We start from the raw sequence: 56,287 nt of genomic DNA on the forward strand, positions 1-56,287 counted from the left end.
CATCTGTTCTGTCTCGCGGTCCCGCGCGCGGTTTCGGTCGATCTTCTCGTGCCAGAAGCGGTCATTTACTCGGGCCGGCCGGTAGTGCTCCGGACATCCATGCCAGTAGCAACCGTCGACGAAAACCGCTACGCGGGCGGCAGAGAATATTATGTCAGCAGTGCGTCGCACATCGGCCAGCGGTCTGCAGTTAACGCGGTAACGCAGGCCCCTCTTGTGCAATAGCGAACGTAGCCGTCGTTCAGGTCGGGTATCACGAGCCTTGTTGGCGCGCATAACAGCGCGCACGTTCGAATTCTTCGCCCAAGATTTCGCACTCTCTCCCGTATCGGGTAGAGCAAGAAAGCCTCGACTCCACGCAAGGCGCCAGCCCTCAGTCAGGTTCTCGGCTCGCGTCGTGTACTCAACCTCACCGAGATAGCGAGTGGGTGAGCGGCCGTTATCGGACCAGCGCAGATACGCCCTAATTCTGCGAGTTTTCGGCAACAGTTTGAGTTCTACAGACGCTCGGGCCTGGCGCCCATCGCCGAGATCGACCCAGCGCCGCTCAGGGCCACCGGCAGCGCGGTCCTGCTCAAGCGAGGCCGCTCTCCGGGTGCGGCCCTGTCGCCCCTTCCAGGCCCTTGGTTCCGGTGGCTTGTCCGCCCAGCCACCCTCTACCCGGGCAGCATTCAAGTTCATTGATGACTCTCAGCCTCATCGAGAGCATCGGCGATAGCTCGGGCGAAGAACTGGCCGAGCGCGACGGGTACAGCGTTGCCAAGCTGGCGCATCTGTTCCCCCCTGGGGCCAGCGAGCCTCCAATGATCAGGGAAGGTCATAACTCGCGCCGTCTCACGAACTGTCATGTAGCGGTGACGGTAGGGATAGGGCGAACCGTCAAGTGGTTCGGGTAGAGGTTCGTCAGTCAGTAGGACTGATTCACCACCTGGCACACCGTGCACCCCAGCTTTGACTGTCTTCGCCGGTCGATCAAGTTCGTTCGGTGTATGGCCAGCGTAAATACGCGCATCAGGCCAACCTATGTGACCGGTGAAGCCACCGAGGTTGTACTCCCTTCGGTCCAGCCGATCCCACGGCACCTCAGGAAGGGGCGGCTGCCCATCCAGTCCTTTGAGCGCATCTCGCAAGGTGCGCCAGGGCGACAGGCCGTCGTCCATGGGCGCAACAGCCGGCAGTCGGGACATGGCACGGCGCCGAACATGGCCGGGCGTGCCGCGATGCCTCTCCCAGTAGCTACCATCCAGCATGGACCGGATCAGCGCAGCTTCCGAGAACTTTGGCCGCACCGCCTTCCGGAATGCTTTGATGTCGACTCCGAGGTCTGACCGGAAGGCGACCATGATGATTCTGTTTCGAACCTGTGGCACGCCGTAGTCGGCTGCGTTGACCTTGGTGGTAACGACCTGATATCGCCGCTTGGGGTCAGACGGCTCTTCAGCGAGACGCGCCTGCAGGACCGCGTCATGCTCGCGCCAAGTGGCGTCGTCATCACGCTCCTCGAAGGGGAGTTCCAACTCGCGCTCGATGTACTCGAAATAGGGACGGAACGAGGGACGAAGCAACCCGCTGACATTCTCACAGATCACGGCCTTCGGCTGGATCTCGCGAATGGCCCGAAACATCTGTGGGAACATGTTGCGCTTATCTTCATCGCCTCGCGCGACGCCCCCCAAGCTAAAGGGCTGACAGGGCGGGCCGCCAGCCAACAGATCCACGCGATCCCATAGATAGCCGAACTCAACCCGCGATACATCGCCCTCCACGAGAGGCCATCGCTCGTCGGTTGAAGGAATCCGCTCGCCCTCGCCCCTCGACACGGCCGCGTTGGCCTTGAGCGTCTCGCACGCGTACTTCATAAGCTCGTTGACCAGCAGGGGGCGAAAACCCGCTCGATGCACAGCCATGGCCAAGCCGCCGCCACCAGCGAACAACTCCACCGAGGTACGGTCACTGACTGGCTTCCGTGGCGGCTCGAGCATCGGAGAAGCATACCGCGGAGTTGTGGATCTAGGAAGCGACACACCCTAGCCACAGCCCTGGGTCGCGGGAGTCCGGGACCCGCAGCCGCTCCTCGTGGCGGCGCCCCGGCTACTCGCGAACATGATCCCTCCGACTGCGAGGCGGGCCGATGTGGTTTGGTTACACGACCACGAGGAGGTGCGATGGCGACGTGGCAACTAGGTCCCTTCGATAACGATGACGCGGTCGAGTGGTGCGGCGAGCTGGAGAACGTCGCACCCGATCAGCGCGCCAACTTTGTTCGTCTGACCCTCGACGCAGCAGTCGCGGCGGGGCGCGGCCTCTCACCCGAGGACGCCGCGCGAGCCATAGCTGCCGCCGCGACCCTGCTCCAGGCAGTCGACGGAGCGTCCCCCTCGGACTCCGCCTACGCCCCTCGCTTCCTCCTCGGCCGGACGGACGTCCGGGTCACTGCAGAGCTGCGCAGACTGGCCACACGGGCGCTGGACGCGGCGCTCGCTAATGGTTCAGCATGGCGACTTGGCTGGGCCGAGGACGTCGAAGAGGAGGAGGCGTTCGAGGTCGTCGACGCGCTTCGCGACAAACTCGCTCAGGCAGCGCATTAGCTGTAAGCATTTGACGCTCTCATAGGGTCACGGGAGACAACGGGACTAACGCTCATCCCATTTCTCACCCAGGCAACTAAAGATCCCGGAGCCGATCCTCTAGCGGCGTGAGACCCTCCTCGTTGAACATCGCTTCTTGAACGTCCTGGCCAATGACTGGAACGGCGTCGAGATTTGGAGGTTCAACGGCAGCTAGGTGGGTTCCTACCTCGTACCTAAGGTCGTGAGCACTCTTCTTAGTGGCCGGACGCTTCGCTGCCCACGCTCGTCCAGGGTGGAGCATGTCCCACGAAGATCGGGCTTGCCCCCCTCGCCCTTTGCCGGGGTCATGGTTCCCGAAACCATCAATCAGTACGTTCCAGACAGGCCGGTAGTGCGCGATCAGCAGTGCCTCCGCGAGTGGAACCCAGATATCGTCCGCAACGAGGTAGCGGCATAGGAAATCCGCAAGATGTAGGCCTGGCTGGCCCTGCTCGTCGCTGTACACCTCGGCGAGCTGTACCGACTTAGCGTGCTCCTTGAGGCGATTGAACAGTGCGGGCTGTCTAGTTGTGCTTCGCAGGCCCAGCGCTCCCTGTCGGGCACCGGGCGCGCTCGCACGCCCAACGTATATTGGAATCTCTCCCGGCTCATGCCTGGGCGGAGCGATCGATCGGTAGAGGTCCAAATCGCCGACGTAGTAGATGGCGTACAGACCGGCACCGGGGAACGCTACTTTCGGCGGCAGTGGCGCTAACGGCCGCGCAAGCAGAGCTCGCTCCACACTCTTACCCAGCTCCACACGGTCGAGCGGGTTGTAAGGCTTCGTGTGCTCAGGCATAGACGTGAGGCTAGCGCCTCATGATCGTCCCGCATAGTGCCAGGCCGCAAGAGCAGCTTGATTCGAAGAGCGTGATGCTCATCGGTCAATCAGGAATCGCGGATGCACGGCACAACTAACCAGCTTATGGCCGTCACGCACGCCTGTGGGCCTACGACACGTTCACTGCGACGTTCGAGACCGTGGACCTGTTCAACGAGGGCGTCGACCTGCCGATGGTCGACACGATCCTTATGCTGCGGCCGACCGAGAGCGCCACGATCTTCCTGCAACAGCTCGGCCGTGGCCTGCGCCTCGACGACGACAAGCCCTGCCTGACGGTGCTCGACTTCATCGGCGGGCAGCACGCCAACTTCCGCTTCGACCTGCGGTGGCGTGCCCTGACCGGGGTGAGTCGGCGGGCCATCACCGAGGCGGTCCGCGACGACTTCCCGAGCCTGCCCAGCGGATGCCACGTGGAGCTGGACCGCGTGGCGAAGGAGGTGGTGCTCGCCAACCTGAAGAGTGCGCTGCCCACCTCGAAGGCCGGTCTGGTGGCCGAGCTGCGGCAGCTCGGAGACGTCAGGCTGGCCACCTTCCTGCGCGAGACCGGCCTGGAGATCGAGGATGTCTATCGCTCGGCCAGCATCGGCGGCTGGGCCGGTCTGCGCCGACTCGCCGGCATCGAGACGGCCGCGCCGGGCGAGGACGACCGGGAGTTGGGCCGGGCCATCGGCCGCATGCTGCACACCGACGACACCGACCGGCTGGAGCTGCTGACCCGGGTCGCGGCGGGACCGCCCGCGCCAGGTCAGCAGGTGTACGCGGGGAGCAGTCGACTGCTGGACATGTTGCACTTCAGCCTCTGGGGGCCGAACGCCCCTCTCGCCACGCGTGACGAGCGGCTGGCGCGATTGTGGAAGGAGCCCGCGCGCTGCACCGAGCTGCGCCAGGTCGCCGAGGTGCTGCGCGACCGGATCCACCGGGTCACGCCCACTGCTGCCCCGGGTGCCATGCCGCTGCGGGTGCACGCCCGGTACAGCCGCAACGAGGCGTGTGCCGCGTTCGGGATGACCAACCCGGGCTCACTGCGCGAGGGGGTGAAGTGGTTGCCCGACGCCCAGGCCGACCTGTTCTTCGTCACCCTGGTCAAGTCGGAGGCGCACTACTCCCCCACCACCATGTACGCCGACCGGGCCATCACCGACACGCTGTTCCAGTGGGAGTCGCAGAGCACCACCTCGGCGGCCTCGGCGACCGGTCAGCGCTACACGTCAGGTGGTTCGACCGTGCACTTGTTCGTCCGGGAGACCCGAATCGCCGACCGCGATCTGGGCGCGCCGCCGTACCTCTACGCCGGCACCATGACGTACGAGTCGCACACCGGCGACCGGCCGATGCGGATCCTCTGGCGGCTCGACCACGCCCTACCCGCCGACGTCTACGCCACCGCCCGCACCATCGCCGCCTAGGGCTGTTAGGGCGTCGGGGAATAGTCGTGTCGAATCCTGCCGTCGCAGTGCCACTAGCCCGGCTGGTCGACGGCGCGGGCGTGTCGTCCACTGTTCGGCCGCTCGTCGCCGTGCCCCGGCCACCACGCCTTGTGCCCGATCAGAGCGGTCAGCGCGGGAACGAAGAACATCGACATCACGAACGCCGACAGCACGATGCCGATCGCCACCGCGAAGCCCATCTGCTGCAGGAACGAGATCGGCGCGAGCAGCAGCACCGCGAACGTCCCGGCCAGGATCAGTCCGGCTGCCGCGACCGTCGGGCCGGCGTGCTGCACGCCGATGGCGGCTGCCTCATGTGGCTCGTTGCCTTCCCGCGCTTCCTCGCGTAGTCGGGCGATCATCAGGATGTTGTAGTCGGTCCCGATGGCCACGACGAAGAGGTAGAGGATGATCGGCAACTGGAAGGTGACACCTGGCTCGCCTTGCAGCCCTTGGAAGAGGTAGACGGTGGCGCCCAGCGTGGCGGCGAAGTTGAGCAGCACCGCGATCACGAGGTAGATCGGCGCGACCAGGCTGCGCAGCAGCAGCGCGAGGATGAGCGCGATCAGGCCGGCAGCTACCGGCAGGATCACCGACAGGTCGCGGTTGTTCGCCGAGTTGATGTCCGCGAAGATCGCGGTGGTCCCGCCGACCAGCGCCCGGGTGCCGGGCGGGGCCGCCGTGTGCACGGCGCCGCGCAGGTCTTCGCGGACGAGGGTGATCGCCTTGTTGGAGACCGGGTTCTCGTTGAGCAGCAGGTTGACCCGGGCCACACTCGGGTCGGTACTGCGCTCCGGGGGCTGTGCCTGACCGACACCCGGGGCTTTCGCTACGGCTGCAGCAAAGTCGTTGACCTGTTGCTCGGTCAGCGGCGACCGGTTGGTGGTGGTCAGGTAGACCTCGGTCGGGGCGAGCGCACCGGCGGCGAACCCGCGCTGGAGGTCCTGCGCGGCCTTCGCCGACTCGGTGTCCTGTGGGAAGCCGGCGCTGAAGTCGTAGTCGGCCTTGTAGCTCAGCACGCCTGCGGCGAGCGCGACCAGGATGACGCCGGAGATCGCCGCGACGAGTGCCGGCCGGCGCCCGACTGTGGTGCCGAGCCGGTGGGACAGGGTGGCCTTGGGCGTACGCTGCCACGCCTTCGACGGCCAGAAGACGTACCGGCCGAGCAGGGAGACGACTGCGGGGACGAGGGTGAGCGAGGTGACAAGCATGACGCCGACCGCGATGGCGAGTGCCGGGCCGAGCGAGCCGAAGAAGCCCAGGGAGGCGAGGAGCAGCACGAGGAACGCGACGATTACCGCTCCGGCGGCCGAGGTGATGACCTCGCCGACCCGCTGGACGGTGACGATCATCGCGGTGCGCTTGTCGTCGCCGGCGCGCAGTCGCTCCCGGTAGCGGAAGAGCAGAAACAGGATGTAGTCGGTACCGATGCCGAACAGCACAATCAGCAGGATCGTCTGCAGGTCCTGGCTGACACTGAGATCGAATGCCTTGCCGGCGGCGGCGACGAGACCGGTCGTGATGCTCAGGACGACGCCGACGACCACCACGGGCAGCAGTGCGGCGATGGGACTCCGGAAGATGATCAGGATCAGTCCGATGATCAGGATGATCGTCGCGATGCCGACCACGGCGAAGGCGTTGTTGAAGGTGTCCTCGTTGTCGACGAAGCTCGCCACGTCGCCGGCCACGCCCGCGGACAGTCCACTGTTCGCCAGCTCCGGGCCGATGTCCGCCCGCAGATCGCGGACGGCGTCGAGCAGCGTCGGATCGTCAGGGGTGGGGGCGTCCAGTCCGACGTTGATGATCTGCACCGACTTGTCCGGCGCCACAGCTGGCGGACCGGTCAGGTAGCCGGACGTGTGCGGGATGTTCTTGGCCTTGAGCTCCTGGGCGAGCTGGCCCACTTTCGCCTCATCCGCCGGCGTGAGTTTTTGACCGTCGGCGCGCTTGACCACGATGACGGCCGTTGCGGTTGCCTGCTGCGGAAACGCCTTCTGCCCGAGCTCGGTGGCCTGTACGGACTCGTACGAGCGGGGCAGGAAGCTCTCCTGATCCGCTGAGGTGATGTCACTCAGCGAGGGTGTGGTGAGGATGATGGCGGCCGCCGCCAGCACCCACCCGGCAATCACCCACCACGCTCTGCCCACAACGAATCTGCCCAGCCGCTCGAACATGGTTTCCCCCGTACGTTCGACACCACCGTCGTCTGGGCCTGGAGCGCCCAGGGCGGACACCCCATCACTCTTGTGGGTGGTTTCACTACCCGCTGTGCAGATTACAGTCGTCCGCCACTCCTTTTCGGATGCATGGCCCTCAAGGGCCGCGGGAGTTTCAGCTAGGTCGGCGAGCCTCGCCGCGCACCTCGACGCTTGCCGCCGAGGGCGCGGCGATCCACAGGCGGCTCCGATCGGAGCCGTACGACCTGCGGCTATGTCCTACGACTGCTCACGGGCTGGCGCAGGTCGGTGACGCGTTTGCTGGCGTACCGGAACCGAGGAAGCCGAAGGTCGTCGTGCCGCCCGGGGCGAGCGACCCGTTGTAGGAGACGTTGCGGACGGTCGCGGTCGAACCGCTGGTGCTCAGCGTGCCGTTCCAGACCTGACTGATGCTCTGGCCGTTGCTGAGGTTCCACGTGACGGTCCAGCCGTTGACGGCGGCGGTGCCCGCCGTCACGGTCACCTCACCCTGAAAGCCACCGGACCACGAGTTGACCGTGCGGTACGTCGCGGTGCAGGCGGCGCCGGAGGGCGGCGGCGTGGTCGGCGCACTGGTGGTGGGCGGAGTGGACGTGGGCGGGGTGGTCGTGGGCGGGGCCGTCGTGGGCGGGGGCGTCGGCCCGTCCGGCGGCACCAGGGGGCAGGTGGCGCTGTATCGCGAGACGCCTGTGCTGTCGGCCAGCGGGCAGAGGAACTGGGTGTAGCGGGTGTCGTTGTCCAGGAAGGTCTTGAGCCAGGGGATCAGGAGTCGCATCTCGGTGGGGTTCGACCTGGTGAACGAGAGGTGGTCGTTGCCGGCCAGCTCTGCCCAGGCATGTTCCACGCCGGCGGGCAGGGTGTTGTAGATGCCCTGCACGTAGGAGGGCGTTACCGTGCCGTCGTTCTGTCCCGACAGGAGCATGGTGGGGACCTGGGTGGTAGACATGTTCAGGTTGTTGCCGGGCGTACCGGGTGCGAGGCCGACCGCCGCCTTCAGGGTCGGCCGGCGGAGGGCGGCGAGGAGGGTTCCCGCTCCGCCCGCCGAGTGGCCCATGACGCTCAGCCGGTTGGGGTCGACCCGGTTGCGGATCGGGCTGGTGCGGGTGAGGTAGTCCAGCGCCGCGAGCAGCTGGGTGGCGCGGGCGTCGGCGCCGTCGGTACGGCTGTTGGTCTCGATGCCGATCACCACGAACCCGAAGGACGCCAGCCAGGGGCCCATCCAGGCTTCCTCGTTGGCGAACAGGGCGGAATAGCCGGGGACGATCGCTACCGCACCCCAGGTGCCCTGGCTGGTGTCGGTCGGGTAGTAGACGTACCCACCGTTGAAGCCGTTGCCGGCGGGCACCGTCGCCTGGGTCGTAGCGAACGGGCCGCGGGTGGCGGCGACGCTGGCCAGGGTCGGATCCGGCCCCCGCTGGTACGGGCTGTCCGCGGCCGCCGCGTCCCGTGTCGCTGTCGCCATCGCCAGGCCGAGGACCAGCGCGAGCGCGGCCGTCAGCCATCGTGTTGGCTGCTTCATCGACGGCTCCACTGCTGGTTGACCTGGCCGGTGCAGGTCCAGAGGACGAGCTTCGTGCCGTTGGCGGTGCCCTGGTTGTACGGGTCGAGGCAGAGACCGGACTGCACGCCGGTGATGGTGCCGTTCGCGTTGACGTTCCACTGCTGGTTCGTCCCGCCGTGGCAGTCGTAGATGGTGACCTGGGTGCCCGGGGAGGTGCCGTTGCCGGCGGCGTCGAGGCACTTGTTGCCGTAGACGGTCAGCGCCTTGGTGGACGTGTAGGTCCACTGCTGGTTGGTGCCGCCGTGGCAGTCCCACAACTGCAGCTGGGTGCTGTTGGTGGTGGAGGCGCCGGGGACGTCGACGCACCGGCCCGACCGGGTGCCGACGATCGTGGTGGTCTGTCCGCCGCCGCTGCTCGGGTTGCCGATGCTTCCGGGCACCGACTGCAACGCGCTGTACCAGCGGGCGGCCATCTTGTCGTAGCCGCTGGCGGTGGGGTGGACGCCGTCGATCAGGTCAGAGGTGCTGAGCGCGTTGTACATGTCGACCAGGTGCACCCGCTTACCGGCGCTGACCTTGCTCTGGACGATGCCGGGGATCGCCGCGTTGAAGGTACGGGCGGCCGCGTTCTGGCCGCTGTTCGAGATCGGGATGATCTGCGCCACGAACACCTCGGCGGTGGGCACGGTGCTGGTGATCTTGTCGATCAGGGTGGAGAGCCGGTTCGGCGCGGTGCTCACGTTGTAGTTCTGCAGGATGTCGTTGGTGCCGATGTGCAGCAGGACGGTCTGCGGTCGCTGGGTGTTCAGCCAGCCGACGATGTTGGCGTCGATCTGGTCGATGCGCCAGCCGGGGTGCCCCTGGTGGTCGTGGTCGCCCAGGCTGGCCGGCCCGTTGAACTGCGATCCGACGAAGTCCACCGTGTACCGGCCCGCGGCGAGACGCTGCCAGAGCCCGATGCGGTACCCGCCGGGCACCTGGGTGCCCTCGGTGATGGAGTCGCCGAGCGGCATCACCCGCACTCCACCGTTGGATTCCGCGTTGGCCGGTCCGGTGGGTGTCACCACCGAAGCGACCACGACACCGAGCGCGGCGAGCGTCGCGAGCCATCGTGCCCTCGTTCGCATAGCTTTCTCCCCTGGATTGGTCGAGCTGGCCGAGGGCATGGGCCGACCGGTAGGGCCGCCACGGGCAGCCGGCAACCGTCTGGGATCGGGGCCGGCCGGACCGAGCAGCCGCCGGCTGCCGGGCGTTCACCCGGCGCGCGCCGATCGTCACATCGGCACGGCGTCACTGCCTCAGCACTGGGACGAGTGTGAGCGTTAACAGCGACGATTGTAGATACATTGGATTGCTCTGGTCTACGGGCAACGTCGGCTGCCGAGGGATCGCGCGTTAGGTTACGACGATGGAGCAGCGGATCAGCCTGATCACCCTCGGCGTCTCGGACCTGCCACGCGCCAAGACCTTCTACGAGCACCTCGGCTGGCGCGGCCAGGAGGTCGAGGGGACTGTCTTCTTTCAGGCCGGCGGCCTAGCCCTCGTCCTGTGGAGTCGCGACAAGCTGGCCGCCGACGCGGACGTTCCCAACCCGGACACCGGTGGCTTCGGCGGAATGACCCTGGCCCAGAACGTCCGCTCGCGGGCCGAGGTGGACGAGGTGATGGCCACCGCCAGCGAGGCCGGCGCCGAGGTGACCCAGCCGGCGCGCGAGACGTTCTACGGCGGCTACGCCGGCTACTTCGCCGACCCGGACGGTCACGTCTGGGAGATCGCCTGGAACCCCGGCTTCACGCTCGGCCCGAACGGCTCGCTCACCCTCCCCGACTTCGGCACCACGGCCTGACCCGACCGCAGCGGCAGCGGCGGCGGCGGATCACGGCCCGGTCGGCGGGCAGAGCAGCCGGTCCACAAGCGGCAGCAGGGTGTCCAGGCACACCGTCAACAGGGCGGGATCGGGTGTCGTGGTTGGCGAGGGCGACGGTGCGCCGGGCCGGGCCGCGGTGGGCGGGTCGGTAGGCGTCGTCGCGCTGGCCGACGGTTCGGGAGCGCTGGAGGGCGTCGGCACGCTGGATGGCGGCGGTTCGGTGGACGACGGCGGCTCAGCGGACGGCCGCGGAGCGGTGGACGACTGCGGAGCGGTCGCCGGCACCGGCGCAGCAGCCGCGACGGCGGACGGGACCGGCGCGGCGGGCCGCAGCGGTTCGGCCGTCGGAGGCCGTGCCGGCTCGGCCGGACGGGCGGGCGGAACCAGGACCGGCGGTGCCACCAGGACGGCGGGCACCCGCAGCGGGGCGAGCACACCGGTGTTCCGGGCGGCCGGTTCGACTGTCGCCGCTTCCGCCCGCCGCATCGGCCCGGCCTGCTGCGGTCCCACGGCACCGGGGCCCAGTGCCGCGAACACCACAGTCGCGACGGCGGCGACGGCGAGTGCCCGGCGGTCGGGGCGTACCGCAGTCAGCGGCGCGTCGGCCGGCCCGACCGTCGACGGCGGCACGGGCGGGGATGCCTGGTGCGCGGCCAGCAGGGCGTCGAGCTGGGCGGTGACGGCGGCACGATCCCCGGCGGCCGAGGCGGCCGCGAGGGTGAGATAGAAGCGGAAGTTCACGGCGGTGCCGGCCGGGACCAGCAGCCCGGAGAGTCGGCCGTCGTCGTGCAGCAGGGTGACGGGCACGTCGGGGTGGTGGGCGGCGCCGAGCAGGTCCGCGTACCGCCACTCGCGCCGGTGCTCGCGGCCGGCGAAGGCCACGCGATGGCTGGTCACGACGGCCAGGCCACTGTCGACGCTCCGCAGGCCCGGAGGCACTGCCGCGTCGGTGGTCTCGGTGAAGGCGCAGCCGCCGGGCGTGGGCAGGCCGGCGACGTGCCGGGCCTCCGCCTCGACGAGCTCTGCGACGGGTACGACCCGGAAGACGAGTTCGTCGACGTCGAGGTCGACGGGGAGGCCGGCGCGTGGCCGCGTACACCCGAGGAACCCGGCGGCTTCGATCCGTAGCCGGACCAGGTGGTCCCCGCGTCGGCGCCAGGCGGCGGTGGCGTCGCGGTACGCGCGCCGACGGCGCTCGTTCTCGCGCTCGGCCCAGGCGAGCCGCCAGGAGGGAGGTGCCAGCAGTGCGGTCACGGTCACACGCGGTACAACCGCTCACGTACGTGACAGGCAACGCTCGTCGAATCGATGTCTCCCGTTGCGCCCGAAAGGAGAGAATTGACGGACGCCGACGGCTGCTCCGGCAAAGAACCGGAGCAGCCGCCAGTCAGGACGGCAGCGGCAGCCCTACGAGCGCAGCGAGGTGAAGAAGTCCCGCAGCTCAGCGGCGAGCAGGTCCGGTTCCTCCAGCGGCATGAAGTGCCCACCTCGGCCGGGTTCGCTCCAGTGCCGGATGTCGGTGCAGGCCCGCTCGGCGATCTCGCGCGGGAAGTTGGCCTGCGAGGGTTCGGTGCTCACCGTGAACGCGGCGGGCACGGTGATGTTCGGCCGTGGCGTGTTGTGGTCGAAGTCGACGTACTGCCGGAACGACGAGCCGATCGTGCCGGTCACCCAGTAGAGCGTGATGATCGTGAGCAGCGTGTCGGTGTCGAAGCTGTTCGACAGGTCGCCGTGGTTGTCGCTCCAGTCCCGGTACTTGTCGACGAGCCAGGCGGCCAGCCCGGCCGGGGAGTCGGCGAGCGCCGCCGCGAGGGTGTCCGGCCGGGTGCCCATGATGGCGCTGTAGCCGCCGTCGGTCTCGTCGTACACGGCCTCGGCGTCCAGAAACGCCTGCTCGGCCGTCGACAGCGGTTGGCCGTCGAAGCTGGCCGGGAACGGTGGATGGATCATGTGGATGCCCGCCACCTGCTCCGGATAGAGGGCACCGAGCCAACCGGTGACGACCCCGCCGACGTCGCCGCCGAAGGCGCCGTACCGCTCGTAGCCGAGCACGTCGGTCATCAACTCGTGCAGCGTCCGGGCGAGGACCGCCCGGGTCAGCGGCACGTCGGGCAGCTCCGAGTAGCCGAAGCCGGGCAGTGACGGCACCACCACGTCGAACGCGCCCCCGAGCGGGCTGGTCAGCCGGTCGACCAGCGGCAGCATCTCGACGAAGCTGCTGGGCCAGCCGTGGCTCAGGAGCAACGGCGGCGGCGCGGGCGTACCGGCCGGGCGGTCCGCGCGGACATGCACGAAGTGCAGCTTCCGGCCGCCGACGAGTGCCAGGTACTGGGGATACGCGTTGAGCGCGGCCTCCCGGGCACGCCAGTCGAACCCGTCGTGCCAGTAGGACACCAGGTCCCGCAGATAGTCGGGATCGGTGCCGCCCTGCCACTGTCGGTGGCCGCTGCGCTCGGTGAAGCGGGTGCGGGCCAGTCGGGCCCGCAGGTCGTCGAGGACCGCATCGGACACGTCGATGCGGAACGGGGAAACAGACATTGATCCTCCGATGAAGGAGGGCGCACTCCCCGACGCGAAGACGTCAGCTGAGGGGGACGGACGAGAAGGGCGCCCAGACGTGACAACTGGTGTTCACAGGGCTCACCTCCTTCTCGTCGCTGACGTGGATCACCGTACCTGAGCGGGTTGGAAGAGTTCGACCGGGTTGCCGGCCGGGTCGTCCAGGACGATCTGCTGGCCGCCCGGACCGCTGACGACGTCGCTACGGAAGGCGATTCCGGCCGCCCGCAGCCGGGCGACCTCCGCGGCGATGTCGGCAACGATCAGGTGGATGCGGTTCCACCCGCCGGGGTGTGGACGGCGTCCGTCGGGCAGGGCCCGGCCTGCGGAGCTGGCCGGGCCGGACAGCAGCAGCCGCAGGTTGCCGCGCCGCACGTCGGCGAACGCGGGCAGGAACGCGCTGATCGGGGTGAAGCCGAGGTGGGTGGTGTAGAAGTCGAGCGCGGCGGCGACGTCGTCGACGAGGTACCGCACGCTGACGACGCTGGCTTCGGTGGGGTTGGTCATGATGCCTTCTCTCATCGGGCGGAGAGGGTGTGCAGCAGGAAACCGATCCGCTGGGCGAGCTCGTCGGCGACCCGTTCGAACGCGGGCAGTCCCTCCGGGTCGACTGCCGGGTCCGGGATGCTCCAGTGCGCGTGCCGCGGCGAGCCGGGGAACTCGGGGCAGACCTCCCTGACCCGGTCGCAGAGGGTGATCACGGCGTCGAACCGCTGGCCGGTGAACTCGTCCAGGTGTTTGGGCCGCGCCGCACCCAGGTCGATGCCGCGCGTCGCCATGGCGCTCACCGCGAGGGGATGGACGACCTTGGGTCGACTCCCGGCGCTGCACGCCCGCACGGCACCGGCGGTGCGGTCCCGCAGCAGGGCTTCGGCCATCTGCGAGCGCGAACTGTTGCCCGTGCACAGGAACAGCACGCGTCCGGTCACTGTGGTGGCCGGCGCGGGTGGGGTGAGTCGCAGCCCGGGATGCAGGGCCGCGCCGGCGCCGGCCAGCAGCTCCCCGCAGTGGGCCAGCGCGAGCGAGTAGTAGGTGTCGCGGCCGTCGGCGCTGCTGCGTCGCGCGCTCACCAGCTCGGCCTTGCGGAGTTTGCCGAGGTGATACGAGACGAGGTTCTGCGGTTGGCCGAGTCGTGCGGTCAGCTCGTGCACGGCGAGGTCACCACGGGCCAGTTCGCTGAGCAGCCGCCACCGCACCGGGTGCCCGGCGGCGGTCACGAACCCGGGCGGCGCGATGGTGTCGACTGACGTCACCTCCGCAGATTACATCAAACTGGTTTGATGTAAATGGGTTGAGTTAGCCGGCACGCCTACGGTGCGGCAGGGGGCCGAGCAGTGGACCGTCGGCCGGAAACCGCGACCGGGTACGCGGCGGGTACGCCTCGCAGTGCCCGGCCCACTGGTCGGCGGCGACGGCGAGGGCGTCCGCGGAGACGGTGAGGACCAGCGGGTAGACGGCGGTGGCCGGCCGGCGCATCCACGGGGGCAGCGACTCGGCGGAGAACTCGACAGTCAACTCCAGCCGGCGGCGGCGGATCGCCCGGGTGCGCAGGGCCAGGTTGGGCTCGGTGAAGCGGACCAGCGCCGGTGGCGGGGTCGGCCCGCCGGCCGCCGTCGCCTGCCCGTGCAGCCAACTGCCCAGCGCGCGGGCCTCCTCCACCATCAGGCTCGGGTAGTGGTGCGACCAGGTCTGGCCGTCGGCGGTGCGGGCGTCCACCTCGATGAGCAGCCAGTCCTGCCAGCCCGGCGCGGCCCGCTCGGGATCGTCGGGCGGGTCGATGCCGGGCTGGTAGCCGACCGGGCGGATCCGCACCCGGGCACCATCATCGGACCGGATCTCCACCCGATCATTCTCGCCGACCGAAGCGGACAACAACCCCCAAATCAGGTTACTGAGAGATGCTCCGCCGAACGCCCCGATGGTCGGCGCACGCGCCCGCCCGGCCACCGGTCAGGCTGACCGAGCCGTCCCGGCACTGGACCAGATAGCCCCGGCCCGCCCAGAACTGCGGCACGCAGTCGAACCAGTCGCAGACCTCGGCGGCCGGCCGGCGGATCCGGGTTCCGGCACAGAAGTCGTACCCGAGGGGATTCTCCGGCGCCCCGCAGCGCGGTCCGGCGGTCGGGGTGGACGACGGGCGCGGCGACGGCGGGCGCGGCGACGACGACCGCTTCGGCGCGGTGGTGTGCGCCGGCGGCGGGGACGCCGGGCGCAGCAGCGCGGGAAGCGCGCTGGGGGTCGGCGCCGGCGTGGCCGCCACCGCGACCTCCGCGCCCCCGGTCGGGTCCGACGGGTTCGAGTCGAAGAGCGCCGCCGGCACCAGCAACGCGATTCCCGCGGCCACCGCGATCGTCCGACGACCGCCGGGAACGAGTGCGGAGAGCCGGGCCTGCGCCGGCGTGGTCACCGCCGGCCGGAACGGCTTGAGCTGGCCGTGCTCCGCGATCAACTCGTCGAGCTGGGCGAGTACCGCGGCGCGCTGCTCAATCGCGTCGGCGAAGGCCAACGTCAGCTTGAACCGGAAGTCCGCCGCCGCGTCGGTGGGCAGCAACAGTCCGGAGGTACGCCGCCGGTCCAGCACCTGGATCAGGGTCACCGGCGCCGCCGGGTCGTGCGCCAGGCCGGTCATCCGGCCGTACGCCCAGTCACGCCGGCCGCGCCCGCCGAGCAGGACCAGCCGACGGCTGGTGATGACGGCCATGCCGGCGTCGGTGACGCGTACGCCGTCGGGCCGGCGTGGGCGCAGCGGCGCTGCCGGCGCGGCGACCGTCAGGTCCGGTGCGGGCAGCACTGTCGTGTGTCGTACCTCGACCAGTTGAGCGGCGGGCAGGGCCCACAGCACCACCTCGTCGTTGGCCAGCTCGAGTGGGAGGCCCGCGCCGGCCGCCGCCGAGCCCTGGAAGTCGGCGGCCAGGGCGCGCAGCCGCCGTAACTCGTCGTCGCGTCGCCGCCAGGCCTTCTCGGCGCCGCGGTACGTGCTGACCCGCCGCACGTTCTGCCGCTGCGCCCAGCGGTACCGCCACGTGGAACCCGTCGATTCAGTCTTTGCCACGCCGACTCCTTCGCCGCGCAGGCCACCAATCCGGGGTGCACTCGGATTAACAGCGTTGACGGTCGACCGGGACACGCCACGACGGACGAACTATCCGAACGGCGGAGCAACCCGGACGATAGGGCGATACTGCTGCGTCGATTCACCTTCCGTCGTGTCGTGCGGGTCCGTCGCGGTCTCGGTAACGTCAGCCGCAGCCGGGTGGCGACGCCGCCGCACCGCCTGCACGAAAGGGGGGTGAGGGTCATGCCGCCAGACACCCTGCCCGGTGTGGTGATCGGGGTCGACATCGGCACCACGAGCACCAAGACCATGGCGTACGACACCGACGGGCGGCTGCTGGCCAGCCACTCCGCCGCCTATCCCCTCGACGATCCGCACCCCGGGTACGCCGAGCAGGACCCGGAGGTGATCCTCGCCGCCGTCGTCGAGTCGATCCGGACCGTGGTGAGCGAGCTGACCGTTCCGGTCTCCGGCCTGGCCTTCTGCTCCGCCATGCACAGCCTCATCGGGCTCGACGCGGCCGGCAAGCCGCTCACGCCGTCGGTGACCTGGGCCGACTCCCGGGCCACCCGCCAGGCCGAACGGCTGCGGGCGGTGCCGTCCGGGCTGGCGCTGCACCGGCGCACCGGTACGCCCATGCACCCGATGTCACCCCTGCCCAAGCTGCTCTGGTTCGCCGAGCAGGAGCCCAGGCTCTTCGAGCGCGTCGCGCACTGGGTCGGCATCAAGGACTGGGTGCTGCTGCGACTCTGCGAGGCGCTGGTCACCGACCACTCGATCGCCTCGGCCACCGGCCTGATGAACATCCACACCCTCGAATGGGACACCGAGGCGCTGACGATCGCGGGCATCACCGAGGAGCAGTTGCCGCAACTGGTCGCCACCACCGCCGTCCTGCCCGGCCTCACCCCGCAGGCGGCCACCGCCCTCGGCCTGCCGCCACGCACCCCGGTGGTGGTCGGCGCCGGTGACGGACCGCTGGCCAACCTGGGCCTGGGCGCGGTGCACCCCGGCATGGTGGCCTGCTCGATCGGCACCAGCGGCGCCATGCGGGTCATGGTCGAACGCCCCGGCGTGGACCCGCTGGGCGGGGTGTTCTGCTACGCGCTCACCGAGGATCGCTGGGCGGTCGGCGGCGCGATCAACAACGGCGGCATCGTCCTCAAGTGGGCGGGCGCGGCGCTGGCGCCGGAGCTGGGCGAGCACCCCGAGGAGGATCTGGTGGCCCTCGCGGCCCGCGCCCCGGTCGGCTCGGGCGGGCTCATCATGCTGCCGTACCTGCACAGCGAACGCGCTCCACACTGGAGCGCGCTGCCCCGCGGCGCGTACGTCGGGTTGACCCACGGGCACCGCCGCGAACACCTCGTCCGGGCCGCGATGGAGGGGGTCTGCCAACAGCTCGCGCTGGTGCTCACCTCCGTACGGGCCGCCGGCAACGAGGTTCGCGAGATCCGGGCCGGTGGCGGCTTCGCCCGCAGTGGCCTGTGGCGGCAGATGCTCGCCGACGTGCTCGGCATGCCGGTGAGCTTCCCGGGCGGCCGTGAGGGGTCGAGCTTCGGCGCGGCGCTGCTCGGCATGCAGGCGCTGGGCCTGATCCCCAGCATCGACGTTGCGGCCGACCTGGTCCGCATCGAGGAGGTCATCCGCCCCGACCCGGCCGCCGCCGCCACGTACGCGGCGCTGCTGCCGCTCTTCGCCGAGCTGTACGACGCGCTGGTGCCCACCTTCACGTCGATGCGCCGGCTCGAACCCGGCCTGCCGGCCGAGCCGGCCACCCCCGCAGGACCACCGATGTAGGCCCTTCGGCCGGCCCCGCCCAGGGCCGACCCCCGTCCCGAAGGTCGTGATCGCCGTGCTCCCACCCCTCACCGAACCGCTGACCTCCCTCGCCACGCCGGCGTCGCTCGCCGCGCACGCCTCGCTCGCTGCGCCGGCCGAGCCGGTCACCACCGCCGGCGACGGCCAGCTCGTCCTCGCCGCGGTGCTCGGCATCGTCGCCGTGGTGCTGCTGATCGCCTGGGCCAAGGTTCACCCGTTCCTGTCGCTGATCCTCGGCGCGGCGGTGCTCGGCGTGGTGGCGAGCGTCGCGCCCGACAAGATGATCACCTCGTTCACCGGTGGCGTCGGCACCACTGTCGGCGGCGTCGGGCTGCTGATCGCGCTGGGGGCCATGATCGGCGGTCTGCTCGCCGAGTCCGGTGGCGCGGACGGCATCGTCAGCCGGGTCGTCGGCCGGGTGTCCGGCCGCGCGCTGCCCTGGGCGATGGCCGGGGTGGCGGCGCTCATCGGCTTGCCGCTCTTCTTCGAGGTCGGCGTGGTGCTGCTGGTGCCGATCGTGCTGCTCGTCTCGATGCGCACCGACGTGCCGCTGATGAAACTCGGCATCCCGGCGCTGGCCGGCCTGTCGGTGCTGCACGGCCTCGTGCCACCGCACCCGGGGCCGCTGGTGGCGATCTCGTCGCTCAACGCCGACCTGGGCCTGACGCTCGGGCTGGGCCTGCTGGTGGCGATCCCCACGGTGATCATCTCGGGGCCGGTCTTCGGCAACCTCATCGCCCGGTACGTGCCGGCGACCGCACCCGCCGCGCTGCTGCCCACCCGCCGCCGGCCCGCCACCCCCGCGGGCACCCGCGAAACGCCGGGCACCACCGCAACGACGGACCCGGTCGGAACGACTGGCGCAGCCGGAACGACGGGCCCAGCCGGAACGACCGGCATCACCGGAACGACGGGCCCAGCTGGAACGGCTGGCACCGCCGGGACGCCGGCTCGGCGCGATGTGGACGGCGACCTGCTCACCGACGACGATCTCGTCAACCCGGGCGGCGGTCGACCGGGCGAACCGGTGGACGACAGCGGCACGGAGACCGCCCGGCGTACCCCGGCGTTCTGGCCCGCGGTGATCACCGTGCTGCTGCCGGTGGTGCTGATGCTGCTCCGCGCGATCGGCGAGCTGGCGCTGGACGAGGGCACGGCGGGCCGCAAGACGCTCGACATCGTCGGCACGCCGATCGTGGCGCTGCTCGCCGGGGTGATCCTGGCGATGTTCACCCTCGGCTACCAGGCCGGGTTCAGCCGGTCCCAGGTCTCGTCGGTGCTCGGCGGTTCGCTGCCCCCGATCGCCGGCATCCTGCTGATCGTGGCGGCCGGCGGCGGGTTCAAGCAGGTGCTGGTGGACGCCGGGGTCGGCAACCTGGTCGCCGACGCCGCCAAGGACGCGAACCTCTCCCCGCTGCTGCTGGGCTGGCTGGTCGCGGTCGGCATCCGGGTCGCCACCGGCTCGGCGACGGTAGCCACCATCACGGCGGCGGGCATCGTGGCACCGCTCGCCGCGACCCTGGACCGGCCGGGGGTGGCCCTGCTGGCGCTGGCCATCGGCTGTGGGTCGCTGTTCTTCTCGCACGTCAACGACGCCGGGTTCTGGCTGGTCAAGGAGTACTTCGGCCTGACCGTCGGACAGACCATCAAGAGCTGGTCGGTGATGGAGACGCTCATCTCGGTGATCGGCTTCGCCGGCGTACTCCTGCTCGATCTGCTGGTGTAGCGCGCGGAGGGGTCAGGCCGCCTCGACGCCGGAGATCAGATAACGGTGCACGTCGGCGTCGAGGATGGCCACCGTCTGGGCGTCGCTCGGCCCGGCGCCGCGGAACGCCGCCAACTGCTCCGGGGACTCCCAGCGCTCGAAGACGTGGATCCGGCCCGGGTCGAGCGGATCCGCCGCGAGCAGGAAGTCGAGGCAGCCGGCCGCCGCGCGGGCCTGTTCGATGACCTGGCGGCAACCGGAGAGGTAGTCGTCCCGGGCGTCCGGCTCGACACGCAGACTGCCGGCAATGATCAACATGGGTGCCTCCCCGGACCGGGTGTCGCTGATGCCCTTGATACCGCAGAGTCATCTTTATACCTCTGAGGTATGTCGCCCCCGGGCACGTCGGCTCCCGGACGGGTGATGGCGGTCCCGGCAGCCCCATCCGCCTCCCCCGCTTCTTATCGTGCAAACGTGAGAAAAAGCGACAAGAAGCGCTCATCTTCCCTCTTCGCGCCGTACCCCCGCGTACCCCTGCGGTGGTTGGCGACGACAGTCGCGCTGGTCGTCGTCGCGACGACCGGGCCGGCCACCGCCGACGGCCTCGACCCGGCAACCGGCCCGGACCACCGGACCACGCCGGGGTACGGAACCGAGCCGGCCCACGACGGACCGACGGGAGACGACGGGCCGGTCGACGAGGACGGGCGCAGCGACGAGCCGGGCGTGGAGCCCGCGCCGGAGCGGGCGCCGACAAGTGAGGTGTCCTGGCTGTCGTTCCCCGGCGGGGCGTTCGCGGTGGACTCGCTCGGGCACACCGTGCGATACCGGGCCTGCGACGGCGACACCGGCCGGGTCGCCGATCCGGACATGCGGGTTGCCGCCGGGGTGGCCAGTGGCGAGGTCACCGTCGAGGGCAGGAGCTTTCGCTACCGGGTGCCGCTGATCGGGCGCAGCGCGGGCACGCTCGTGGTGTCCGGGCCGCAGGCTCAGCCGTTGGAGCTGCCCGGCGTGGTGGTCACCAGCCCGCAGCCGCCCACCGATCCGGTCGAGGGCGCCCGGCTGTTCCCGCTCAGCGGGCAGCTCGCCCGGGTGGTCGCCGACGCGAGCCTCAACCCGTCCGGAGCGACAGTCCGGGACCTGTCCGGCCGGTACGGGGACCAACAGATCTCGGTCAACGGCGCGCTGCGCCCCAAGGCCGCCAGCGTCATCAAGCTGTGGATCCTGGTGGAGCTGCTCCGCCGGGTCGACTGTGGACAGGTGTCGCTGGACGACGGCGTGCTGGTGACACCTGCCGACGTGGTCGGCGGCACCGGTCAGCTCCAGTTCGAGACGTTTCCGCAGGTGGTCACGCTGTACCGGCTCGCCCGGTACCTGATCAAGTACAGCGACAACGTCGCGGCCAACGTACTGATCACCTACCTGGGCGGGTTCGCCCCGGTCAACGCCCTGATCGACTCGATGAACCAGCGGTCCACCATCCTGGCCCGCCGGATGCTCGACAGCTCGGCGGCCCAGCGCGGCGAGGAGAACTACACCAGCCCGGACGACGTGGTGTCGCTGCTCGGCGCGGTCTGGGACGGCGAGATCCTCACCCCGGCCTCCCGCGACCTGATGATCGGCTTCATGCGGGAACAGACCCTGAACACCAAGATCCCCGCGGCGCTGCCACCCGGAGTCCCGGTGGCCCACAAGACCGGCGACCTGCCGGACGCCTCCCACGACGTCGGCTACTACCTGATCCCCGGCACCGAGACCGCCGTCGCCTTCCTCACCGCCGGCCCGATGGCTACCGGCGACGAGACAGTCCGCCGGATGGCCCGGACCGTCTACGACTTCCTGGTCACCCCGAGCGACGGAGCGGTCGAGGAGTGAACCGGCGTCAGGCGCCGGGGATGTTCGCCGGCGGGTCCTCCCCGACCAGGTCGGCCGCCGGCGGGTCCGCCGCCACCGGCAGCCCGAAATCCGAGTACGTCAGGTCGAGTTGAGCCGTCTTCTCCTGCTCGGTGGCCAACTCGATCCGGTAACGGACCAACCGGCCCTGCTCGTCGATGCTGGCGGTGAAGGGCACCTTCGCGGCCCGGTCGCCAAGCACCCCGCCGATCCCGCCGCCCAGCACGGGGGCGCTGTCGCGCAGGTCGAGCGTGCCCGCGTACTCCCGGGCGCCGGTCTGGCGGACGACGGACGGCGCGGTCAGCGTGCTGGCCAGCCGCGTGTTGTCCAGGCCCTTGTTGGTGACCGGCCGGCCCGGCCTGCCGACATGCCACCAGGTCTTGCCGTCCCAGACCGGCACCCGGCGGTCCGGGGCGCTGACCCGCACGTAGACGTCCGCACCGGTGGTCAGCCGCTCGATCCTCACCTCGCCGTTGCGCACCTTGAGCGAGGTGGTCTCCGTGCCGCGCCGCGCCTTCGGGTCCCACGTCAGGACCGTGGTGTCCCCCTCGGCCGTCGCGCCGCTGCCCACCGTCAGCCGGTACGCCTGCTCGTCGACCTTCGCGGCGGCGGCCACCAGCACACCGGCCGGGTCGGTCGGGGCCGGAGCCGCGCCGGTCGGAGCGGTCGACGCGCCGGCTGACGGGCGGCCCGCCTCCGGCTCGTCACCGGCGGCGACCACTGCCCACACGCCGGCCGCGACGGCCACGACGAGGACAGCGCCGACGGCGACCAGCTTGGGCTTCTTCACTGTCATCTCCCCTGGGCGGGGCGCCCGCCGGCCGGTCGCCGATCGACGCGTACCGCGGTGCGGTCCGGCCAGAGTAGCCGGACCGCACCGACAGCCGTTCCCGGCCGACCACCCCCGTCGATCAGGCGCGGCTGATCGCGTTGGCGTGGATCGCCTCGTGCAGGTACGCCGCCAGGCCGGCGGCGATGTTCTCGTAGTACGCGGTGAACCGCTCGTCGGCCAGGTACATGTCGGCCAACCCGGTGTGCATCTCGTACGAGCACTCGTAGAACCAGCGGCTGATGAGCTGCCGGTGCTCCTCGGCCAGGTCCATCGCCTCCGGGCCGTCCGCCGGTGCGCCCGCGGCCAGCAGCGCGACGATCCGCCGGCCCCAGTCCTCGTTCTCGGCCTTGTTGCGCAGCCAGTCGTCCTTGCTGTACCGCGCGACCCGCCGGTTCGACTCCCGGTACGCGTCGGTGTCACCCCAGCGCTGCTCCGCTTCGGCCGCGTGCTCCTCCGGCCTGAAGTCGCCGAAGACCTCGAACCGTTCCTCCGGCGTGAGTTGGATGTTCAACTTGCTCGCCTCCATCGCGAACTCGACAGCCGTGACCATCTCCTGCAACCGCTTGATCCGTACCGTCAGCAGCTCGTGCTGTCGGCGCAGATGAGCGGCCGGGTCGGCCGCCGGGTCGTCGATGATCGCGGTGATCTCCTCAAGTGGGAAACCCAGCTCGCGGTAGTACAGGACGAGTTGCAGCCGTTGCAGGTCCGCGTCGTCGTAGCGGCGGTAGCCGGTCGGCGTCCGGCCGCTCGGCGAGAGCAGACCGATTTCGTCGTAGTGGTGCAGCGTCCGTACCGTCACGCCGGCGATCCTCGCCACCTGACCCACCGTGTACGCCATGGTTCCCCTCCCTTCCGGGAACCAGGCTCCCGCCTGCCGTTACGTCAGGGTCAAGCTCGATTCTGACCCACCGTGGCGGGGCTGTCCGGACGCCCGTACAGATAGCCCTGGCCCCGTGGGCAGCCGATCGCGGCGACCGCGTCGTGCTGGCGTTCGGTCTCCACGCCCTCGGCGATCACCGCCAGGTCGAACGCTCCGGCCAGCCGGGTGACCATCTCCACCGTGGCGTACGCCCGGTCGTCCGTGCCCAGCCGTGCCACGAACGACCTGTCGATCTTCAGCTCGGTGGCCGGGATGCGGTGCAGGTAGCTCAACGACGAGTAGCCGGTACCGAAGTCGTCGATGGCGATCTGGATGCCCAGCTCCCGCAGCTGGTGCAGCCGTTCCAGCACCGCATCGGTCCCCTCGATCAACGCCGACTCGGTCAGCTCCAGCGTCAACGCGCGCGGCGCCAACCCGGCGCTGGCGGTGGCCGCCGTGACCGTGGCGATCAGGTCGGGCCGGCGCAGGTGTGCCGCGGCGATGTTCACCGCGACCGTCGCCTCCGGCGCGCGGGCCCGCCAGGTAGCCGCCGCCCGACACGCCTCGTGGATCACCCAGCGGTCGATCGGGAGGATCAGCCCGGTCTCCTCGGCCAGCGGCAGGAACTTCGCCGGCGGCAGCATCCCGAGCCGGGGATGCCGCCAGCGCACCAACGCCTCGGCGCTGCGGACCGCACCGCTGGACAGGTCGACGATGGGCTGGAACTCCAGGTGCAGCTGCTCCTCGTCGACGGCCCGGCGCAGGTCGGCGATCAGCTCCGCCCGGGACACGGCCGACTCGCGCAGGCCCGGCGTGCACGTCCGGTACGCGGACTTGCCGGCCGCCTTCGCCGCGTACATGGCGATGTCGGCGTCGCGAAGGAGGTCGGTGTGCGAGGCGTGCTGCGGCCCGTACTCGGCGATGCCGATGCTCGCCGACGGGTGCACGCCCACGTCCTCCTCACCCTCGGACGGCCGCAGCGCGTCCAGCAGACGTTCGGCCAGCCGCTCCGGCGACACCGGCCCCTCCCGCTCGACAAGCACCGCGAACTCGTCCCCGCCTAGCCGCGCGATGGTGCCGTCGCCGGCCACCGCCGTCCGCATCCGAGCCGCCAGGCCGGTCAGCAGGGTGTCGCCGGTGGCGTGCCCGAACCGGTCGTTGACCTGCTTGAACCCGTCGAGGTCGAGCAGCAGGACGGCCACCGGCCGGCCGTCGCGCAGAGCCAGGCGCAGCAGCCTGTTGAACAACAGCCGATTCGGTAGGCCGGTGAGCTGGTCGCCGTACGCGAGCCGGCGCAGTCGCGCCACCAGGCGCAGGTTCTCGTTGGCGGCCAGCCCCTGACGCACGGCGAGAGCCGCGAGCAACGTCATCATGGTCACGAAGACCAGCGGCGGGGTCTGGCCGGTGGGCCGGCGGGCCAGGAGCACCGCGATGATCGCCCCACCGACCGGCAGGTACGGCAGCGCCACCCGCCACCACGGCGGCAGCGGCGACTCGGCGGTCTCGTCGGTGCCGTCGCAGTCCGGCGGCGGCGGGTTCCCCGTGGCCAGGCCGATCAGCAGGTAGCTCAGCGGCCAGCACAGGTCGATGGGGTGACCGGCGGCGTAGTCACCGCGGGCGACAAGCGAGACGTAGACGACGTCGGCGACCACCCGGATGGTGAGGCTCACCGCGAGCACGCTCATCGGCCGCCACAGCGGTCGCGCCGGCCCGGCCACCGCCACCAGGATGGTGAGCTGCATCAGGTCGAACATCGGGTAGAGCAGCCCCAGCGTGCGCGCCGGGTCGGCCAGCTCGGCGGCGGCGACCCCGCGGAACACCAGCACCCAGCCGATCGGCACCAGGGCCAGCGCGACGATCACGCCGTCCAGCAGCGTCCGGGCCCGCCCCACCCCCGTCCGGGGCCCGGACGGGGAACTGAGCAGCGCGGCCGTGCCGGTGAGAATGCCGGCGGTGAAGACCACCCCGACCAGCGGAGTGTGCGGCAGGTCGCCGCCGACGAGCCGCTGCGCCGTCCAGATCGCCCGGCCCAGCGCCGCGAGCGCCATGGTGCCGGCGAGCAGCCTCCAGAATCGGCGCAGCGGGGCCGGGTGCCGACGGGCCACGCCGGCGCAGGCGACGGTCGCCCAGCCGGCCACCACCAGCGCGCCCACGTCGCTGACCAGCGCGGCCCCGGGCAGCGCCGCGACCAGCCAGAACGCCTCCAGGAGGACCACCGAGCCCGCGCCGACCAGCCCGACGCGGCTGAGCCGGGCCGGCGCGACGCCACTGGTCCGCGCGGCCTGCTTCACGTCCTGTCGCGACACGGTCGCTCCGGCTCTTCGTCGTACGTGCACCCTCGGCGGACCTGTCCACGGCAAACCCCGAAAGCCTAGCCAGCGCCCCGGGTGCCCGCCAAGGTCCGGACGGTCGCGCGAGTCGTGCCGGTCCGGCCACGTAGGACGGTCCTTCCGGAACGGGCCCGCTTCCGGGTGGGGTCGCGACGCTCGGACGTACCCCCGCCGCCACCCGTTGCGCCGTACCATCTCCGCGGTGACCTCTCCGCGCCGACGGCTGGTGGCCGCGTCCGTCCTCCTGGTGGTCGAAGCGCTGCTGTTCGCGCTCGTCGTCACCGAGTCCCTGGTGGGTGCCATCGTCGTCGTCGGCATCACCTGCCTGTCGCTGTGGGTGCATACCGTCCTGCACGAGTGCGGGCACCTCGTCGCGGCGAAGCTGCTGCGCCTGGAGGTCGTCGCGGTCCGTGTCGCACCGTTCACCGGGTGGCGCAACAACGTGGCGATCCGGCCGGCGCCGTCGACGACCGCGTTGCCGCTGCGGCTGGTGCTGTTCTACCTCGCCGGCCCGGTGGTCAACCTGTGCACCGCTGCGGCGCTCGGTGCGGCGACGGCGTCGGCGACCACAGCGGTGACCAGTCTCGCGCTGTTCGGCACGGCGCTTATGGCGGCGCTTCGCGGCCTGGTCAGCCTCGTCCCCTCGCCCAACAGCGACGGCCGTAACCTGCTCCACTGGCTCCGGGCGCCGACCGCCACCGGCGCGGCGCTGTGGGCTGCCTACTACGAGGAGGAGATAGCCCGGACGCTGCGGACGATCAGCCCCGTGGAGGCGGCCGACGGTCACCGCACGGATCCGGATCGCTTCGGTGACGAGCCGCGGCTCGCGCTCGCCGCCTTCCAACGGCGCTGGAGCACCGGCCACGGGCGCTCCCCGACGGACTTCGTGGCCGACGCCGAGCGACTCGCGGCGATGGCTCGCGCCGACAGCACCGATCCCGCGATGGCCGCCGCGATCGGGCAGGTCCTCAGCGTCCAGTTCGGCTTGTGGTACCTGCACGCGGCGGTGGTGGCCCGATCGCCGGTCGCGCACAAGGAGGTGGTGGAGATCTGGGAACTGGCGGAGCTCGGCTCCCGGGTGCGGCCACAGAGCTTGGCCGCCCGGGTCGCGATGAGCCTGGCGTACCTGCTCAACCAGCGGCCCGAGCAGGCGCGGTCGCTACTTCTCGACGTTCGGCCCGGGGTGGACCCGCCGGACCTGTGCGCCGTCGCGTCACTCCTGCGGGCCATCGCCGAGTGTCACCTCGGCAACCGCACCGACGCGGACGCCCACATCAGGGCGGCCGGCGGCGGCTACCCGCGACTGGCCCAGCTCGTCGCCACGATCCGGGCGGCGGATCCGATGCCCCCGCTGTTCGCCCCGGCACCGATGGCTGACACCTGACCGGTGCGCCGCCAACCACCGGTCGGGGCGTACGTCAGCGGCCGGCGGAGCGGTTCCACGGCGAGCGCGGCAGCGTGGTGCCGGCCAGCGGTCGACGCGCGCGTCGGCGCTTGCGCCGGCCCGGGGTGCAGGGCGGGCGGCGAACGGTGTGCACCAGAGGGCCGGCGGGCCGGGGTTGCCTGCCGATCAGCCAGCACAGGAAGCGGGCCATCTGCGGCTCAGCCGACCGGGAGGCGCTGGGCGTCGGACTTGGCGATCTCGTACTGCGCGCCGCAGAACGTGCACTGCTGCGCGTAGCGGGTGCGGATCGGGATGAGCGGAACGAAGAAGAGGGTGAACCTGGTCGACCGGCGGGTGATGACCTGCGCGGCGTGATTGCCGCAGTGGCGGCAGACCTGCTGCACGACGCCGGACCTGTCGACCTTCGTACGCAGACCGAAGATGAAGAACATCGCCCGCCATTACCCACTCGGCCCCGAAAAGTCACCCGCTCGCCGAACAACGGTATGAGATCTACTTGAAGGAACGCACACAGCAGGAAGGGGGATGGCGGTGAGCGGTCATGTGCGGTGGTCGGACGTTCGGGCGGAGTACGTGCAGCGCGCCGGCGGCGAGGCGGCCGTCGAGGCGGGCAAGGAGGAGCTGCTCGCGCAGGTCGTCGGGCACCGTCTCGCAGAGGTCCGACGTGCTCGCGGTTTCACTCAGCAACAGATCGCTGAGCGGATGGGCGTGACCAAGGGCCGCGTGTCCCAGATCGAGCAGGGCCGGATCTCCGGCCAGGATGTGGTGGCCCGGTACGCCGCGGCACTCGGCGGCCGGCTGCACCAGGCGATCTACTTCGATGACGGAGACATTGCCGCCATCGCCTGAGACGCTCGGGTGGCGTGCCCGACCGGATCCGCCCCGACCAACACAAGATCCGCACAAGTGCCGGGAAACTGCTGCCTCCGCACCGCTTGAGGCAGCAGTTTCCCTGATGTTGCTCGGATGCTGAACCCAGCTCGCTGGGCGGATGGGCGTGACCACCGGGGTGGGCGTCCCGGCGCGACGGTCAGCTGGCGGGCTGGGGCTCCAGGCCGGGCACCTCGGTCGCGAGCCAGATCGGCTGCCAGTCCGGCACCTCGTGGAAGCGGCGCAGCTCGGCCAGGCCGGCCACCGACCCGCTCCAGGCAGCGTACGGAGGATTGCCCTCGTCGAAGCCGCTCTGCACGAAGGTCAGCGTGGTCCGGCCGTTGGACTCGGCCAGCTCCCAGTTCGTGACGCCTGTCGGTCCCCAGTCCACGGACATCTTCCGGCCCGGCTCCAAGTCGACGATCTTGGCCGCGTACCCGGTCTCGAAGCCGCCCATCGCGTACCGGCCGCCGACCCAGGGCTCGATCCCGATCGGGTAGCCGAACCAGGCGCTGGCCTGCTCGGAGTCGGTGAGCGACTCCCACACCTTGTCCATGGGGGCGGCGATGACCAGCTCGCCGCGCAGGTCGGCGGAGGTGAAGTCGGTGCGGGGCAGCAGCGGCCGACCCTCCAGGTGGGCGGCCAGGTTGGCGATGGACAGCGCCCAGAACGTCTGGAGCACGCCCCGGATGCTGGAACCGCTCATCGCCTCGGCGAAGTCGAAGTGGCTCTGGGTCAGCGTCAACACCGTGCTGTCCGTGCCCTCGGCTGTCAGCTGGAACTCGGTGGTGGTCTCCACCCCGTCGAGCAACCAGCCGAAGCGCAGCGTGTCGTCGTCGGCGTGCAGCAGACGCTGGTGCGGGGCGTCACCCTCGGGCGTGTAGCGACCCCAGAACTCGTACCGCTGGGGCAGCTCGACCTCGGCGTGCTCGGCCAGCCAGAGTCGCAGCTCGGCCGGGTCGGTCAGGGCCTCGCGGACGCGCCCGACAGACGCGGAGAGGCGGGCCTGGACCTTCAACTGTTCACTCATTGTCGTTCCCTTTCGGATAGCAGGCGACAGCGAGCTTGAAGGCATCGCCTTCGCTCCCGCCGTAGCGACTGAACAGGTCCTGAAGTGCGGTCTGCAGGTCGTGCAGGAACTGCTGGCGCTGCTCGGCGGGCACCCGGATCTCGCCGGAGACCCCGATCGAGGGCAGTTCGGGCGCCGAGCGGTCCAGGTCGGCGATGTCGGCCTGGACCTCCTCCATCAGGTCGAGCAGGTAGCCCAGGCTCAGCTCGTCGCGGGCCCGGCGCAGCCCGATCCGGCCGACCAGCCGCGGGGAGAGCCAGTAGGACCGGGCGGCGGCCTGGTAGATGCCTTCGGTGATGCCGCGAACCTTGCGCTCGTTGACCAGCTCGACCAGGCCGGCCGAGACGAGCTGCTTGACGTGGTAGTAGACGCGCTGCGGCGTCTGGTCGAGTCGGGCCGCGACCTCCGTGCAGGTGCGCGGTTCGGCGAGTTGCCGCAGCACCTCGACGCGCTGCGGCTTGAGCAGGACTTCGGCCTGCTCGATCTGCTCCAGGTACAGGACGTCTCTCATGGCAAAATCAGTTTGTACGTACAAAGTTTGTTTGTCAATCGCTTCGCGAGAAGCCGCGCCGACTTTCTCGACGCGGCTTCAGGCGACGTTCAGCTTCAGGCGACGTTCAGTAGATGATCAGGGCAACCAGTCGGGTCGCAGCGGGTAGCCGTTCACACCGTCCGGGCCGTTGTGGGTGGCCAGCACCTGGTGCAGCTGGATGCCGTTGCGCTCGAAGGCCATCCGCGAGCCGGCCATGTAGAGGCCCCACACCCGGGCGGTCCCCGCGCCCACCTCAGAGACGCAGAAGTCCCAGTGCTCCACCAGGTTGCGACACCACGCGGCAAGCGTCAGCGCGTAGTGCTGGCGCAGGTTCTCCTCGTGGTGCACCTCCAGCCCGGCGTCGTGCACCTCGCTGATCAACCGACCCGGGCCGGCCAACTCGCCGTCCGGGAAGACGTACCTGTCGATGAACGCGCCCGAGCGGTGGGGCGCCCGGTTGTCGGCCCGCGTGATCGTGTGGTTCAGCAGCCGTCCACCCGTACGCAGCCGCGACCGCAGAGCGCCGAAGTAGGACGGGTAGTTGCGCACACCGATGTGCTCGGTCAGACCGATCGAGGAGATGGCGTCGAACTGCTCCGCCGGGGCGTCCCGGTAGTCCAGGTGCCGCACCTCGGCCAGCTCGCTCAACCCCTCCCGCTCGATCGCCGCCTGCGCCCACTGCGCCTGCGCCTTCGACAGGGTCACCCCGAGCGCCTTCACGCCGTACTCCCGGGCGGCGTGGCGGACCATCCCGCCCCAGCCGCAGCCCACGTCCAGCAGCCGCATGCCCTTCTTCAGCGCCAGCTTGCCGGCGACCAGGTCGTACTTCGCCGCCTGGGCCTGCTCCAGCGTGTCGTCCGGGGACCGGTAGACCGCGCAGGTGTACGTCATCGACGGGCCGAGCACCTTCTCGTAGAAGGCGTTCGAGACGTCGTAGTGGTGCGAGATCGCGGTGCTGTCGCGCACCCGCGAGTGCCGCATCCCGTTCATCACCCGCTTCCAGCGCGGCAGCGCCTCCTGCGGCGGAGCCGGTGGCGGCAGCAGCCGCTCCCAGCCCAGCCCGCGCACGAGCGCCACCCCGTCGGCAACCGACGGCGGGCGCAGCCGCAACTCGTCCTTGAGCACCCGCAGCGCCTCGTACGGGTCACCCGGGTGCACCCCCTGCAACGCCAGGTCACCGCTGACGTACGCCCGGGCCATGCCCAGGTCACCGGGTGCGGTGAGCAGGTACGACAGACCCCGCTCGGAACGGATCGACAGGGTGATGCCCGCGTCGGCCGGGCCGACGGCGCTGCCGTCGTACCCGGTGATCCGCACCGGCAACGGCCCCCCGGTGACCGCGCGGACGACGTCCGCCACGGTCGGACCGGTGCGCCGGCCCCCCGCCGGCGGGGTGGCGGGGACGCTCGCCGCCCCCTGGTCTCGATCGGTCAGGCTCATGCTCGTGCTACCGCCTTCTCGTACAGTCCCGTCAGCCGGTGGTCCGGGTCGTAGCGGTCCTTCACCGCGCGCCAGGTCTCGCCGCCGTAGAGGCGATCGAAGGCGTCCCGGTCGTAGTACGCGTCCGAGTAGAGCGACTTGTGCCCGCCCGACTCCGACACCCTGCGTTCGATCGTGCGGTTGACGTCGCCGTCGGCGGCGCCGGGCGCGATCGGAACGCTCCCCCAGAAACCAATGTTGACGTAGTCCTGCCCCGCGTGGAGTGGATACAGCGGCCACGACCGCGCGGAACCGGGACCTTCCGGCTCGCGCAACCGCAACGGGCAGAGCCACACCGGGGTCATCCCCACGCTGCCCGCGAACCAGCGCAGGAAGTCGGCAGTGCGGTCCAGCGGGATCTCCACGTCCTGCACGACCCGCTCGCGGGCCGGCTGGCCGCGCAGCCGGTCGATCCGGGCCGCCACCTGGTGCCGGTGCTCGAGGCGGACCAGTCGGTGGTAGACGTCGCTGCGCCGATAACGCGCCGGCCAGAGCCTGCGCACGACCGGGTGCTGCGCGCCGAACGCCGCCGAACACCAGAACCAGTCGGTGTCCCAGCGCCACAGATAGTCGTACGCGGTCAGCACGTCCCGCGTACGCCGACGCAGCGACCGGTAGTAGATCGACTGGCCGGTGTAGTCGCTGGGCGGGTCGGCGGCGTCGGTGAACGTGCCCAGGATCAGGTACGCCTCACCGGGGCTGAACATCACGCCGTCCATCACGTCGACCGGCTCGCCGGCCCACGACCGGGTGGCGGTCACCTCGGCGATCGCGTCGGTGAGCGCCTCCAGTTGGGTGAACCGGATGTTGCGCAACGCCACGTACCGGCCGATCGGTTGCAGCTCGATGCGCAGCCGGGTGGCGTACCCCAGGCTGCCCAGCGAGTTGGGGAACGCGGTGAACAGGTCGGCGTGCTCCCCGTCCGGCCGGGCGGTGACGATCTCGCCGGAGCCGGTGAGGATGTCCATCTCGCGTACCGATTCGTGGGGCAGGCCGTTGCGGAACGAGGTCGACTCGATCCCGAGGCCGGTCACCGCCCCGCCCAGGGTGATGGTGCGCAGTTGCGGCACCACCAGGGGCATCAGCCCGTGCGGCAGCGTCGCGTCGACCAGGTCCTCGTACGTGCACATGCCCTGCACGTCGGCGGTCCGGGCGGTCGCGTCCACCGTGAGCACCCGGTTGAGGCCGCTCACGTCGAGGCCCGGGGTCCGGGGTGCGGACCGGGGGCGGAACAGGTTGGAGGTGCGTTTGGCCAGCCGGACAGGCTCGCCCGTGGGCACCGCGGCGTACGACCGCCGCAGCGTGTCCACCGCTTCATCATGGTCAATGGGGTGATCCACACGCTCAGCGCGCATGTGATCACCTTACGCCCGGCCCCCGGAAACGGTGGGATGTCGACGCCCGCTGTTTCCCGTCCGACGCCAGGTTCGACGGTTACCGTGGCGGGCATGCCGTCGCCCGCGATCGCCGCCCTGGACTCCGCCGGACTGCCGTATCGCCTGGTCAGCCACGGTGCGGTAGGCAGCCTCGCGGAGGCCGCCGCAGCCCGTGGCGTGGCGGTCCCGGATGTGGTCAAGACCATTGTCGTCCGCCGTGGCGCCGACGATCACCTGTTCGTGCTGACCCCCGGCGACCGGGTCATCTCCTGGCCGAAGCTGCGCGCCCTGCTCGGTGTGCAGCGCATCTCCATGCCGGACGCGGCGGGCGCCCTGGCCGCCACCGGGTACGAGCGCGGCACGATCACCCCGTTCGGCGCGAGCACCGCGTGGCCGGTGATCGCCGACGAGCGACTGCGCGGCCGGGAGATCACCCTCGGCGCGGGCGAGCGCGGTCTCGCCGTCGCGGTCGACGCCGACGCGGCGATCACCGCCCTCGGCGCGACTGTTGCCGACGTCACCGACCCGCAGCCGACCCGCTGATCCCGCCGGGCCGGCTGCCCCGCCCGGCGTGGCTCGGCTGGCCCCGACCCGCCGGACTGGGCGAGGATGGCCACTATGTCCCTGCCCGAGGAGCGCCCCGATCCCGCCGGCACCGTCTACGGCGGTCGGCGGCGAGCGCGTTCCGGGCCGCTTGCCGACCCGCTGTTGCGGGTGGCGTTGGCGGTCGGGCTGGTGGGCGTACTCCTCGGGGTGGTCTTCGCCACCGGCCTCCTCGACGGCGACGACAAACCGGTGGTACCCGCCACCGTCGCCGCGCAGTCCGGCGCGGCCGAGCCAACCACCCCGGCGGCCGAGCCCAGCCCGACGCCCTCGGTCGAGCCGTCGCCGACCCCGTCGGCCACCCCGGCCGTCCCGACCACCGGGCCCCGCGTGTTGCGCTCGCCCTCCGGGCTCTGCCTCGGGCTCGACGGCGACGGCGAGAAGGCGCAGGCCGAGTTGGCCGCCTGCACCGGCGGCCCGGAGCAGCAGTGGGTCGTCAACCCGACCGGAACGGACACGGTGACGCTTACCAACGCCGCCCACGGACAGTGCCTCGACGTCGAGGGCGGCAGCGGTGACGACGGCGCGAAGTTGCAGCAGTTCCCCTGCCACGGTAAGGCCAACCAGCAGTGGCGGCTGACCCCGACCGGCACCGGTCCGGTGCTGGTCGTCGCCGTGCACAGCGGCAAGTGCGCGCAGGCCGACGACGACGGCGCCGAGGCCGGGGACGAGATCCGGCAGCGGCCCTGCGACGGCCGGCCCGCCCAGCAGTGGACGGTGAGCTGACTCAGCCCCGGAAGCTCCACGCCCGGGGTGCGGTCGCGGCGAGGAGGACGGCCTCCGGCACGGGTCGGCCCGGCCGTCGACGTAGCAGCAACGACAGCCCGGCGGCGCCGATCGACAGGGCACCCGCCACGTACCAGGCCAGCGCGTAGTCGCCGAGCCGGTCGCGGACGAGCCCCGCGCCCGTCGCCGCGAGCGCCGCCCCGAACTGGTGGGCGGCGAACACCCAGCCGAACACGACGGCGCCGGTGCCGCCGAAGTACTCCCGGCACAGCGCGACAGTCGGCGGCACGGTGGCCACCCAGTCCAGGCCGTAGAAGACGATGAACACCAGCATGCTCGGCCGGGCGGCGCCACTGAACAGGCTCGGCAGCACCAGCAGCGACAACCCGCGCAGGGCGTAGTACGCGCCGAGCAGCAACCGACTGTCCACCCGGTCGGTGAGCCAGCCGGAGGCGATCGTGCCGACGATGTCGAAGAGCCCCACCAGCGCGAGCAGCCCGGCCGCCGTGGTCTCGGCCATGCCGTGGTCGTGCGCGGCCGGCACGAAGTGCGTACCGACGAGGCCGTTGGTGGTGGCGCCGCAGATCGCGAACCCGCCGGCCAGCAGCCAGAACGGCCGGGTCCGGGCCGCGGCGGCCAGCGCGCCCAGCGCCCGGGTCGCCGCGCCGCCGGTCGGCGGCGGCGCGGCAACAACCTCGGTCGCGCCGTAGGCGGGCAGGTCGAGATCCGCCGGGTGTTCGCGCAGCAACCACACCACCAGGGGTACGACCGCCAGGGCGGCTCCGGCCACGACGAGCGCCGCCGTGCGCCATCCGTGGTCGCGCACTAGCACGGCGATCAGCGGCAGGAAGATCAGTTGGCCGGCCGCCCCGCCCGCGGTCAGCACGCCGGTCACGAGTCCCCGTCGACGGACGAACCAGCGCCCGGTGACCGTCGCCACGAACGCCAGCGCCATCGAGCCGGTGCCCAGGCCGACGAGGACGCCCCAGCACAGCAGCAACTGCCAGCTCGCGGTCATGAAGACCGTCAGGCCGCTGCCGGCGGCGACCAGCAGCAGCGCCACCGAGACCACCCGGCGGATCCCGAACCGGTCCATCAGCGCGGCGGCGAACGGCGCGGTCAGCCCGTACAGGAGCAGGTTGACCGAGACGGCCGCGGAGATGGTGGCGAGCGGCCAGCCGAACTCCTCGTGCAACGGGTGCAGCAGCACCGACGGGGTGGCGCGGAAGCCGGCCGCGCCGACCAGCGCCACGAAGGCCACGGCGGCGACGAGCCAGGCGGGGTGCAGGCGACGGTTCTTGGTCACGCTGATCAGTCTGAGTCGCGCCCTCGGTGGCGACGAGTGGCCGGAAAGCCATCATGCGCAATAATCGGGCCATGAGCAGTGGCCCGCACCGGATCGCCGTCCTCGCCCTCGACCAGGTCATCGGCCTCGATCTGGGCACCCCGTCCCAGGTCTTCAGCACCGCCCGGGGCGCGGACGACCAGCCCCGCTACGACGTGCGGGTGTGCACCCCGGGTGGGCGGCCGGTCCGCAGCACCGCAGGCTTCCAGGTGCTCGCCGACCACGGGCTGGAGCTGCTCGACACCGCCGACACGGTGATCGTCCCGGGCATCCACGACGGCGCCGCACTGACCTCGGGCGGCATCGAGCCGGAGGTGGCCGAGGCGCTGCGGTCGGCGTACGAGCGGGGCGCCCGGATCATGTCGATCTGCACGGGGGCGTTCGTGCTGGCCGCAGCCGGTCTGCTCGACGGACGTCGGGCCACCACCCACTGGGCGTACGCCGAGCGGTTCCGCCGCCTGTACGACCGGGTGGCCCTCGACCCGGACGTGCTCTTCATCGTCGACGACCGGGTGTTCACCTCGGCCGGAGTGGCCGCCGGCATCGACCTCTGCCTGCACGTCATCCGCCTCGACCACGGCAGCGAGGTCGCCAACCGGGCGGCCCGCCGCTGCGTGATGCCGCCGTGGCGCGACGGTGGGCAGGCGCAGTACATCGAGCAGCCGGTGCCGAAGGCGACGGACACCAGCACGGCGGGCGCCCGGGAGTGGGCGCGGCAGCGGCTGCACGAGCCGATCGCGCTGCGCGACCTGGCCGAGCAGTCGCGGATGAGCGTGCGGACCTTCACCCGGCGCTTCCGCTCGGAGACCGGCCTGAGCCCGGCCCAGTGGCTGCTGCAGCAGCGCACCGACCACGCGCGACTGCTGTTGGAGACGACCGACCTCACCGTCGACCAGATCGCCAGCCGCTGCGGTTTCGGTACGACGGCGGCCCTACGCCAGCAACTCCACCAACGCGTCGGCGTGGCCCCGTCCACCTACCGCCGCACCTTCCACCCTCGCCCCGAGCTGATCAACCCCTGACCCCCACACCCCGCGATCTTGCGCTTTCGGTCGCCGAGATGCCCTTTGTGCACACCGTTGTCGAGACCGAATATGCAAGATCGGCGAGGGCCCTCGGGCTGCGGCTCAGGTACGGAGCAGGTGCAGCTGGGACTGGTGTTTGGGCAGGTGCACGCGGGTGTGCAGGTCGAGGGTGCGGGACCAGGGCAGCGGCTCGTCCACGATGAGGTCGAAGCCCTCGCGCAGGTGCGTCTCGACCGGGGTGTCGGCGGCCAGGCCGAGCTGATCGACCAGCCCGCACAGCCGGTCGCTGGTGTCGTGCAGCAGCGCGGTCAGGCCACGCAGACCACCGTGCTCGGCGGCGAGCGCGTCGAGCTGCGGACGGTGGATGTCCTCTTCCAGCTCGTAGTAGGCGAACGGCGACCCGGCCAGCAGCGCCTCGGTGGCCTGGATCATCAGCTCGTCGTTGGCGACCAGATGCGCGACGATCTGCTCCGCGCTGAGCTGCCCCTCCGGAGCCGGACCAAACGTCGCCCCGTCGATCTCGGCGAACACCCCGTCATAAGCGCGCCGCAAGCCACCAGTCTCCACCACACCCCCACCCCACCCGCCCCACCGCGTCGATCATGGCGTTGTGGTGACCGGTTCACCCGGATGAGCGGCATTTGCCACCCAGGACAACTCCATGATCGACACGGGTCGGTTCAGCGGCGGGACTGGCGGGAGCGGAGGTAGTCGGACACCACGTACTCGCCCAGGTCGTCGGTGTCGGGAGTGAACATGCGACCCCGGCTGCGCCGGGCCACCGCGTCGACGAAGCGGCGCAGACCCGGGTCGTCGCCGAGCATGAACAGGTTGAGAGTGGCGCCGTAGCGGCTCAGCTTGTCCACCTCACGGACGGTCGCCTCGATCGTCTCCGGCAGCGGCGGCCAGTGGAACAGCGCCTCGCCGTCGTCCGGGTCCAGGTGGGCGGTCGGCTCCCCGTCGGTGACCACCAGCACCACCGGCTCGGCGTCCGGATGGCGGCGCAGGTGCCGAGCGGCCAGCCGCAACGCGTGCTGAAGGTTAGTCCCCTGCTCCATGTCGGGCTCCACCGCCGCCAGCTCCTGCTGGGTGAGGGTCATCGCCTCCCGACCGAAGCCCACGATCTGCAACGCGTCCTGCGGGAAACGGGTCTCCATCAGGTGCGCCAACGCCAGCGCCGTCTGCTTCATCGGCCCCCAACGACCCTGCGAGATCATCGAGTACGACAGGTCGACGCAGAGCACCACCGCCGCGGAGGCCCGCTTCTCGGTCTCCACCACCTCGAAGTCGTCCACCGCGAGCTGAAGCGGAACTGTCGGGCCGGCCCGGCGGACCGCCCGGGTCAGCGTGCGGACCACGTCCAACGGCTGCTCGTCGCCGTACTCCCAGGGGCGGGACGCGCCGCTGACCTCGCCGGCGGCGCCCGCCGAGCGCAGGTCGTGCTGGCCCCGCGGCCCGGCGGTCAGTTCGGCGAAGACCCGCCGCAGCGCGGTGCCACCGAGTCGGCGCAACGCCTTCGGGCTCAGCGTGAGCCCGTCCGCGTCCCGACTCACCCAACCCTGCCGGCGTAGCTCCCGCTCCAGATCACGCAGTCGGCGTACGTCGTCGGCGGCGTCCCGGCCCAGCGTCCGGGCCACCGCGTCGACGTCCACGTCGTCCAGCGTGGCTCCGGGGTGTTCCTGGTCGAGCTGGTCCAGCAGGTCGTCCAGCTCGCCAATCTCACCCAGCGCCCCGGCGGCGTCGGCGTAGTCCAGCGGCTGCTCACCCCGGACCCGCTCGCCACGCCCCCACCGCAGATCCGGTCGCAGCGCCCGCAGGTTGGCGTCGAGCGCGGACAGCTCCCCGGCGAGACGGTCGCCGAGTGACTGCCGCATCAGGCCGGCCAGCTCGGCGCGCTGCCGCTCGGAGAGCGAGTTCATCAGCCGCTCACCGGCCGCCGAGCGGCGGGCCAGCACGTCGATCAGCTCGTCGACAGTCTCCGGCTGCTCCGGGAAGAAGTCACCGTGCCGGCGCATGAACTCGGCGAACGCGTCGGTGGTGTCCTCCGCGCGGCCGTGCCGGGCCAGCAGGTCGTTCAGGTCCCGCATCATCTCGGCGAGCCGCTGCTGCGCCGCCGGATCGGCCGACGCGCGCACCGCGTCGCGCAGCCCGGCGAACCGCTGACCGAGGACGTCGTCGCGGAGCTGGTCGAGGATCTGCTGGTACGAGCGGCGGGCGTCCTCGCTGGCCCACTGGTAGCCGGACAGCTCCTCGACCGCCCGCGCAGTCGAGCGGGGCAGGTTGTCCAGCACCGCCTCGGCGAACCGCGCGTCGTCGTCGTCGCGGCCCCGCAGCTCGTCGCGCTCGGCAGCGAGGGCCTGGTCGAGCAGCGCCTGTGCGCGGGTCACCGCACCGTCGAGATCGCCACGGCGCAGCGCCTCGCGGCGCAGCCGTCGCGCCCGGGCGGCCAGGTCGTCGAGCCCGCCACGCCCCAGCGGGCCACGGCGCAGCAGGTCGCGCAGCGCCTCCCGCAGGCTGCCGCCGGCCAGCACCTCGGCGCCGACCGCGTCCACCGCCTCACGCACGTCGTACGGGGGTGCGAGCGGGTCGGGCCCGCCGTTCCACTGCCCGTACCGGAACCGGTTACCGGCCATGGTCAGCCCCGGCCGCCGTAGACGGTGCGCCCCGAGTCGGTCACGTCCTTGCCGAGCCGGCGGGTCAGGTGCAGCCCCTCCAGCACGAACTCGACCGCGGCAGCGGCCTCCTCCGGGGTGGGCGCGTCGCCGAGGCCGAGCCGGTCCAGCACCTTGGCCAGGCCGGGAACGGTGCCCACCTGGCGCAGCAGCTCGGTCGAACCGACCAGCTCGCCGGTCTCGATCGCCGTCCCGTCCTCGACCAGGGCGGTGAACCCGGACAGGTCCAGCCCGGCCAGGTGGGCGCGGAACGTCTCGGCGGTGGCGGTCCGCAGCAGGTGGGCGAGGACCTCGATCTCCCGCCCCTCCTCGCCGCTCTCGAACTCCACCTTGCCGCGCAGCGTGCTGGTCACCGACACCGCGTCGCCGACCCGCGCCACCGCGGCCTCGGACCGACCGTCCGGGTTGGCGGAGGCGGCGAGCAGGCCGGCACGGCGCAACGCGGCGCCGGCGACCGTCTCGGCGGCGGCGATCGCGAACCGGGCGGAGACACCGGAGCGCGGGTCCACCGACGGGGACTCCCGCACGGCGCGGGCGAACCGGGCCAGCACCTCCAGCACGTGCTCCGGCACCTCGGCGACCAGGTCGGCCTCCTGGCGGATCAGCGCCAGCTCCAACTCCAGGTCGACCGGGTAGTGGGTGCGGATCTCGGCGCCGAACCGGTCCTTGAGCGGGGTGATGATCCGGCCCCGGTTGGTGTAGTCCTCCGGGTTGGCGCTGGCCACCAGGAGCAGGTCCAGCGGGAGGCGCAGCTGGTAGCCGCGGACCTGGATGTCCCGCTCCTCCAGCACGTTGAGCAGCGCCACCTGGATGCGCTCGGCCAGGTCGGGCAGTTCGTTGACGGCGAAGATGCCCCGGTTGGTGCGCGGCACCAACCCGAAGTGGATGGTCTCCGGGTCACCGAGGGTGCGTCCCTGGGCGATCCGGATCGGGTCGACGTCACCGATCAGGTCGCCGACGCTGGTGTCCGGGGTGGCGAGCTTCTCGCCGTAGCGCATCGAGCGGTGCAGCCAGCCGATCGGCAGCTCGTCGCCGGCCTCGGCGACCTGGGCGACCGACGCGGGGGTGAGCGGGTGCATCGGGTGCTCGTTGAGGACCGAACCTGCAATGACGGGGGTCCACTCGTCGAGCAGCCCGCCCAGCGCGCGGATCAGTCGGGTCTTGCCCTGGCCGCGCTCGCCGAGCAGCACCATGTCGTGCCCGGCGAGCAGAGCGCGCTCGACCTCGGGAAGGACGCTGTCGTCGTAGCCGACGATGCCCGGGAAACGGGTCTCGCCGGAACGCATCCGGGCGAGGAGGTTGTCGCGGAGTTCCTGCTTGACGGTGCGGTACTGGTGACCGGCCGCGCGCAGCGCGCCGAGCGTGCCGGGCAGGTCGGCCGGTGGAACCGGGATTACCGGGGTAGGCGCAGTCACCCGAGTAACGCTAGCTCACATTCGCGGGGGCGCCCCGGGCATCGGGAGCACCCCCACCGCCCACCCTCAGCCCCGGCCGCAGCGTCCGCAGGCCCCCCGGCGGCGCATGTGGTACGCGTACGCCGCCGCGCCGAGCGCCACGCCCCACAGCGGCCAGAGCAGCATGGGCGCCCCGGTCAGGCTGACCCCGCCGGTGAGCTCCCAGAACCTGGGGTTGCTGAGCAGTCCCAGGCTGGCGGCGGTCACCGCGATGGCGACCAGGGTGGCCGGCACCACGGCCAGCAGCACCGGCACCCGGCGACCGGCGAGCCCGACCATCCAGCGCGGGAACCGCTCGCCCCAAGGCTGGACCAGCCCGAGGGTGAGGATCGCGCCGACGGTGGCGAACGCGCCCAGCCCGAACCCGGCCCAGACCAGCCCGGTGTCCTGCATCTCGGTCAGGAACTCGCGGGAGATGCCGAGCGGGATGCCGGCTGCCCAGGCGAACCGGGTCGACGCGTACGTCAGCGGAATTGCCGCCGCGATGCCGGCGGCCCACCGACCCCAGCGCGCGGCGGCGGTCGGGGTGGTCCAACCCCGGTCGGTGTCGCCGCGCCCGCAGCCGACGCAGGCCCCGGCGGTACGGCGCTGCCAGGTGAGGACCGCCCCGGCCAGCAGCAGCCCGCCGGCGAGCGCGGCGAACCGACCGAACAGCGCCCAGTTGAAGATGTCGGAGTAGTCGACGGGCGGCCAGCCGAACGGCGCTCCCACGATCAGGATCGGCAGGTAGCCGAGGACGATCAGCACCCGGGCGTCCGGGACGACCACGGCGAGTCCGAACGCCACCGCCCAGCCGTAGCCGGCGAGCAGCACCCGCAGCGGGCCGGGCGGGCGGACCGCGGGGCGGCTCATGGCGAGGGCGGCCACCGCGGCGGTGAGCAGGACGCCGGCGAAGAGTGGGGTGGCCACGTCCACGGGCACCAGGCGCAGCAGGTTCACGTCGCCGCCGTGCCTGTCGTTCGCGCCGAACGGGTAGCCGGCGCCGGTGAGCGTGCTGACCAGGGCGAGTACGCCCCACAGGCCGAGCCAACCGGCGGCCAGTGGGGCGAACCGGTCCGGCCAGCGGGAGTCGGAACGGGGTCGGGATGCGGTGATCGTCGTCATGCTCTCAGCCTCGGCCGGCAGCCGGTCGAAACCCTCCCGGCCGGCGGTGAACCCGCTCCCCCGGGTGGGGGACCGATCAGCCGGACGGGGTGACGAAGCCGGACTCGTAGGCGGCGATCACTGCCTGCGTGCGGTCCCGGACGCCCAGCTTGGCCAGCACGTTGCCGACATGCGTCTTGACCGTCTCCACCCCGACCACCAGGTGCGCGGCGATCTCCGGGTTGGACCGGCCGGTGGTCATCAGCCGCAGCACCTCGGCCTCCCGCTCGGTGAGCCGGGCGGCCCGCAGCCGGTCGCCACCCGCCGGCCCGTACGCCCCGACGAGCTGGCGGATCGCGGCCGGGAAGAGCAGCGACTCGCCCGCCGCGACGACCCGGACCGCCTCGATGACCTCCGCCGGCCGGGCCCGTTTGAGCAGGAAGCCGGAGGCGCCGGCGCGCAGCGCCTCGTAGACGTACTCGTCGTTGGCGAACGTGGTGACGACCAGCACCCGGGGCGGGTCGGCGGAGGTGGCCAGCAGGTGCCGGGTGGCCTGGATGCCGTCGATGCCGGGCATCCGCACGTCCATCAGCACCACGTCCGGGCGGTGCCGGGCGACCAGGGGCGGCACCTCGGCGCCGTCGGCGGCCTCGGCGAGCACCCGCAGGTCGGGTTGGGCGTCGATGATGGCCCGCAGCCCGACCCGGATCAACTCGTCGTCGTCGACGATCAGCACGCCCGTGGTCATCGCACGTCCTCGTAGGGCAGGCGGGCCCGGATCAGCCAGCGGTCGCCGTCCGGCCCCACCGTGAGTCGACCGCCGAGCAGCAGCACCCGTTCCCGCATGCCGTCCAGGCCCCGACCGGACCGCCCCGTGTCGGCCCGGTCGGGGCTGCTCATCGTGTTGACCAGTTCCAGCTCCAGCGCGTCCGGCCGCAGGTCCAGGCGCAGGGTCACCGGCCCGTGGCCGTAGCGGACGGCGTTGGTCAGTCCTTCCTGGACGATCCGGTAGCCCTCCCGGGAGACGATCGCGGGCAGTCGCGCCGGGTCGCCGACGCGCTGCGCGTGCACGGTCAGCCCGGCCGCGCGGGTGTCGGCGACCAGCCGGTCCAGGTCGGCGAGGGTATGTTGCGGTGCCGCCGAGGGCCGGTCGCCGCCGTTCTCGCGGAGCAGCCCGAGCACGTGGTCCAGCTCGTCCATCGCGGTCCGCCCGGCCTCCTCGATGGCGGTGAGCGCCCGCCGGACGAACTCCGGATCGCTGTCGAGCACCTCGCGGGCCGCGCCGGCCTGGAGGGTGGCCACGGTCAGCGCGTGACCTACCGAGTCGTGCAGTTCCCGGGCCAGCCGGTTGCGTTCGGCCAGTCGGGTGGCCCGCGCCTCCAGCGCGGCGATCCGCTCGGCTTGCGCGGGGCCGAGCAGCACCGGCGCCATCGAGACGGCGAGCGCGCCGAGCCCGGCGACGGCGTAGCCGAGGCCGACCAGCAGGGCCACCCCGGTCAGCGTCAGAGCGCCGCTGTCCCGTCCGTCCAGCGGCCCGAACCGCTCCTGGCTGGTCAGTTCGGCGCCCACACCGAACTGCTGGGCGATGAACGCCAGCGCCATCGGCAGGGCGCTGAACAGCGCGATCATCACCAGCGCGCCGATGATGAGGTGCGTGGCGATCCAGAGCGCGCTGCGCAGGCGGCTCTCCCGGTCGCCGCGGTGCCCCGGCGCGGGGTCGGGCAGGTCGACGCCGAGCAACGCCCGCACGGCGGCGATCTCCAGGGCCCGGCTGCCGTCCAGCAGCAGCGGCACCACGGCGATCAACGCCGCGATCAGCAGGAGGGCGTACACCAGCGGGCGGGGGATCGTCGAGTCGGTGAGCAGTTGCGCGAAGGTCACCGCGAGGACCCCGTACGGCAGCGCCAGCACACCACCGAGCAGCAGGAACACGCCGCGTCGCCAGGTGCTGCCGGCCACCAGCGGGGCCAGTGCCGCGCGGAAGGTCATGCGGTCATTCTGCTGCCGTCACCCCGGGGTGCGACTCCCCCGCACCGGGGAGATCTCAGCGGTGGTCGGCGACGTACCCCTGCGGGTCCTTGTCGCGGAACGGCAGGTCGCGGCCGTTCTTGTGCTCGCCGTAGAAGGCCAGCCAGCGCTGGCCCAGCTCGGCGCGCAGTTCGAAGCTGGCGTGCCGGCGGAAGTCGGGCAGCGCCTCGTCCTCCTCCTCGGCGAGGTGCTCGCTGTTCTCCCGGCGGGCCGTACCGACGGCCTCCCACCACTTTTTCGAGCCGACCGGGTGCAGCTTGGACTCGGCGATGGCGTCCCGGATCTTGTTGTGGTCGCCGATCGCGTCGGCGGTCTCGTCCTCGCCGTCGTCACCGTGCTTGACCAGGTGCGGGTAGAGGATCGCCTCCTCCGCCTCGGCGTGGATGTCCAGGTGCAGGGCGAGCGCCTCCCAGATGGCCAGCAGCTCCTGCTCGTCGCGGGCGTCGTCCAGGCGGGCGAAGCCGCGCCGGAAGGTGGCGTGGTCGTCCAGGATCAGTGCGGTGATGTCGTCCACTGTGCTCATTTCTCCGTCGGGCCGGCGATCCGGTTACGCAGCATCCGGGGCAGCGCGGCGAGCCCGGTGACCGGGCGGAACCGTTTGGCGGCCTCGGCCAGCGCCGCGTACTCGTCGTCGGCGAGGTCGAGGTCGGCCGCCGCGGCGTTGCGTTCCATCTGCTCCACGCTTGACGCACCGGGAATGGCCAGCACGTTGGGGTGGCGCAGCAGGTACGCCAGCGCGATCTGGCTGGGTGTGGCGTCGTGTGCCTCGGCGACCTGGCGCAGCGTGTCGATCAGGACGGCGCCCCGCTCCAGGTTCTCCGGCAGGAAGTACGGGTTGGCGCGGCGGACCGCGCCGGTCGGCGGGTTCTTCGCGTCGTAGCGGCCGGACAGGAAGCCCTGCGCCAGCGGGCTGTACGCGATGACGACCCGGCCGGTCTGGCGCGCGTACGGCAGCAGGTCCTGTTCGGGTGCGCGGTCCAGCATGCTGTAGCGGACCTGGTTGCTGAGCACCCGCCGGCCGAGTGCGGCCTCGGCGACCTGCCAGCGGCGCAGCCCGTAGTTGCTGACCCCGACCTCACCGACCAGCCCGACGTCCTGCAGGGCCCGCATGCCGCGCATTGTGGTGTGGTCGGCGACCAGCGGGTGGGGCTGGTGCACCTGGTAAAGGTCGATGCTGGTGACGCCGAGGCGGGCCGCCGAGGCGACCGCCCGCTGCTGCACCACCGCGGCCACCGGCAGCACGGGGAAGATCTTGCTGGCGACCACGACCTTGGGCCGGTCGTCGCCGAGCGCCGCGCCGAGGATCCGCTCGCTGCGCCCGAAGCCGTAGATCTCCGCGGTGTCGAAGACTGTCACGCCCAGCTCGACGGCCCGCCGGACGATCTGCGCGGCCCGCTGCTCGAAGTCGGGGCCGTAGCCCCACTCGCGGGAGCCGAACTGCCAGGTGCCGAGGCCGATCTTGGAGAGCGGTTTGGGGGTGTCGAGGGCGATGAACCGCATGGCCTCGAAACTACCCCGTTGTCCCGGTTTCCACGCCCGATCCCGTGCACCACGGCCCGCGGCTAGGCTCATGATCGTGACTTACCTCGCCCCGGATGACCGCTACGACACCATGACCTACCGGCGCAGCGGACGCAGTGGCCTGCGGCTGCCCGTCGTCTCCCTCGGGCTCTGGCACAACTTCGGCCCGGACCGTCCGTTCGACAGGCAGCGCGACATCGTCCGCCGTGCCTTCGACCTGGGCGTCACCCACTTCGACCTGGCCAACAACTACGGTCCGCCGCCCGGTTCGGCGGAGGAGAACTTCGGTCGGATGCTCGCCACCGACCTCAAGCCGTACCGGGACGAGCTGGTCATCTCCAGCAAGGCCGGCTACCTGATGTGGCCCGGCCCGTACGGCGAGTGGGGCTCGCGCAAGAACCTGATCTCGTCGCTGGACCAGTCGCTGGGCCGGATGGGCCTGGACTACGTCGACATCTTCTACTCGCACCGCTTCGACCCGGACACCCCGCTCGAGGAGACGATGGGCGCGTTGGACGCGATCGTCCGCTCCGGCAAGGCGCTGTACGTGGGCATCTCGAACTACAACTCGGAGCAGACCACGCGGGCCGCCGCGATCCTGCGCGAGCTGGGCACGCCGCTGCTGATCAACCAGCCGTCGTACTCGATGCTCAACCGTTGGACCGAGTCCGACGGCCTGCTCGACACGTTGGAGCAGGTCGGGGCCGGCTGCATCGCGTACAGCCCGCTGGCTCAGGGTCTGCTGACCGACCGCTACCTGGGTGGCATCCCGGCCGACTCGCGGGTGCGCACCAGCGTCTTTCTCAACGAGAGCGACCTCAGCGACGAGAAGATGGCCACCATCCGGGGGCTCGGCACGGTCGCCGAGCGACGTGGTCAGTCCCTCGCGCAGCTCGCGCTGGCCTGGGCGCTGCGCGACCCGCGGATGACCAGCCTCATCATCGGTGCGAGCAGCGTCGAGCAGTTGGAGACCAACATCGCCGCAGTGGACAACCTCGACTTCACCACCGAGGAGCTGGCCGAGATCGACCGGCTGCTGGGCTGACCGCCGCCGGGTCGAGCGGGCGGGCCGGGTCACCAGATCCGGCGCCGCCCGGCCCGGTGGTTGCGGACCTCGCACTGCCGTCCCACCGGCGCGGCCGCGCCGCGTCGCCGGCGGCCCAGACCGACCAGCACCAGGACCAGCACGACTGCGGCGCCGGCCAGCACCGGCCACCGCGCGCCCAGGTCGGTCACTGACGCCACCGGCACGCCCGGGTCGGCCGCCGCCGCCACCGCCGCCGCGTCGGTGGCGGCCGGCTGACTCGCGGCGGTACGCGCAGCAGCCGGGGCCGCCTTCGTCGCGCCGCTTCGCGCCGTGCGGAACACGACGTCCGAGCAGGAGTAGTAGGTGTCCGGGGTGTTCGAGTTCTGCCAGATCGTGTAGATCAGGTGTCGGCCGCTGCGGTCCGCCGGCAGCCGGCCCGCCAACTGGTACGCCCCACCCCGCACCGGCGGGTCGGTCCGGGTCAGAAATGGCCGTGACTCCAGATCCGACCAGGTCAGCGGCTTACGGGGGTCGTAGTCGGACTTGGTGACGTAGAGCCGGAAGGTGCCCCGGTGCTCGATGGTCGTCCGGTAGCGGAAGGTGAACGCCGCGCCCGTGGTCACCTCGGTGCTCGGCCAGTCGGTGCGGGGCAGGTCCAGTCCCCGGTACGCGGACAGCCCGCCGCTGCACAGCTCACCGTCCGGGATCCGTTCCCGGTCCCGACCGTTGACGGCCGCGACGCGTACGTTGTCCCATTCCCGTACGGCCGCGCCCGCCGCCACCGCCGCCCGGCAGGCCGCACTGGCGGCGTGCCGGCCCTCCGGCCCGCAGGCCGCCGCCCGGCTGATCGGGTCGGTGGGGGCGCCGTGCGCCCAGGCGGGCGCCGCGCCCAGCGGTGCGGCCGCCACGGCGACCAGCACGGCGGCGAGCACTCGACGCACGCTCATGGATTGACCTCCCGCGCAGTGGTACGGACGCGGGACGCCAAAGGTTCGACCGCTCGGGGCCCGGGAATCGCCCGGCGGGCCTCGGCGTTTCGATAGGCGGAACGGTTCAGGCCAGACCCCCAGGCCGAGGAGGCAGACATGAAGGTACGTAGCTCGTTGCGTGCGCTGAAGCAGAAGCCGGGTTCGGTGGTGGTGCGTCGTCGCGGCCGGGTGGTCGTGGTGAACCGCACGAACCCGCAGTGGAAGAGCCGTCAGGGCTGATAACACACTTATCGGATATACCTCCGCCGGGGCGGATGCGGCACGATGCCGCATCCGCCCCGGCGCTGTTTCGGGACTCAGTCCACGAGGGAGCGGCAGTTCATCGGGGCGTCCTTGGGCACCAGAGCCCAGGCCACCTTCTCGTAGCCCGCGCCCTTGTGCACCGGGAAGACGCTGAAGTGCAGGATGCTGCCCTTCGGCATCTTCGACGGCGCGATCACCCACTCCGAGTCACCGAACACGCCGTCCTCGTTGGCCCCGGGGATCCGGTCGAACGTCAGGACCTCCTTGATCTGGGGCAGTTCCGCACCCTTGGGCGTGCACAGGAGATCCGCCTTGACGACGGACGGAACGCCCGCGTCGGCAAGCGCCTTCTCCAGCGCATCGGGATTGATCACCTGCTTGGACCGCAGGCGCAGCTGCACCGAGCCGTCCGCCTTCTTGACCACCGAGAACGCCGCCGGTTCCATGGCCGGCGCCGTGACGGCGTCACCCGCCGAGGCCGTGGTGCCGCCGGCAGCGGTGCTGCCGGCCGTCGACGAGCCGGAACTGCCGAAGCCCAACGGCACAGCCAGCGCGATGGCGGCCAGGGCGGCGAGCCCGCCGCCGGCGGCCACACCGAGCACGCCACGGTTACGCCGGCGTGCGTGGCCCCGCGCCTCGATCGCCTCGACCGGACGGTCCATCCGCACGCCGGAGAGAGTTTTCCTCATCGCGTTGAGCACCTCATCCTCGTTCATTTCGAGTCCTAACTGGTCACGGGCACGAATTGCGCCCGCAGGGCCGCTGTGGCGCGAGACAGGTGGACCGCTACGGTCCGCGGTGAGATGCCCAGTTCGTGGGCCACGGTGTTGGTGTCCAGGTCAAGCCAGACCCGCAAAACGATCACCTCGCGTTGCCGCTTCGGTAGCTGGCGAATGGCGCTCAGCATCGCCTGGTCGACGTCGTGAACGTCGTCATCCGGCCGGGGCAGGTCGTGGCCGTCGAAGGCGACCTCGCGCCGACGACGCCGCCACCAGGAAACCCGGACGTTGAGGGCGGTGCGCACCACCCACGCCGTTGGTGCCGGATGCCGACTCACCTTCCGCCAGGATGCCCAGGCCCGCGCGAACGCCTCGGCGACCAGGTCCTCCGCCAACGCACGATCACCCGTACTGGCCAGTACGGCACGCAGGCAGTTGTCCCGGCAGCGCTGGTAGAAGTCCGCGAAGTCCTTCCGTTCTTGCTCCACACCTGGCACACGCATGAGCACGGTGATTCATTTACCGCAGCCGGAAAAAGATTTGCACGGCACCCCTCGACGGGCCCCGGTGGTCGTGATGGCCGCAGGCCCCGCACACCGCGGCCCGACCGGCGAGCGGTATGGCCCGGTCGATGCGATCATGCCCTGGACTGAGCATGTTCATCGATTGCAGGGGGCGACGGTGCACGGAAAAGACAGGTCAGCGACCCGACGGCGTACGCGCAGGTTCGTGGCCGGCGCGGTGGGCGCGTTGGCGGTGCTGGCCACCGTTCCGGCACCCGCGCGGGCCGCCAGTTGGACCCCGGTCCGGGTGGTGTCCGAGGCCGGCTGGAGCGGGCAGGACCAACCCTTCGTGGCGGTCGACCGCGACGGTGACTCGCTGCTCGCCTGGGCGGGTTGCGACAGCAGCGCGAGCGGCTGCTACGACCAGGTCAAGACGCAGACCGTCTCCGCCGACGGCGTGTGGGGCCCGATCCAGACCCTCTCGCCGCGCGGCGCCGTGGCGTCCTGGCCCAAGATCGCCTCCGACGACGACGGCGACTCCGCAGTGGTGTGGACGCAGGACAGCCTCGTGGTGGGCCGCCGGGTGTCCGCGGCGGGCGAACCGGGTCCGTTGCAGACGATCGCGACCTGGAGCGCGACCAGTCCGGCTGTCGCGGTGGACCCCACGGGTCAGGCGCTGGTCACCTGGACGGAGATCCGCGACGGCGGGTTCATCACGAAGGCTCGCTACTTCGCCGCGGACAGCTCCCTCGGGCCGGAGCTGACCCTCGGCGTGGGCGCCGACCAGCCCGTCGTGGCCATGGACCGCACCGGAACGGCCCTGGTCGCCTGGACCGAGAACTACGAGCGGGTGGTCGCGCGGCGGGTCCGCCCGGAGGGTGTGTCCGCCCCGCGCGCGATCGCCGGGGCGGGCACCGACATCCGGTACGGCAGCGTCTCGGTCGCCCTGGACCGCGACGGGGACGCCGTGATCAGTTACCGGTGGTCGAAGGCGGGTGCGCCTCCTCGCCTGCGGGTGCGCCACTACAGCCACACCGACACGCTGGGCAGCGTCATCAGCGTGTCGCCGGCCACCCACGAGCTGACCCTGCACGACGAACTGGCCGCCGACCTGGACGGCGACGCGGTGCTGACCTGGGGCCGCTGGACCCCGGAGGGCACCCAGGTGTTCGGTCGCACGATCTCCAGCACCGGCGCCCTGGGCGCGGTGACCAGGCTCGGTGTCGGCGACTGGCCGAAGGTCGCCCTGGACGACGACGGGGACGGCCTGGTCACGTGGAACTCGCCCAGCCCGGACTTCTCGACCACACGGGTACAGGCCAGGACGATCGGGCCGGACGGCGCGTTCGGCGCGGCCGAGATCCTCTCCCCGGACGGGCGCTTCGCGCAGCCCGCGTCCAGTCCGACGGGCCGCTTCTCGGTGATCTGGCAGAAGAGCACCTACGAGTACGACATCCGGGTGCGCTTCAGCCAGTAGACGAGTCGGCACAGCAGAACGCCCTGGCGGGGAATGATCCCCGCCAGGGCGTTTCGCAAGGGTGGAGCCGAGGGGACTCGAACCCCTGACCCCCACACTGCCAGTGTGGTGCGCTACCAGCTGCGCCACGGCCCCTTGCTGTCGTCCCGGTCGCCCGGGCACTGGGAAACTATACACAGACCGGCCGGCATGGTCATCTCGCGGGGTCCCGCCCGGCCGGGTCAGTTGAGGGCCACGTCCGGCGGGAAGTGGGCGACGGCGGCCATCATGCCGCCCTGCCGGCGCAGCACCATCGGCCACAGGTCGTCGGGGCGGTCGACGAAGGCATCGCCGGGCAGAGCGTCCAGCAGGAACCAGGACCCGTCGGCGATCTCCTGCTCCAACTGCCCGCTGCCCCAGCCGGAGTAGCCGGCGAAGACCCGGATGCCGCCGATGCTCTCGCGCAGCTTCTCCGGGTCGACCGAGAGGTCGATCGTGCCGACCGCGCCGGAGACCTGGTGAAAGCCCTTGAGCCGGCGCAGCGGTTGCCGCATCCGGGCCAGGCAGATCGCCGAGTCGGGCTGCACCGGGCCGCCCTCGAAGAGCACCGCGGGGTGGCGGGCCAGGTCACTCCAGTCACCCAGCACCTCGGCGACCGGCACCTCGGTCGCCCGGTTCAGGACCACGCCGAGCGCGCCACCCGGCTCGTGGGCGACCAGCAGCACCACCGTACGGTCGAAGTTCGGGTCTTTGAGCGCCGGAGTCGCGACCAGCAGCCGCCCGGTCATCGACTCCATCGCTCGTCCGCCGATCGCCTGGCCCTCTCCCTGCATCTCACCTACCCGTCAGCCGTGAGCCCGCGCCGGGGACCCGTCATTCGCCGGACCCGCACGGTGCATCGGGATCAGCCGCGCTGTCAACGCCATGCCTGGCACCATAGCCTGCGTCCCCGGTGCTGGCTAAGGTCTGACCGGCGGGTGATCGGACAGTTGCGACGGAGGTTCCATGGCACCGACGGCGGACCTCGCGGTGATCGGCGGCTCCGGCCTGTACGCCCTCCTCGACGGCACCCCGCATGAGCTGGGCACCCCTTACGGTCCGCCCTCGGACGCGGTGACCATTGCGGAGGTGGCCGGGCGGCGGGTCGCGTTCCTGCCCCGGCACGGTTCCGACCACCGGTACCCGCCGCACCGGATCCCGTACCGGGCCAACATGTGGGCACTGCGGTCCCTCGGCGTACGCCAGGTGTTGGCGCCGTGCGCTGTCGGTGGGCTGCGTCCGGAGCTGGGGCCGGGCACGTTCGTGGTGCCGGACCAGCTCATCGACCGCACCAGCGGGCGCGTGCAGACCTACTACGACGAGGGCGCGGTGCACGTGCCGTTCGCCGACCCGTACTGCCCGCGGGGCCGGCACGCGCTGCTCGCCGCGGCGGCTTCCCGGGACGTCACGGCGGTGGACGGCGGGACGGTGGTGGTGGTCGAGGGTCCACGGTTCTCCACCCGTGCCGAGTCCCGCTGGTTCGCGTCCATCGGCGGCACTGTCGTGAACATGACTGGCCACCCGGAGGCGGTGCTCGCCCGGGAGATGGCGCTCTGCTACTCGTCCATCGCGTTGATCACCGACCTGGACGCCGGGGTGCAGGCGGGCGAGTCGGTGACCCAGGACGAGGTGTTCCGGGTCTTCGCGGCCAACACCGAGCGCCTGCGGGACGTGCTGCTGGACGCGGTGGCGGCGCTGCCCGCCGAGCAGGACTGTGCGTGCGGCCGGGCGCTGGACGGCATCACACTGCCCTTCGCGCTGCCCTGACCTGCGCCGCACGCGGCCCGGCGGGTGAGCCGGACCGCTGACGGCCGGGAAACGCCCGAAAGGTACGTCACATCCCGATAGATTCGGCTGATCGGGAGGGCGGCCACGGTCGCCCCTGCGCGCGACACGGAGGCAGGTGACGATGGCAACGGTCCGGGACGCGACGTACGACGTGCTCCGCACCCTCGGCATGACCACCGTCTTCGGCAACCCCGGCTCCACCGAGGAACCGTTCCTGCGGGACTTCCCGGCCGACTTCCACTACGTGCACGCGTTGCAGGAGGCCACGGCGGTGGCGATGGCCGACGGGTACGCCCAGGCGGCGGGCCGGCCGACGCACGTCAACCTGCACACCGCCCCGGGAATGGGCAACGGGATGGGCAACCTGGTCACCGCCTGGCACAACAAGACGCCCCTGATCGTCACCGCCGGCCAGCAGACCCGGGAGATGCTGCTGCTGGAGCCCCGGCTGACCAACCGACGGGCGGTCGAGCTGCCCGAGCCGTACGTCAAGTGGAGCTACGAGCCGGTCCGCGCGCAGGACATTCCGGCGGCGCTGCTGCGGGCATACGCGACAGCCGTGCAGCCGCCCGCCGGGCCGGTCTTCCTCTCCCTGCCGATGGACGACTGGGCCCAGCCCGCCGAGGCGCCTCCCGCGTCGCGCTCGGTGGCTACCCGCTTCGGGCCGGATCCGCAGCGGTTGGACATGTTCGCGCGGGTGCTGGCCGAGAGCCGCAATCCGGTGCTGGTGTTCGGGCCCGGCGTGGACCGCTCCGGCAGCTGGCCGGCGGCCGTCGCCCTGGCCGAGCGGCTGGCCGCACCGGTCTGGTCGGCCCCCGCACCGGAACGGGCCGTGTTCCCGGAGGATCACCCGCAGTTCCGCGGGGTCCTGCCGTTCGCCATCAGGCCGCTGGCCGAAGCGTTGCAGGGGCACGACACCGTCCTGGTCGTCGGCGCCCCGGTGTTCCGCTACTACCCGCACGTCCCGGGCGACCACCTGCCCGAGGGCGCCCGCCTGCTGCACGTCACGGACGACCCGGACGAGGCCGCCCGCGCTCCGGTCGGGGACAGCCTGCTCGGCGACCCCGGGCTGACCCTCGCCGCGCTGCTCGACAGGCTTCCGGCCGCCGACCGGCAGCCGCCGACGCCGCGCGCCGCTCCGCAGCCCCCGGAGGTCACCGTTCCGCTGAGCGCCGACGCGATGTTCGCCGCGCTGGCCGCGCACTGGCCGGCCGACGGCGTACTGGTCCAGGAGTCACCGTCCAACCTGTCCGCACTGCGCCGCCACCTGCGCATCACCCGGCCGGCGTCGTACTTCACGATGGCCAGCGGCGGGCTCGGCTACGGCCTGCCGGCCGCGATCGGGGTGGCGCTGGCCGAGCGGGACACCGGGCGTCGCCGGCCGGTGGTGGCGGTGATCGGCGACGGCTCGTTCCACTACTCGGTGCAGGCGCTGTGGACCGCCGCGCGCCTGGCACTGCCCGTGGTGGTCGTCGTCCCGGTCAATCAGCAGTACGCGATCCTCAAGGCGTTCGCCGAGCTGAAGAACACTCCCGGGGTGCCCGGCCTGGACCTGCCGGGGTTGGACGTCACCGCCATCGCAGCCGGCTACGGCTGCGCCACCGAGGTGGTGCAGACCCCCGACCAGCTCGGCGCCGCCCTCGCCGCCGGCCTGCGCGCCGAGGGACCCACGGTGCTGCCGGTGCCGATCAGCACCGACGTGCCCACGATCCTCTGATCGAGCCCTCCGCAGGCCGTCAGCGGGCCGCGATCGTCAGCGGGGCGCCGGTGAAGACGTCCAGCACCGGCCGCGCCCCCAGCGGGGCGGTCAGGGTGACGGTGACCGGCTCCAGCTTGAGCACGTCGGTACACACGCCGGCGGCCCGGGTGACGGCGCCACCGACGACGACCACGTCCGGCCGTTCCGACACCACCGGGGTGATGTCGGTGTCGCACGCGCCGACGCCGAGCCGGACGGTCACCCGAGCGCCGTCCACCGCCACCATGTCCTGGGCGGCCACCAGACCTTCCGGCAGGGGCTGGGTCGGCGTGGGCGCCGAGGGGACGGGCGTGACGGCCGTCGGCGCGACGGCGAGCTGGGCGACCGGGGTGGCCAGCTCCTCCACCGTGAACAGCCAGGCCGGCACCTGCGCCTCACCGCGACTCGTGCGGACCGGGACGGCACCGAGGGTCACCCCGGTGACGGTCAGCGGAAGGCAGGCTGTCTCCGTCGTGCTGGTCGCCCAGCCGTCCGGTCCGGGTTCGACTGTGGGACCGCCGGGAGTCGGCAGACCGGGCCGCTTCGGCCGTCCGGGGCAGGGCAGCGGGTCACCCCGGTCGAGCTGCCGGTACGCCTCGGCCGCGCTGACCAGCGGCAGGGTCAACCGCCCGTCCGGAAACCGGATCTCGGCACCGACGCGGGTGGGTGGGATGGCGACCTGGGCGCGGTACCAGCCGGCCCGGAAGGCCGTCTCGGTGTCGGGCGTGAAGCGCGGGTCGCCGGTGAGCACCGTCGGCCCCTGCAGGGGGACGTAGCCGTCACGCCAGCCGGGGCCGGGCCGCCACGCCGCGGCGACCGCGCTGGCCCGTTGGTCGAAGGCGCTGTGCGCCGTCGTGGTGGGCCCGGCGGCGGGCGTCGCGCCGGTCGCGGCGCAGCCCACCATGGACAGCAGCGGAAGTACGAGCAGCAGAACCGGTCGACGCATGCCAGGTTCGACGGGACCGCCGCCAGGTGGGTTCCCGCCTCGGCTCAGGTCTCGCCGCCCAGATCCGTCTGGTACGCCTGCCAGAGCAGATTGGCACCTCGGCGCCGGTGTCGCGCGAGCGTCCGCAGCAGGTGCCCCGCCCGGCGGCGCAGTTCGTCCGGGCCGGCCTCGGACCGCTCGGCGACCCGCTGCACGGCCAGGATCGCGGCGACGATCGCGCCGTGCTCCCGGGTCAGCAGCCGGATGCCGTGATCGAGGCGGGGCGAGTGGGTGAGCAGCTCCCGATAAAGCCCGGCCGGCCCTTCGGTGACCCGGACGTGCTCGGCGAAGCCCTGCCCGACCGGACGCAGGCGAAGCAGCACGGTCTCGCGCCAGCTCGGCTCGGTCGTGGCGACCGCCACGGCACGGGCCAGGGCGTGCAGGTCGCCGGCGAGCCCGGCGGGCCCCGGCTCACCGGGGAGCCCGGTCGGATACGTGCGGGCGGCGGACGGCCGCGCGGCGGCTGACGGCTGCTGGATTCCACCGGTGACCATGGCACCTCCCGCGCGGGCTGCTATCCCATACCGTGATGGTGAACCCGCCCGTTCGCCCTGTCCAGAGGCGTCTGCTGCTCATCCGTCCCACTGGCAACAGCTGTTGCCCTGCGCCTCACCGGCACCCCGGGCACCGCCGTCAGCGGGCCGCTCAGGCGCTCGCCAGACGACGCAGGTCGGCGGCGACGGCGCGGGCCTCGTCACTGGGCTCCGCGCCGGGTCGGCCCGCCGCGAACGCGTCGGCGAGCGCGCGCAGCTCGGACGGCGGCAGGACGGGCAGGCCCATCCCCTGCAGCGGGATGGTGACGCGGTGCCCACTGGCCCGATCGGTGACGACGATCCCCGGCGATCGACCCGCGCGAGCCGACGGGTCGGCCCCCAACTGCCCGGCGGAACGGGAGTCGACGTGGGCGATGGCGAGATCGACGGTACGACTGCGGATGGCGCCCCGCACCCGCACCCGGCTGCCGTCCAGCCATGCGGCCGTACGCAGCACCCGCAGCACCAGGTAGACGCCGAGCAGGACGAACGGCAGCCCGCACAGCCCGAGGAACGGTCCGGCCCCTCCCGAGCCGCTCGTGGACTCCCGCAGCGCGGGCGGCAGCATTCCGGGCGGCAGGTCGCGGGCCTCCTCGTAGGAAGCGAACCCGTCTCCCGGGCCGGTGAGGCGGCGCAGCAGCCCGCCGGCGAGCAGGGGCACCAGCACGAACGCCGCGCCGATCGCCGCGACGAGGACCCCGGTCACCACCGCGACCGTGCGCTGACCGGCCGACGCGCCGACCGACAGGCGCAGCTGCTGGTTCGTCACAGCGGCAGCGTAGGCGGCGGCGCCCCGCCCGCGGTGCCCGGGCGTCGGTGTCGGTGCCGTCCGCCGCCCCCGGTGATCCACTCCAGGTCGCGGAGGTGGGCGTGTCAGGACGGTCGGATACCGCCACATCGGCGAGGTGGAGTGGATCATTCGCCCTGCCTCGCTCGGTGGCGTCGGCGGATACGACGATGCGCCCCGGCCGGTGGGCCGGGGCGCATCGCTTCGAGGTGGTGGAGGTGCCGGGAATCGAACCCGGGTCCTTCGCCGGTTTGTCAGGGCTTCTCCGAGCGCAGCTCGCTGTGCCTCTACTCGGCCCCACCGCTCACGCGAGCAAGTTGGTGTGACGGGCCCAGTCGCTGATTGATCTCGCCGCACGGACCCCGCGACCGGGTCCGATTGGCCAGCCTCCTAGCTGATGCCGGCTACTGGGACGAAGGCGTTCCCAGACCGACAGACTTAGCTACTCGCCTCAGGCGGCGAGAGCGAAGTCAGCGCGATTGTTATTGGCGCTTATAAAGTTCCGACGACCGATTCTCGAGACGACGTCGGCTTCCTCGGCTCGCTTCCCCTGTCGCTGCGTACGAAGTCGAAACCAGTCACCCCCTCGACAGGCCGCCGATGTGGCGGCACTGACAAGACTAACGCCTGGCGCAACAGCTTTCATCCCGAGCCCCGGGCCGACTCACCGACCCGGACAAACAGGATTAATCAGTCGTCCATCCCCTTGCCGCGTCGACCGGACACCCGGGCGATCTCCCGGTCCGCGTCGCGCTTGGCGAGGTCCTGGCGCTTGTCGTACGACTTCTTGCCCTT

General features: G+C 71.5%; 53 protein-coding genes, 1 tRNA gene, 1 other RNA gene and 1 pseudogene (2 of these 56 only partly in view). 16 read left to right on the top strand and 40 right to left on the bottom strand.

The annotated features are described in order from the left end of the window. Both B0E54_RS32765 and B0E54_RS09775 read right to left on the bottom strand, forming a co-directional pair. Window positions 1-681: the 5' portion of a very short patch repair endonuclease gene (locus B0E54_RS32765; RefSeq protein ID WP_308195344.1), read on the bottom strand. The gene continues 114 nt to the left of window position 1, outside the view; the window shows 681 of its 795 coding nt (coding positions 1-681); the start codon lies at window positions 679-681; the stop codon falls past the left edge of the window. After that, window positions 678-1,940 carry a DNA cytosine methyltransferase gene (locus B0E54_RS09775; RefSeq protein ID WP_234583014.1) on the bottom strand — a complete coding sequence of 421 codons (1,263 nt, stop codon included), beginning with the start codon at window positions 1,938-1,940 and terminating at the stop codon, window positions 678-680. Before B0E54_RS09775 ends, B0E54_RS32765 begins: the two co-directional genes overlap by 4 nt. Before the next feature lie 225 nt (window positions 1,941-2,165). Between B0E54_RS09775 and B0E54_RS09780 the strand changes: the two genes are divergently transcribed. Continuing rightward, a complete protein-coding gene (locus B0E54_RS09780; RefSeq protein WP_234583016.1) occupies window positions 2,166-2,588 on the top strand; it encodes a DUF4259 domain-containing protein in 423 nt (140 codons plus the stop codon). Window positions 2,589-2,664: 76 nt separating this feature from the next. Here the strand turns inward: B0E54_RS09780 and B0E54_RS09785 are convergent, their stop codons facing one another. Continuing rightward, window positions 2,665-3,408 (bottom strand): Eco29kI family restriction endonuclease, encoded by a 744-nt coding sequence (locus B0E54_RS09785; RefSeq protein WP_234583018.1) that lies wholly within the window; start codon window positions 3,406-3,408, stop codon window positions 2,665-2,667. Window positions 3,409-3,587: 179 nt separating this feature from the next. Between B0E54_RS09785 and B0E54_RS09790 the strand changes: the two are divergent. Next, window positions 3,588-4,859: pseudogene (locus tag B0E54_RS09790) on the top strand (DUF3427 domain-containing protein); the annotation flags it as partial. Window positions 4,860-4,912: 53 nt separating this feature from the next. Here B0E54_RS09790 and B0E54_RS09795 read toward each other — a convergent pair. From B0E54_RS09795 to B0E54_RS09805, 3 genes are all read right to left on the bottom strand, one after another. After that, window positions 4,913-7,012 (bottom strand): MMPL family transporter, encoded by a 2,100-nt coding sequence (locus B0E54_RS09795; protein ID WP_234583021.1) that lies wholly within the window; start codon window positions 7,010-7,012, stop codon window positions 4,913-4,915. Between the two features lie 316 nt (window positions 7,013-7,328). Continuing rightward, window positions 7,329-8,597, bottom strand: a complete 1,269-nt coding sequence (locus B0E54_RS09800; protein ID WP_234583022.1) for a cellulose binding domain-containing protein — start codon at window positions 8,595-8,597, stop codon at window positions 7,329-7,331. Beyond that, on the bottom strand, window positions 8,594-9,706 hold the full coding sequence (locus B0E54_RS09805) for an RICIN domain-containing protein (protein ID WP_234583023.1): 1,113 nt from the start codon (window positions 9,704-9,706) through the stop codon (window positions 8,594-8,596). Before B0E54_RS09805 ends, B0E54_RS09800 begins: the two co-directional genes overlap by 4 nt. A gap of 281 nt (window positions 9,707-9,987) precedes the next feature. On the opposite strand from B0E54_RS09805, the gene B0E54_RS09810 reads away from it, so the two are divergent. Then, window positions 9,988-10,425, top strand: a complete 438-nt coding sequence (locus B0E54_RS09810) for a VOC family protein (protein ID WP_234583024.1) — start codon at window positions 9,988-9,990, stop codon at window positions 10,423-10,425. A 30-nt stretch (window positions 10,426-10,455) separates the two neighbouring features. On the opposite strand, the gene B0E54_RS09815 is transcribed toward B0E54_RS09810, so the two are convergent. The 6 genes from B0E54_RS09815 to B0E54_RS09840 all read right to left on the bottom strand — a co-directional run bounded on the left by B0E54_RS09815 (window position 10,456) and on the right by B0E54_RS09840 (window position 16,057). Further along, the gene (locus tag B0E54_RS09815) at window positions 10,456-11,700 is read right to left on the bottom strand and encodes a hypothetical protein (protein WP_234583025.1); all 1,245 of its coding nucleotides are present in this window, start codon (window positions 11,698-11,700) and stop codon (window positions 10,456-10,458) included. 153 nt (window positions 11,701-11,853) lie between these two features. Continuing rightward, complete coding sequence (locus B0E54_RS09820) at window positions 11,854-12,984, bottom strand: epoxide hydrolase family protein (RefSeq protein ID WP_234583026.1); 1,131 nt, start codon at window positions 12,982-12,984, stop codon at window positions 11,854-11,856. 129 nt (window positions 12,985-13,113) lie between these two features. Next, complete coding sequence (locus B0E54_RS09825; protein ID WP_234583027.1) at window positions 13,114-13,512, bottom strand: VOC family protein; 399 nt, start codon at window positions 13,510-13,512, stop codon at window positions 13,114-13,116. Window positions 13,513-13,523: 11 nt separating this feature from the next. Next, window positions 13,524-14,258 (bottom strand): metalloregulator ArsR/SmtB family transcription factor, encoded by a 735-nt coding sequence (locus tag B0E54_RS32770; protein WP_234583028.1) that lies wholly within the window; start codon window positions 14,256-14,258, stop codon window positions 13,524-13,526. Window positions 14,259-14,301: 43 nt separating this feature from the next. Continuing rightward, the gene (locus B0E54_RS09835; protein WP_234583030.1) at window positions 14,302-14,847 is read right to left on the bottom strand and encodes a hypothetical protein; all 546 of its coding nucleotides are present in this window, start codon (window positions 14,845-14,847) and stop codon (window positions 14,302-14,304) included. A 46-nt stretch (window positions 14,848-14,893) separates the two neighbouring features. After that, complete coding sequence (locus B0E54_RS09840) at window positions 14,894-16,057, bottom strand: hypothetical protein (RefSeq protein WP_234583031.1); 1,164 nt, start codon at window positions 16,055-16,057, stop codon at window positions 14,894-14,896. Window positions 16,058-16,303: 246 nt separating this feature from the next. Here B0E54_RS09840 and B0E54_RS09845 point away from each other — a divergent pair, with 246 nt between their 5' ends. Together B0E54_RS09845 and B0E54_RS09850 are read left to right on the top strand one after the other, a co-directional pair. Continuing rightward, the gene (locus B0E54_RS09845; RefSeq protein WP_234583034.1) at window positions 16,304-17,857 is read left to right on the top strand and encodes a gluconokinase; all 1,554 of its coding nucleotides are present in this window, start codon (window positions 16,304-16,306) and stop codon (window positions 17,855-17,857) included. A 79-nt stretch (window positions 17,858-17,936) separates the two neighbouring features. After that, a complete protein-coding gene (locus tag B0E54_RS09850; protein ID WP_255786761.1) occupies window positions 17,937-19,604 on the top strand; it encodes an SLC13 family permease in 1,668 nt (555 codons plus the stop codon). A 12-nt stretch (window positions 19,605-19,616) separates the two neighbouring features. Here B0E54_RS09850 and B0E54_RS09855 read toward each other — a convergent pair whose 3' ends face one another. Then, complete coding sequence (locus B0E54_RS09855) at window positions 19,617-19,901, bottom strand: putative quinol monooxygenase (RefSeq protein ID WP_234583040.1); 285 nt, start codon at window positions 19,899-19,901, stop codon at window positions 19,617-19,619. 156 nt (window positions 19,902-20,057) lie between these two features. Here B0E54_RS09855 and B0E54_RS09860 point away from each other — a divergent pair, with 156 nt between their 5' ends. Next, window positions 20,058-21,458 (top strand): serine hydrolase, encoded by a 1,401-nt coding sequence (locus B0E54_RS09860; protein ID WP_234583042.1) that lies wholly within the window; start codon window positions 20,058-20,060, stop codon window positions 21,456-21,458. A 7-nt stretch (window positions 21,459-21,465) separates the two neighbouring features. On the opposite strand, the gene B0E54_RS09865 is transcribed toward B0E54_RS09860, so the two are convergent. The 3 genes from B0E54_RS09865 to B0E54_RS09875 all read right to left on the bottom strand — a co-directional run bounded on the left by B0E54_RS09865 (window position 21,466) and on the right by B0E54_RS09875 (window position 25,473). Beyond that, entirely contained in the window at window positions 21,466-22,266 is an 801-nt protein-coding gene (locus B0E54_RS09865; protein WP_234583043.1) for a hypothetical protein, read from the bottom strand. A 121-nt stretch (window positions 22,267-22,387) separates the two neighbouring features. After that, window positions 22,388-23,146 carry a MerR family transcriptional regulator gene (locus tag B0E54_RS09870; protein ID WP_234583044.1) on the bottom strand — a complete coding sequence of 253 codons (759 nt, stop codon included), beginning with the start codon at window positions 23,144-23,146 and terminating at the stop codon, window positions 22,388-22,390. Window positions 23,147-23,196: 50 nt separating this feature from the next. Then, a complete protein-coding gene (locus B0E54_RS09875; protein WP_234583045.1) occupies window positions 23,197-25,473 on the bottom strand; it encodes an EAL domain-containing protein in 2,277 nt (758 codons plus the stop codon). 226 nt (window positions 25,474-25,699) lie between these two features. Between B0E54_RS09875 and B0E54_RS09880 the strand changes: the two genes are divergently transcribed. Further along, window positions 25,700-26,881 carry a hypothetical protein gene (locus tag B0E54_RS09880; RefSeq protein WP_234583046.1) on the top strand — a complete coding sequence of 394 codons (1,182 nt, stop codon included), beginning with the start codon at window positions 25,700-25,702 and terminating at the stop codon, window positions 26,879-26,881. Window positions 26,882-27,099: 218 nt separating this feature from the next. On the opposite strand, the gene B0E54_RS09885 is transcribed toward B0E54_RS09880, so the two are convergent. Next, window positions 27,100-27,333, bottom strand: coding sequence for a zinc-ribbon domain-containing protein (locus tag B0E54_RS09885; RefSeq protein WP_234583047.1), 234 nt, complete (start codon window positions 27,331-27,333; stop codon window positions 27,100-27,102). 94 nt (window positions 27,334-27,427) lie between these two features. Here B0E54_RS09885 and B0E54_RS09890 point away from each other — a divergent pair, with 94 nt between their 5' ends. Beyond that, window positions 27,428-27,751: a helix-turn-helix transcriptional regulator gene (locus tag B0E54_RS09890; protein ID WP_255786750.1), complete on the top strand. Its 324-nt coding sequence runs from the start codon at window positions 27,428-27,430 to the stop codon at window positions 27,749-27,751. Window positions 27,752-27,932: 181 nt separating this feature from the next. Here B0E54_RS09890 and B0E54_RS09895 read toward each other — a convergent pair whose 3' ends face one another. The 4 genes from B0E54_RS09895 to B0E54_RS09910 all read right to left on the bottom strand — a co-directional run bounded on the left by B0E54_RS09895 (window position 27,933) and on the right by B0E54_RS09910 (window position 32,207). Next, window positions 27,933-28,802, bottom strand: a complete 870-nt coding sequence (locus B0E54_RS09895; RefSeq protein ID WP_234583049.1) for an SRPBCC family protein — start codon at window positions 28,800-28,802, stop codon at window positions 27,933-27,935. Continuing rightward, entirely contained in the window at window positions 28,795-29,352 is a 558-nt protein-coding gene (locus B0E54_RS09900) for a helix-turn-helix domain-containing protein (RefSeq protein WP_234583050.1), read from the bottom strand. Before B0E54_RS09900 ends, B0E54_RS09895 begins: the two co-directional genes overlap by 8 nt. Before the next feature lie 117 nt (window positions 29,353-29,469). Continuing rightward, window positions 29,470-30,813 carry a class I SAM-dependent methyltransferase gene (locus B0E54_RS09905; RefSeq protein ID WP_234583052.1) on the bottom strand — a complete coding sequence of 448 codons (1,344 nt, stop codon included), beginning with the start codon at window positions 30,811-30,813 and terminating at the stop codon, window positions 29,470-29,472. Beyond that, a complete protein-coding gene (locus tag B0E54_RS09910) occupies window positions 30,810-32,207 on the bottom strand; it encodes an FAD-binding oxidoreductase (RefSeq protein ID WP_234583054.1) in 1,398 nt (465 codons plus the stop codon). The genes B0E54_RS09905 and B0E54_RS09910 overlap by 4 nt, the downstream gene beginning before the upstream one ends. 93 nt (window positions 32,208-32,300) lie before the next feature. Between B0E54_RS09910 and B0E54_RS09915 the strand changes: the two genes are divergently transcribed. Continuing rightward, window positions 32,301-32,771: an aminoacyl-tRNA deacylase gene (locus tag B0E54_RS09915; protein WP_234583056.1), complete on the top strand. Its 471-nt coding sequence runs from the start codon at window positions 32,301-32,303 to the stop codon at window positions 32,769-32,771. Window positions 32,772-32,846: 75 nt separating this feature from the next. Beyond that, a complete protein-coding gene (locus B0E54_RS09920) occupies window positions 32,847-33,557 on the top strand; it encodes an RICIN domain-containing protein (RefSeq protein WP_234583058.1) in 711 nt (236 codons plus the stop codon). A 1-nt stretch (window position 33,558) separates the two neighbouring features. Here the strand turns inward: B0E54_RS09920 and B0E54_RS09925 are convergent, their stop codons facing one another. Continuing rightward, complete coding sequence (locus B0E54_RS09925; RefSeq protein ID WP_234583060.1) at window positions 33,559-34,863, bottom strand: MFS transporter; 1,305 nt, start codon at window positions 34,861-34,863, stop codon at window positions 33,559-33,561. 71 nt (window positions 34,864-34,934) lie between these two features. Here B0E54_RS09925 and B0E54_RS09930 point away from each other — a divergent pair, with 71 nt between their 5' ends. Further along, complete coding sequence (locus B0E54_RS09930) at window positions 34,935-35,924, top strand: GlxA family transcriptional regulator (protein ID WP_374109258.1); 990 nt, start codon at window positions 34,935-34,937, stop codon at window positions 35,922-35,924. Between the two features lie 105 nt (window positions 35,925-36,029). On the opposite strand, the gene B0E54_RS09935 is transcribed toward B0E54_RS09930, so the two are convergent. The 8 genes from B0E54_RS09935 to B0E54_RS09970 form a co-directional block, all read right to left on the bottom strand. After that, window positions 36,030-36,494 (bottom strand): hypothetical protein, encoded by a 465-nt coding sequence (locus tag B0E54_RS09935; RefSeq protein WP_234583063.1) that lies wholly within the window; start codon window positions 36,492-36,494, stop codon window positions 36,030-36,032. A 113-nt stretch (window positions 36,495-36,607) separates the two neighbouring features. Further along, a complete protein-coding gene (locus B0E54_RS09940; protein ID WP_234583065.1) occupies window positions 36,608-38,560 on the bottom strand; it encodes a VWA domain-containing protein in 1,953 nt (650 codons plus the stop codon). Window positions 38,561-38,562: 2 nt separating this feature from the next. After that, on the bottom strand, window positions 38,563-40,014 hold the full coding sequence (locus B0E54_RS09945; RefSeq protein WP_234583066.1) for a sigma 54-interacting transcriptional regulator: 1,452 nt from the start codon (window positions 40,012-40,014) through the stop codon (window positions 38,563-38,565). Window positions 40,015-40,080: 66 nt separating this feature from the next. Next, window positions 40,081-41,157: a hypothetical protein gene (locus tag B0E54_RS09950; RefSeq protein WP_234583068.1), complete on the bottom strand. Its 1,077-nt coding sequence runs from the start codon at window positions 41,155-41,157 to the stop codon at window positions 40,081-40,083. 76 nt (window positions 41,158-41,233) lie between these two features. Further along, entirely contained in the window at window positions 41,234-41,884 is a 651-nt protein-coding gene (locus tag B0E54_RS09955; RefSeq protein WP_234583069.1) for a response regulator transcription factor, read from the bottom strand. Further along, on the bottom strand, window positions 41,881-43,125 hold the full coding sequence (locus B0E54_RS09960; protein WP_234583071.1) for a sensor histidine kinase: 1,245 nt from the start codon (window positions 43,123-43,125) through the stop codon (window positions 41,881-41,883). Before B0E54_RS09960 ends, B0E54_RS09955 begins: the two co-directional genes overlap by 4 nt. A gap of 55 nt (window positions 43,126-43,180) precedes the next feature. Then, window positions 43,181-43,687, bottom strand: coding sequence for a hemerythrin domain-containing protein (locus B0E54_RS09965; protein ID WP_234583073.1), 507 nt, complete (start codon window positions 43,685-43,687; stop codon window positions 43,181-43,183). Further along, entirely contained in the window at window positions 43,684-44,664 is a 981-nt protein-coding gene (locus B0E54_RS09970; protein ID WP_234583075.1) for an aldo/keto reductase, read from the bottom strand. Before B0E54_RS09970 ends, B0E54_RS09965 begins: the two co-directional genes overlap by 4 nt. Before the next feature lie 70 nt (window positions 44,665-44,734). Between B0E54_RS09970 and mgrA the strand changes: the two genes are divergently transcribed. Continuing rightward, a complete protein-coding gene (gene mgrA, locus B0E54_RS09975) occupies window positions 44,735-45,730 on the top strand; it encodes an L-glyceraldehyde 3-phosphate reductase (RefSeq protein WP_234583076.1) in 996 nt (331 codons plus the stop codon). A gap of 29 nt (window positions 45,731-45,759) precedes the next feature. Here mgrA and B0E54_RS09980 read toward each other — a convergent pair whose 3' ends face one another. Beyond that, on the bottom strand, window positions 45,760-46,659 hold the full coding sequence (locus B0E54_RS09980) for a lytic polysaccharide monooxygenase (protein ID WP_234583077.1): 900 nt from the start codon (window positions 46,657-46,659) through the stop codon (window positions 45,760-45,762). 138 nt (window positions 46,660-46,797) lie between these two features. Between B0E54_RS09980 and B0E54_RS09985 the strand changes: the two genes are divergently transcribed. Then, window positions 46,798-46,920 carry a 50S ribosomal protein L36 gene (locus B0E54_RS09985; protein WP_234583078.1) on the top strand — a complete coding sequence of 41 codons (123 nt, stop codon included), beginning with the start codon at window positions 46,798-46,800 and terminating at the stop codon, window positions 46,918-46,920. A gap of 77 nt (window positions 46,921-46,997) precedes the next feature. Here B0E54_RS09985 and B0E54_RS09990 read toward each other — a convergent pair whose 3' ends face one another. Continuing rightward, the gene (locus B0E54_RS09990) at window positions 46,998-47,660 is read right to left on the bottom strand and encodes a hypothetical protein (RefSeq protein ID WP_234583079.1); all 663 of its coding nucleotides are present in this window, start codon (window positions 47,658-47,660) and stop codon (window positions 46,998-47,000) included. 8 nt (window positions 47,661-47,668) lie between these two features. Then, window positions 47,669-48,151: an RNA polymerase sigma factor gene (locus tag B0E54_RS09995; RefSeq protein ID WP_234583080.1), complete on the bottom strand. Its 483-nt coding sequence runs from the start codon at window positions 48,149-48,151 to the stop codon at window positions 47,669-47,671. Window positions 48,152-48,392: 241 nt separating this feature from the next. Between B0E54_RS09995 and B0E54_RS10000 the strand changes: the two genes are divergently transcribed. Then, window positions 48,393-49,643: a hypothetical protein gene (locus B0E54_RS10000; protein WP_234583081.1), complete on the top strand. Its 1,251-nt coding sequence runs from the start codon at window positions 48,393-48,395 to the stop codon at window positions 49,641-49,643. A 62-nt stretch (window positions 49,644-49,705) separates the two neighbouring features. On the opposite strand, the gene B0E54_RS10005 is transcribed toward B0E54_RS10000, so the two are convergent. Both B0E54_RS10005 and B0E54_RS10010 read right to left on the bottom strand, forming a co-directional pair. Beyond that, a tRNA-Ala gene (locus tag B0E54_RS10005) sits at window positions 49,706-49,778 on the bottom strand. Window positions 49,779-49,864: 86 nt separating this feature from the next. After that, a complete protein-coding gene (locus B0E54_RS10010) occupies window positions 49,865-50,455 on the bottom strand; it encodes a YqgE/AlgH family protein (protein ID WP_234583082.1) in 591 nt (196 codons plus the stop codon). Between the two features lie 172 nt (window positions 50,456-50,627). Between B0E54_RS10010 and B0E54_RS10015 the strand changes: the two genes are divergently transcribed. Next, the gene (locus B0E54_RS10015) at window positions 50,628-51,428 is read left to right on the top strand and encodes an S-methyl-5'-thioadenosine phosphorylase (RefSeq protein WP_234583084.1); all 801 of its coding nucleotides are present in this window, start codon (window positions 50,628-50,630) and stop codon (window positions 51,426-51,428) included. A 142-nt stretch (window positions 51,429-51,570) separates the two neighbouring features. Then, a complete protein-coding gene (gene mdlC, locus B0E54_RS10020) occupies window positions 51,571-53,166 on the top strand; it encodes a benzoylformate decarboxylase (RefSeq protein WP_234583085.1) in 1,596 nt (531 codons plus the stop codon). A gap of 19 nt (window positions 53,167-53,185) precedes the next feature. Here the strand turns inward: mdlC and B0E54_RS10025 are convergent, their stop codons facing one another. The 5 genes from B0E54_RS10025 to smpB form a co-directional block, all read right to left on the bottom strand. Beyond that, the gene (locus tag B0E54_RS10025; RefSeq protein WP_234583086.1) at window positions 53,186-54,133 is read right to left on the bottom strand and encodes a hypothetical protein; all 948 of its coding nucleotides are present in this window, start codon (window positions 54,131-54,133) and stop codon (window positions 53,186-53,188) included. Between the two features lie 44 nt (window positions 54,134-54,177). Continuing rightward, a complete protein-coding gene (locus B0E54_RS10030) occupies window positions 54,178-54,666 on the bottom strand; it encodes a hypothetical protein (protein ID WP_234583087.1) in 489 nt (162 codons plus the stop codon). Window positions 54,667-54,817: 151 nt separating this feature from the next. Next, complete coding sequence (locus B0E54_RS10035; protein WP_234583088.1) at window positions 54,818-55,474, bottom strand: hypothetical protein; 657 nt, start codon at window positions 55,472-55,474, stop codon at window positions 54,818-54,820. Between the two features lie 228 nt (window positions 55,475-55,702). Further along, window positions 55,703-56,078, bottom strand: a transfer-messenger RNA (tmRNA) gene (gene ssrA / locus B0E54_RS10040). Window positions 56,079-56,182: 104 nt separating this feature from the next. Then, window positions 56,183-56,287, bottom strand: partial view of an SsrA-binding protein SmpB gene (smpB, locus tag B0E54_RS10045; RefSeq protein WP_234583089.1) — the 3' portion only. The gene runs 375 nt beyond the window's last position; 105 of the gene's 480 nt are visible here — the last part of the coding sequence; the start codon falls outside the window, past its right edge — the gene reads right to left on this strand; the stop codon is at window positions 56,183-56,185.

The organism is Micromonospora sp. MH99 (assembly GCF_021442385.1).
In the GTDB taxonomy this organism is placed as follows: domain Bacteria; phylum Actinomycetota; class Actinomycetes; order Mycobacteriales; family Micromonosporaceae; genus Micromonospora.

Coding starts and splice junctions, on each gene's coding strand:
- B0E54_RS09780 (WP_234583016.1), top strand. CDS start 2,166: ATGGCGACGTGGCAACTAGGTCCCTTCGATAACGATGACGCGGTCGAG.
- B0E54_RS09785 (WP_234583018.1), bottom strand. CDS start 3,408: ATGCCTGAGCACACGAAGCCTTACAACCCGCTCGACCGTGTGGAGCTG.
- B0E54_RS09800 (WP_234583022.1), bottom strand. CDS start 8,597: ATGAAGCAGCCAACACGATGGCTGACGGCCGCGCTCGCGCTGGTCCTC.
- B0E54_RS09805 (WP_234583023.1), bottom strand. CDS start 9,706: ATGCGAACGAGGGCACGATGGCTCGCGACGCTCGCCGCGCTCGGTGTC.
- B0E54_RS09810 (WP_234583024.1), top strand. CDS start 9,988: ATGGAGCAGCGGATCAGCCTGATCACCCTCGGCGTCTCGGACCTGCCA.
- B0E54_RS09820 (WP_234583026.1), bottom strand. CDS start 12,984: ATGTCTGTTTCCCCGTTCCGCATCGACGTGTCCGATGCGGTCCTCGAC.
- B0E54_RS09825 (WP_234583027.1), bottom strand. CDS start 13,512: ATGACCAACCCCACCGAAGCCAGCGTCGTCAGCGTGCGGTACCTCGTC.
- B0E54_RS09845 (WP_234583034.1), top strand. CDS start 16,304: ATGCCGCCAGACACCCTGCCCGGTGTGGTGATCGGGGTCGACATCGGC.
- B0E54_RS09855 (WP_234583040.1), bottom strand. CDS start 19,901: ATGTTGATCATTGCCGGCAGTCTGCGTGTCGAGCCGGACGCCCGGGAC.
- B0E54_RS09870 (WP_234583044.1), bottom strand. CDS start 23,146: ATGGCGTACACGGTGGGTCAGGTGGCGAGGATCGCCGGCGTGACGGTA.
- B0E54_RS09885 (WP_234583047.1), bottom strand. CDS start 27,333: ATGTTCTTCATCTTCGGTCTGCGTACGAAGGTCGACAGGTCCGGCGTC.
- B0E54_RS09890 (WP_255786750.1), top strand. CDS start 27,428: ATGGCGGTGAGCGGTCATGTGCGGTGGTCGGACGTTCGGGCGGAGTAC.
- B0E54_RS09895 (WP_234583049.1), bottom strand. CDS start 28,802: ATGAGTGAACAGTTGAAGGTCCAGGCCCGCCTCTCCGCGTCTGTCGGG.
- B0E54_RS09900 (WP_234583050.1), bottom strand. CDS start 29,352: ATGAGAGACGTCCTGTACCTGGAGCAGATCGAGCAGGCCGAAGTCCTG.
- B0E54_RS09905 (WP_234583052.1), bottom strand. CDS start 30,813: ATGAGCCTGACCGATCGAGACCAGGGGGCGGCGAGCGTCCCCGCCACC.
- B0E54_RS09910 (WP_234583054.1), bottom strand. CDS start 32,207: ATGCGCGCTGAGCGTGTGGATCACCCCATTGACCATGATGAAGCGGTG.
- B0E54_RS09915 (WP_234583056.1), top strand. CDS start 32,301: ATGCCGTCGCCCGCGATCGCCGCCCTGGACTCCGCCGGACTGCCGTAT.
- B0E54_RS09920 (WP_234583058.1), top strand. CDS start 32,847: ATGTCCCTGCCCGAGGAGCGCCCCGATCCCGCCGGCACCGTCTACGGC.
- B0E54_RS09930 (WP_374109258.1), top strand. CDS start 34,935: ATGAGCAGTGGCCCGCACCGGATCGCCGTCCTCGCCCTCGACCAGGTC.
- B0E54_RS09940 (WP_234583065.1), bottom strand. CDS start 38,560: ATGGCCGGTAACCGGTTCCGGTACGGGCAGTGGAACGGCGGGCCCGAC.
- B0E54_RS09950 (WP_234583068.1), bottom strand. CDS start 41,157: ATGACGACGATCACCGCATCCCGACCCCGTTCCGACTCCCGCTGGCCG.
- B0E54_RS09955 (WP_234583069.1), bottom strand. CDS start 41,884: ATGACCACGGGCGTGCTGATCGTCGACGACGACGAGTTGATCCGGGTC.
- B0E54_RS09960 (WP_234583071.1), bottom strand. CDS start 43,125: ATGACCTTCCGCGCGGCACTGGCCCCGCTGGTGGCCGGCAGCACCTGG.
- B0E54_RS09965 (WP_234583073.1), bottom strand. CDS start 43,687: ATGAGCACAGTGGACGACATCACCGCACTGATCCTGGACGACCACGCC.
- B0E54_RS09970 (WP_234583075.1), bottom strand. CDS start 44,664: ATGCGGTTCATCGCCCTCGACACCCCCAAACCGCTCTCCAAGATCGGC.
- mgrA (WP_234583076.1), top strand. CDS start 44,735: ATGATCGTGACTTACCTCGCCCCGGATGACCGCTACGACACCATGACC.
- B0E54_RS09980 (WP_234583077.1), bottom strand. CDS start 46,659: ATGAGCGTGCGTCGAGTGCTCGCCGCCGTGCTGGTCGCCGTGGCGGCC.
- B0E54_RS09985 (WP_234583078.1), top strand. CDS start 46,798: ATGAAGGTACGTAGCTCGTTGCGTGCGCTGAAGCAGAAGCCGGGTTCG.
- B0E54_RS09990 (WP_234583079.1), bottom strand. CDS start 47,660: ATGAACGAGGATGAGGTGCTCAACGCGATGAGGAAAACTCTCTCCGGC.
- B0E54_RS10010 (WP_234583082.1), bottom strand. CDS start 50,455: ATGCAGGGAGAGGGCCAGGCGATCGGCGGACGAGCGATGGAGTCGATG.
- B0E54_RS10015 (WP_234583084.1), top strand. CDS start 50,628: ATGGCACCGACGGCGGACCTCGCGGTGATCGGCGGCTCCGGCCTGTAC.
- mdlC (WP_234583085.1), top strand. CDS start 51,571: ATGGCAACGGTCCGGGACGCGACGTACGACGTGCTCCGCACCCTCGGC.
- B0E54_RS10025 (WP_234583086.1), bottom strand. CDS start 54,133: ATGCGTCGACCGGTTCTGCTGCTCGTACTTCCGCTGCTGTCCATGGTG.
- B0E54_RS10030 (WP_234583087.1), bottom strand. CDS start 54,666: ATGGTCACCGGTGGAATCCAGCAGCCGTCAGCCGCCGCGCGGCCGTCC.